Below are 57,671 nucleotides of genomic sequence, written 5' to 3' on the forward strand. Positions count from 1 at the left end.
ACTGGTAGATCTGTGCGAGTCGCACTTTTCATGGGATCTGGTCATTGATAATGAATATACATGCAAGCTGTTCAGCGCCATGATTGGCGGGTATGTTCGTTTTAATATGGCGAGTGAGCGCGAAATAGTTTTATTTTATGAAAAAAATAATCATGCAACGGAGGCGCAAGAAGCGCAGCAGCAGGTGCAGGCGATACAACAGTTATTGCAGGCACATCATTGCACTGCATTGGAATAGAGAGCAGCAGAGGGCGAGGGGATTTTATGGATTGGCTGGATACAGAAATTGCAGAACAGTGGCGTAAGGAAGGCAAGCGGTATGCCAGGGATGTAAATGCATTTGTACATAAAATGCTTCAGGGAGAGCATCCGGATGAATCTGAACTGGCAAATGATGCCCGGCATTCGCTCAGTTCCAAAGTGATGAAAATGGTGAAACAGGCTAATCTTCAAGGTGATGTGGAGCGTCTTCGAAAAGAATTACCTGCGGCGACGTGGCCGCTGAGCAATCATTTTCAGGATTCTATGCAGGCCGTGCAAGCTGTATGTTACCTGAATGAGGATACGATGCTCTGTAATACAGGAGTATTGTCGAATAACGGGCAGGTATATACGATGGATCAGCAGGGATGGTGGTGTAGTCCAGATTACACCATGGCAGGCTGTTCAGCGGTCGGCGGTTACGTTGCTCTGGCGAGTCATGAAGGTATTCGCGTCATTCGTGAACCAGACCGCAAGCTGGAAGGAGAGCAAGTCGCATACTACCCATGGGACAAGATCAAAGATCGAATCAAAGCTCAATTGCCTGAAATTGAATCCCTGGCAGATACGATACATCCCGAGAACACGATTGAAAAGCTGATCCCCATGGATCAAGGACAGGCGCTGCTGCTTCAATCCCGGTACGGCATCTATCTGATAGAGCGGGAACAGGTGGTCATTCTTCATCCCGATGTGGCGGAGATTCAGGAGTACGAATATGAAGACACCCATCTTTCTATGGGACATACCGCAGTATCTTCGGATGAGCGCTGGATTGCCTGGGGGAGCCAGATGAGTAGCCATACGGTGCTGGATCGGGAAAGTAACAAGACGTATCAGGTGGAGCCGGAGTCGAGTTATCCGCACTGTGCGGCATTCAGTCAGGACAATCAAGTTGTCTGGTTTAACGCCTGCCATTTCTACAATGGAGTAACGATTCAAGTTCAGCTTGACAGCATTGCTGATCGTAAACAGGATGAAGAGTGGCCTATTATGGAAGAGAATGCTCGTGTGTATACCATGATTGAGATGGAGGCAGGCATGGTGATTGGTGATGCATACGGTTATTTGTATTGCATCAACCGCGAAGGCCAAGAGCTATGGCGCCATTTTGTGGGCTCAACGATCTGTTCTCTGGCTGTGTCACCTGAGCAGTCTCAGCTTGCTGTGGGAACATATGGCGGTATGTTGCACATCCTTGATCTGGGTTCGGAACGGATGGACGAATACGGAATTGGTACAGGTACGTTGCGTGAACGGGAGCGTTACGTATTATGGCGTGAACAGGAGCCGCTGCGCTGGTAGCATAGACTGGCAGGCCTTGAATGAATGAATTTGATTTTGCTAAAGGATGATGAGGGTGGAACGTCAAGAGGCTATAGTGTTGTTAAAATATCACGCCTTTGCTCACGATGATGTGAATCATCCGAAAATGGAACATGGCTTTCTCGGTAGCTTACGTCCGTTTCGCGGTCAATTGATTGAAGAGAACTTCCATGAATTAATGCGCATATTACGCACGCTCGCTCCAGATCTTTCACATGCAGCATTGGATCGGGAAGTAATCGCTTGCCTATGGAGCATTACTCATCTGGCGAGGGCTTGGGCGATTGAACCCGAGGGCATGCTTCGCAGTAATCATCTCATCTCAGATGAGCAGGTTGCAGTGATGGAGGAATGGCTTAATCTGTTCTCGTATGCAGTTATGATCCTGATTGAAGGCGGCGATGAACAAGAGGCGTTCTGGGGATATGAACAATATGTGTTGGACCGAAATGTGCAGAAAGGTGAAGGTGACGGGATATGAAGTCTGGAGTGGATACTGTTATCAATGATCTGCGGATAGAATTGAACCATCTGTTAGACCTGAAAATACAAGATGAAGAGATTCGGTCATTGTATGACACGTATCTTCAATTGTCAGGGGTATCCGAGGCGGAACTGGATCAGTTCGAGAAACAGTATGGGGTCCGTCTGCCCGTTGATTTCCGTGCTTTTTACCGCCATACGGATGGCAGTGGTTATGGTCTGCATATGTTGTACCCGGGGGATGTAGAGCAGGGGTCTTGTCAACCGTTCTATCTAATGTCACTTGATGAGATAGTCGAGACCAAACAATATTTCTGTGATGTGGACGAGAAGCTGGAGGAGCATTACGGGGATGAAGAGATTCGCCAGTTAGATCCTGAGATCAAACCGTATTTGTTCCATAAATCATGGATTCCTTTTGCCACAATGGCTGGAGGTTCGCTCTACTTGATGTTTGATTTTGATCCAGCAGAGGCGGGGACATACGGACAGATTATTATGTATGTGCATGATCCAGACTTTGTTTATTACGTTACATCATCGTTTACGGAGCTTCTCCGGATGTCTATCCGCAATTTGAATCTAATGGATGGGATTGAATACTAGAACCCTGAATGTTCGTTGTAAACTACGATGGATATAAAAAGATGAAATAACCAAAAGGCAGGAGCAATTTGAATAGCTCCTGCCTTTTGGCTAAAACGTAAAGCCTTCAGGCTCTACCACTGGAAAAAACGGTGACCATGAAATCCGCCGGGACCTCCGGGCCCACCCGGTCCGCCCGGTCCGCCATGGCCCCCGTGTCCTCCTGGACCGCCGCCGTGAGGGCCTCCCGGATATCCCGGATAATGTCCTGGATAACCACCATGCCACGATGGTCCAAATCCCCCAATAGGAAAAGGAAGAGGAAATGGCACTACCGGTGGATAAGGATAGGGGTAGGGATAAGGGTAAGGGGGTGGCGGTGGCGGATAATAAGGATAAGGATAGCCTACAGATTGCTGGGTTGATGATGCACCTGGAACATATGACATATCACAAGCCTCCAATGTCTGGATTGATGATATCAGCCTATGCGGATTCTTCACTCGCTGACACAGCAACTTAGCCCAGTAGAAATGGGCTCACCGATCTGGGCGCTAGGCATACGCTGAGGTATAGGGTACCACCTAAACCGAGAGCGAAGGGCAGGCGTTTTATTTTGGCAACCTCGTACATGGATTTCACTTTACCGACTACGCAGTTTACGTATGATCTGAGCAACAATCCGCTTTTCAAGAAAGATGAGCATAATTACATTAATGCACTTTCGGTTAAACAGCTCAATACGTTGGGCGACAGCTCTTTATTGGATATTTTTCTGAGTGCAGGCAATGTCGTCGAACCTCACATTCATCAGAACGCAGCCGAGCTTGTTTATTGCATCAGCGGTGCGGCGGTTGTTTCCCTCATTAACCCGTTCACGAATGAACTGCTTCATTTCCCCATTACACCAGGGCAGACCGCTAACGTACCGCAAGGATGGTGGCACTATGAAGTGGCGACGGCAGATCACACACATCTGCTCGCGATCTTTGATGCCCCTGTGCCTGAAGCGATCTTCGGCTCTGATATTTTGCGACTGACTCCCGCGAAAGTACTGGCTCACACCTATTGTCTGGATGAACATAAAGTGCAGGAAGTCTTGGCCCCCATTCAAAAAACGGTAATTATCGGCCCGCCAAAAGGTTGTAAAACGCAGATCGCGCCTGTATCCAACCACATGCCTAATGTGGGACCGAATCTTCAACCAAACATCCAACCAGTTAATATCCCACCTAGTATCAAACCGAATATTGAACCAAAGATCGAACCAAAGATCGAACATATTGCCCAACCGAGTATTCAACCGAACTTACAGCCTAATATTCAACCCAACATCGAGCCGAATGTACAGCCTAATATGCAACCAAATATGCAACCAAATATGCCTCCTTATGTAAATCGTCTTTCACATTGGGGTACTTGGGTAGATCCGCGTATTATCCACGAACCAGGATGCCCATACTATAGCGAAATCCCGGTGCAATTGAACTCAGATAATAAGGCGTAAATTGAATCATATTCCTCTATTTACTCTTGCTTGTACGAATCTATTTCGTATTTTGTTCTCATTACCGTGAGTTTTATGATAAGCAGATCTGGCATTATTACGATAAGGGCGTTCAACTAAGAGCGCCTTTTTTGTTTTTTTAATCTTTTTTTCTCGCGAGATGTCACAAACTTCATACGTTATTTGTCTTCAGTATGTAGACCAAATGAGAGCTGATGATGGAGGAGAATGAATATGAATTTACGTATGAATTACAGAGCGGCGAACCCTGGTGCTTTCAAAGCTATGATGGCGTTGGAGCAATATGTATCCGGGCAATTTGAAGATAAGGTGTTATATGAGTTGTTGAAAATTCGTGTCTCTCAGATCAATGGCTGTGCCTTTTGTATAGATATGCATGCTAAAGACTTGATGAAGCTGGGCGATTATGGGGATCATATTCTTTTGCTCAGTGTGTGGCATGAAGTGCCTATATTTACGGAGAAACAACGTGTTATGCTTGAGATGGTCGAGGTTTTGACGCGAATATCGGAGCATGGGGTTCCACTTGAGCTGTATAATAAAATTCGTGAACACTTCAGCGAAACTGAAATCGTTAATTTGATTATGGCGATTAATTCAATCAACAGTTGGAACCGTATTGCCATTACGACAGGTATGTACCCAGGATGTTTTAACTAACGTGATAAACGAGAAAAATAAACGATAAACGAACCAAGCCAGAGGAGGCGATCCTACGCAGTCCAATCTTAATTCTGATTCTAATCAACATAAGTATACGCCGGAACCGTCTTCTCTGGATGTTGGTGCATTGTATAAACAGTATAAAAATTATGCCTTCTCGATCGCATATCGTATGCTGGGCAGTGTGACTGAGGCGGAAGATATCGTTCAGGACTGCTTCGCAGAACTTCAAAGGTTGAGGAATCAGCTTATTCACCAACCCAAGTCTTACATTGGAAAACTCATCGTGAACCGCTGTTTGAATCTGTTGAACTCTGCTCGCAACCAGAGGGAGCATTATGTCGGGGAATGGCTTCCCGAGCCGCTTGGTGTTCATGAATTAGTTAATACGCCAGAGGAAGCGATACAGCAAAAAGAAATGATTTCGTACGCCTATCTGGTTATGCTTGAACGTCTGTCACCCGTGGAACGGGCTGTTTTTGTGCTACGCGAAGCGTTTGAGCATGACTATTCGGAGATTGCGGGATGGCTGGGGAAAACAGAAAGCAACTGTCGACAGATTTACAGTCGTGCCAGACGAAATTTACCTGAACAACTTCCAGTGATAGAGCAAGCGAGCGCCAATTGGAAAACTAAAAAAGAAGTGCTTAGCCGTTTCACCTCGGCATTTCTAGCACATGACGTTTCAGCTATGCTGGAGCTGTTGACAGATCAGCCTGTGTTCACAGCGGATGGCGGCGGCGTAGCACGCACGATTATGCGAACAATGCATGTGCATAAAGGTGTGCTCGCCATCCTTACCTCTCCTAGAGTGCTACGTTCGTTAAGAGAAAGAATGTGGAAGCCTGCATTCATTAATGGCGAGCCTCAGCTCGCTTTAATGAAAGATGGGCAGGTCACTGAAGTGTTATGTTTGGAAATGGATGCTTCAGGGAAGCGAATCCATGGCGTGTATCTCATTGTCAATCCAAACAAACTGGCAACTGTGCAATTATGAACTAATAATAGTAATGAAATGTTTAACTGTGACTACTTATTTAAGCGACATGATCCTTTTAAAAAGGACCGTCGCTTTTTTTGTTTTATATACCGTCTAATCTACTTTAGTTTCTCTATCATAAATTTGATTCTAGAGTTATACATGGTATGATCTAATAGATTTGAAAAATAGTAAATATATGCCATGAATGAAGTAGATTTTGAATTCAACACAAGTGAGGTTGTACGTATTGAGAAAACTAAATTATGTGCACATGTTTGTTTTTCTTAGTGCAGTTACGGTTGTCACGCTGGGGTTGTATTACATAGCGGCCGACTGGCTGAATCAGCGGTATTTCCGTTTCCTAATCTGGAATTTGTTTTTGGGCTGGATTCCATTTGTATTCTCATCCCTAACCTATGGTTTGGGCCGTCTGAAATGGAAAGGAGCCATATGGATCGCGATACCGAGTGCGATGATGTGGCTGTTGTTTTTCCCCAACTCTTCGTATATCGTTACGGATTTGCTTCACCTGACGTCAAGGAGTTCAAGGTATTTCTCTGGAAGCCTTGCCGAGTTTCACTATTGGTATGATCTGATGGTTGTGCTGATGTTTGTGTGGACAGGACTGCTGATCGGCTTCCTATCAATGTATCAGATTCAGGAAGTCATCTATAATCGGTTAGGACGTGCGGCGTCATGGATATTTGTAATGGGTGGAACAGCTCTTGGCAGTTATGGTGTTCTGCTTGGACGGGTTTATCGGTTAAACAGCTGGGATGCATTAACTAATCGCGAGTTGTTAATCAGGCTGATGAACGAAAGTGTTAGTCGGCCCTCCTTGGCGTTTTGTATGTTCTTTGGAACGTTTCTTTTTACTATCTATCTCACGTTATATTATTTGCTGAATGCGAGAGGGTCTGGACCAGATCAACGAAGTTTACAAACCAATGATAAGAAAGTGTAGGTGCTTCGATATGCTGGATGCAGTAAAGGTCAGGGAAAAAGTCAAAGAGGTTATGGAACAAAAAGATTTTTCGGGTGTTGTGCTGTGCAAACAGGAGGGAGAGACCCTTTTTCAGATGGTGCGAGGGTATGCGAACCGCAGTGATGAACTTCTGAATGATGTGAATACACGTTTTGGTATTGCTTCGGGCTGTAAGGTTTTCACAGCTGTAAGTATAGGTCAGTTGATTGAGCAAGGACATTTTACGTTAGATTCCAAATTAAAGGATGTCCTAAACCTTACGTTTCCGGCGTGGGATTCAGAGATTACAGTGCACCAGTTGCTGACCCATACTTCTGGCGTACCGGATTATTTTGATGAGGACGAGATGGATGATTTTTCAGCGTTGTGGAGAGACAGGCCCGTGTATGTGATGCGACAGCTCAGTGATTTTCTGGCTATGTTTCAACATCTGCCAATGAAGTCTGCTCCTGGTGAGAAATTTCATTATAACAATGCGGCATTTATCGTACTCGGACTCATTGTGGAGCAATACACTGGCTTGGCCTTTACAACATATGTGGAGGAACATATTTTCAAACGTGCGGGTATGCAAGATTCAGGTTATTTCCTGACAGATCAGCTTCCGCGTAACACAGCTATTGGATATATCGATGCTGACGACGGGACATGGACTAGTAATATTTTTTCGATCCCTGTTCAAGGTGGAGCAGATGGCGGAGCCTATGTAACCGCACCAGATATGATTCGTTTCTGGGATGCTCTGTGGGGTATACGTTGCTCGGTGAGGAGATGACACGGTATTTGTTGACACCCTACGCGCACGATGAGGACGAGGAATTTTATGGTTTGGGGATATGGCTGGAGTTACGTGAAAAAGAAATATTTAAGGCTCATGTCATGGGTTTTGACCCAGGTGTTTCGTTTATGTCTGGCGTGTATCCCAAGCATGGGATTCAACTTGTGGTTATTTCAAATCAGGAGTCAGGGCCTTATCCTATAACGTTGGCTGTAGAGGAAGCAATGGTGTAAAGGGAGAGTTGAGGTTGGAAAATATCGGATCGTAGACAATTGCCCTGAAACGGACAGAAGGGAGAACGCCGTAGCAGGTTAATTCCTAATGTCTGAGTACCCTTGCCCTTCCACTTAACGATCACTCCTTCCAGGCAAGGGTGTATGTTTGAAATATCTCTCTTCGAATCAATGTAAATTTATTCGGAAAAGGTAGCTAGCTTCCACAATTCAGGCACAATGAATCTGGGGAATACGTCGATGGGTGGCTTTTCCTTCTTGCGTTTGTCATTAGTCAGCACGGTCACAAGTTCCAACTCGGGAACAACATATACATACTGACCTCCAAATCCTCTGGCGTAGTAATAATCTAGTGATTTGAGACGCTTTGAATCCGTAGGTCGGTGTTGGGAGACCGAGTTATCGTCAAGATGTTGACCTGCATATTGATCCACCCACCAGTGCCATCCGTAACTGCCATGGTTTGGTGGTGGGACCGTGATGAAGGGCTGGGTTGAACGTTGGACGAGTTGGCTGGAAATAAGCTGTTTTCCTTCCCATTTCCCTTCCTGAAGGTAGAGTTGTCCGAATCTGAGCAAGTCGGTTGGCAGCAGTCTCAGGCCAAATCCACCCGTGTGTACACCTTGGGGATCTTGCTCCCATTCATAATCTTGAATGCCAAGTGGGCCAAATAGATAACGCTCGGCATACGCTGCTACACTCATGCCTACATGTTGCATTAATATTGAGGATAGAATCTGGGAAACTCCCGAATTGTATTCCATATGTGTGCCAGGTTCATGTCGCAAACGCTGTTCTAAAGCGAAATTAACCCAATGATCCGTACGTGTCATCCGTGGAAACGAATTTTGTCCGCCGAACTCGTCCCAGTTAAATCCGGCTGTCATTGTAAGCAGTTGCTCTAGGGTAATTGCTGGTTTACGTGGGTCAGGATCAGAAGTAAGCTGTGGGAAAAAGGTGGATATGGGCGTGCCTGCCTCGGGCAGTAGCCCATGATCCATGGCGATACAGATGAGCGCAGAGATGATGCTCTTGGTACATGAATTAATTTTGGCGATATCTGTCTCAGCCTGTGTGTTCCGAAAATGCTTGTAAACGATCTCCCCGCGTACACTGACCAGACAGCTTCTGAGATCCAGCGGTGGAATGATCTGTTGCAATGTATGATGAAGGTTTAGGGAATTCATAGTGTCCTTTCTGTGTTCGTTATGTATTTAGTATGTAGATTCCAAAGGGTTGCCCACTATGTTAGCATATTCATTTGGGTAGCTCAACAAACATCAATTTCATTATTTCATTGCAGAGGAGGCCAAACTTATGTACAAAATCGGTAATCAAGGCACGTTCAAAGCGTTGCCTGATCCAGCCCTCGCAATCTACCAAGGAGATGTTGCCCGTGTTGAAGCATATATACAGCAAGGAATGGACTTGGAAGAAAAAATAGCATTAAGCTCGAACATTACGCTTCGTCCGCTTGACCTGGCATTGATCTGTAATCAGTCGAAGGTGATCAGACTTCTTGTGGAGCGAGGGGCCGAGATCAATGCCAAAGATCATCCAGCCATTTTATATGCGGCGCGCTACGGTGGAGCAGATGTGATTCGTTATTTAGTTGAGCAAGGAGCCAAATTGAACGGACTAAGCCGGTTAAAATCAAGTGCATACGACGAGGCATACTACGGGAACAAAAAGAATATTTCGGTGTTGAACGACCTTGGGTTGGACATCCGCAAATATGGCGGCAAAACGTTACGAAAAGCAGTATCGGATCATGATATGAAAACGGTTCAATACCTGCTGAATGAGGGTGTGGACATCAACTACAACGAGCCGGATATGGTTTATCCGTACAAAGCGACACCGCTCACCGTAGCTGCACGGCAGAACAGTATGCGAATGGTCAAATATTTGGTGGAACAAGGTGCGGATGTGACGTTGCAGGAGAAGGACGGGGAGCGGGCCTACACGATTGCGGTCAGTCAGAAAAATAATGAAATGGCTGAATACTTGAAATCACACGAGCCTGAGGAGTTCCATAATCTGAGCAATAAACTGCATGCACTACAATCATACAAGCTCCCCGAAACGTTAATCCGTTTTATGACCGAAGGTTCACGCCGAATAGACCTGCCAAGCTGTCCCGCTGGCGTTGGTTATATTGAATTCTTTTCGTTGACAGATACGGTGGAGATGAAGATGGGCAGGCAGAAGCTATTGCGTTTATCCTCTGATCTGGATCAGTACTCTCATATGCTCATCGTCTGGAATCCAAGCAAAAAGATGATAGGTTATGCCGATATTGAACATCAGGAGCAGGGCACATTATGCACATTTGAACAATTTTTGGAAGAACCTGAGGTTTACATTGAACGGCTTTTGAATTAGAAACAGTGGTGTCTTGATTTGTGAAACCTCTTGCATAACGCGGTTGCGATTGCAAGAGGTTTTTGAGTTTTCTCAAAGTGGTGCCTAAATAGGAAAAATATCTCATGAAATATGAACTATACTAGTGCGTAAGAAGGTTAGAAATGGTAAAATAGCAATGCCTAAACATGAAAAAAGACGATAATTGACGAATATTAATATATCTTATGATTGTGTTGGTTGGGATCATAGATGTTGAAATCTAGTATTTTAAGCTAAAGTGAGGAATAGAATATGGCTATTATTGATGTAATCAAGTATGACGGTTCGCCCGACGTGTTTGCCTGGAAACATCCGGAGACTGAATTGGGAACTTGGACTCAGTTAATTGTAAATCAATCTCAACAGGCTATACTCTTTAAGGATGGAAGGGCCCTTGATCTGTTCGGGCCAGGCAGGCACACGTTAAGTACAGCGAACATCCCGATACTAAACCGACTTATTAACCTTCCATTTGGAGGAAAGTCTCCTTTTGCTGCAGAAGTCTGGTATGTGAATCAAGTAAGTGCTATGGACGTCAAGTGGGGAACTGCGAATCCGATTCAGGTTCAGGACCCGAAATATAATATTATTGTGCCTGTTAGAGCTTTTGGACAAATGGGCATGAAAATCTCAGATTCACGAAAATTTTTAGTTAAACTTGTAGGAACACTGCCAGAGTTTAATCAGCTCAATATGGTGAATTACTTCCGTGGATTAATTACGATGAATATCAATTCGATGCTATCTTCCTATTTAATACATAGAAAAGTAAGTGTGTTAGAAATTAATGCCTATATCGCTGAAATATCACGACACTTTGCGGACAACATCGCTTCTACATTTGACGAGTTTGGAATTGAACTTATCAATCTATACATTCATAATGTCAATTTGCCCGAAGAAGACCCATCGGTCATTCGATTACGGGAAGCGCTCGCGCGCAAAGCGGAAATGGATATCATTGGATACACCTATCAGCAGGAACGCTCATTCGACACGCTTGAAGGTGCAGCCAAGAATGAAGGAAGCATGCAGTCTGATATTATGGGCGCAGGTCTTGGTATGGGCATGGGCGTTGGCTTGGGAGGTTCGTTTAGTAGCGGAATGTCTGAAATGTCCAAAGTCATGTCTACAACAACAGAAACGCCTGCCGTACGCTTGTGCGGGCATTGTCAACATCCGAATCAGGAACAGAGCTCTTTTTGCAGTAAATGCGGAAAATCATTAGCTGAAAAATCTGCAACGACGGACTGTAATAATTGTGGTCACACGATGGAGAAAGGAACTAAGTTTTGTCCGAACTGCGGTGACAAATATTATGCTTGTCCTTCATGTGGGGCTGATAATGCGGAGAATGCGTCTGAATGCGTGAAGTGTCACGAGCCGATGCCAAGGCCATGTCCTAATTGCAACCACATGAATGGGCCTCACACTAAATTTTGTGGAAACTGTGGCACAGGTTTAACGTTGAAGTGTAATCAATGTCAACATGAAGTACAACCTGGTCAGAAATTCTGTCTCGATTGCGGAAATAATCTGCAAGAAGGGGGGCAGGCTTAGTGATGGTGAAACGGAGCAACGTTTTTATTCTAGATGTAATCTATCTTGTCTGTTTAATTTTAAGTTCGATCATCTCATTTACGATGTTTAGCAACGATATTCTATCATTTCCATTCTGGATCAATCTTGCCGCATCGTACGTTGCGATGACGACTTTGTGGATTTATGCGCGTCATGTGATGCAAAATATGGATCGCTTTAAACGTTTTGTCCCAGGTTACACAGCTATAGGCATTGTATTAATCATTTATCTGGGGTGTGTCATTTTTTATGCGTTATTCGTAGGTTTCGCAGATTATGCACTGCGCTGGTTTGTTTTGTTACATGTAATCACTGCGGCTCTTGCTTTCATTTTGTGCGCTATTTTAATGATCTATATTCGATCAGGAAGTGAGCATGAAGCCAATCAACAATTGAATATTAACGACTGGAAATCAATTGAGAACGCCATGTATCAGTTGCTTAATATAATGGATAAACATCCAATGTTGAATGTGGAAAAGGACAGGAAGTCAGTAGAAGCCATCATTGAGCTGGTTAAATATAGCGATCCAATCGCGCCAGCTGCCGTGCAGTATAATGATCGTCAGATTCTTATAGATATTGAATTGTTGAGAGAAGAACTGTCTACTCAGTATGAGGCAGGAGAAGTAGTAAATAGTGAACGTGTGGCTATGCAATTATCCCGATTGATGTCTCGTCTAAAAGAAAGAAATCAACAGATTCTTTCGCTCAAATCTTAACCATGTTTTAGGGGGAGAAGAAAGTGAAGAGGTTTTTTGGAATTATTTTAATCATCATCTCGTTTATAACCATTCTATTCTCATTAATGATGATGGCGGATGAAGCGGGTCTAGCCGTGTTTAGTTTAATCGTACTTTTTATTCCTGGTGTTATTGTATTGGTTACGGGAATAAAAATGTGTGGTCGACCTAAGTCTCGTTCTAAATCGGCTCGTAATGATCAACATCCGACTAGTGTTAAAGAACATTATAAGGATGTGTACCTTGATAAAAACCATATCCAGCAAAAAGAGCCGGTTTCGGTAAATTGCTCTGGATGTGGAGCTAAGGTAGAGGTATATCCTAATTCGTCGGCAAATTGTGAATATTGTGGGACAACGGTAAGAACTTCGTAGTTTCACTGACTTGCTTGAAGCTTAAGAATGAAGACTTGTGATAGATTATTTGAGTGCTTACAGAGTGTTCTTTGGAGGAATTATCATGATCAGAGCGATTTTTGGATTGATATTTTTGATCTATGCAATTGGTATGCCTATTGCCTTTTTTAATGCAGGTGATCACAAAAACATTGGAAGTAATCCGGTCACCTTCGTAGTGCTCCTCGTATTAGAGTTTATTTTTATATTTTCAGCGATTAAATTACTCCAAAGAAAAAAGGTTCCTCAAAAACAATTTTATGGCGGGGACTATGGGAGTGATTCAGATCCGGCACTAGAAAATACTTATCGGCCCCAAGAAATTGGAAATGGTCCCTCAAGTTACAATAGTAATACGGTGATTTATACAAATAATCAGTCACTTAGCTACACAGAGATAAATATAAACAGCGACAAGTATGCTAAAGACGAAGAAGAAAAGGTTGAAGAGAAGGTTGAAGAAGCACCAAGGCAAGTTTCAGTGACCTGCTCGGGGTGCGGGGCGAAGGTAAAGGTGTATCGGAAACAGTTCACGGATTGTGAGTACTGTGGAACAACGGTTGAAGCTTCATAAATCAGTAGAATAAATATAAAGAGAACCACAGCTTTGTCCCTTTGAATAGGGGATAGGCTGTGGTCTTCTTTTTATAATCTGCTCTAAAAGTCTCTAGTCCGATCGAAGACTTCGTATAACTGCTCCCGATCAATCTTGAAGGAACCTGACTGGGTTGTTTTCAACTGATCCTCTAGTTGATCGATCAAGCCCGCAAATACAGTAGCAATCTCTTCACGCTCAACCGTCTCAATCCATTCCGATTTGACATCCATTTGATTAAACGTCTGTGTATACTCCTGAGTGAAAGAAATGAGTTGATCGGAGAGTGTGTCTTCATAATCATTTCTCTGGCTTAATTCACGAATCCGCTTCAGAGACTGTTTATACAACTGCGCGGCTTTTTTGGCATGTACTGCCTTGATCTGTTCCCTTCCATCCCAATCCCGAAATGGATTGTTCAGATTCTCAGCGAGCCATTCCGGTTTACGAGGCTGAGTGATATCGAGATCGATTCGGGTTTCGGCAACTTTTTTATATCGGGTTTTGATCGACTTGGCTGCTTCTGCCGGAAGACTGCTCATCCAAAGCGTATGTAGTTCAGGAAGATGCTCGGGACTTGGAAATTGATCTCCATCAAAACCAAATAGATCATTCGTGCTGAACATTTGCAAAGATTTTAGATGTTGAATGGAATGAATGCCCGATATCGTACCAGGTTTACCCCACAAGCGTAATTCGGAAAGTTCAGGGTAGGATTGGACGACAGATTCAATATCAAGCTCTTTGATTTTATACAATTGAAGGCTACTTAGACGAGAAAGACCGCAAATTTCTGGCAAAGTTTCCGCTATACTTAAGGTCAGCTGCTGTCCGTCTCCAGTAGTATCAATAAGAAGACCTGGACTGATCTCGCCGGTGAGACTTAGGAAATCCATCTTGTTATTGAGTATAATCTTCTCCATTCCGCTAGCATCCACAACAAGCTGGGTCAACTGCGTTTGACTGAAATTCAGTATACGTTGCCCGTGGTTCTGTACATGAAGTTCATAAACGAAGGGATTCTCTTTCAGAAAAGGAATGATAGCCTCGTGGTACCCATTCATCTCGATATGAGTCAGACACGGAAGTGCCTCAAGTTCAGCTACATCGTCAGCTGAAGTTGGAATAAAGTTACGAATCGTGCTGGTGTTACGTCGCATTTTAATCCCGCGGGCGGTGATGTCACTGTGGTCATGAGCTGCCTGCTTAAAAAGAGTTCTGCGGCTTTCATTGATGAGTTCCCATTGCCGCTGACGATACAGGCTTTCTCCGGCCGGCCAACCCGAACTGTAACTTCGTGATTCTTCGGTAATTAGGGGAGGTCGGTTGCCGACTAAAATATAGGATACAGGAACATCCGCTTTTACATAGTTATGCTCTAAGGTACCATTCCAAAAAAAAAAATTGCAGATCAGTGGTTTCATCACGTCAAGCTCGGATTCCGTTGGGAGCTGATCTCCAGACCAGTTCAATTGCAGAATCGCGGCTAGTTGACGTGGTTTTTTATCTTCTGTTTCTTTCAAAGCAGTGATCTGACAGGCCGTATATTGTTGCATTTGTTCATTAAAGCTGCAGTATATATCCCCGATAGATGGAAACATAATAAACTCCTCTCAACATATAAAGAGTACATTGGAAAAAAATGAAGCCCAATTCGTTATCAGAATTATATCATCTAAGCCTCACAAACTTCCAATTCAAGGCAAGCACAGCCCACGTTCTTCTTATCCGCAGCACGCACAGTTTGACTTAGTTATACGCCAGAGCTTGAATGCAGTATTATCTCATGATGTCCCAGCATACAGTACAACAACGAGATGTTTGCCCAAGGAGGAGAATATAACCGATGATCAATCCGATCTTGAAATCCCCCAATGTTCCGCTTGCTGCTGATTCCAATGCTGTGGTGAATTACCGGAGAGATTCAAGCAACTACGTCACTCAGTTATTTGGAGAGCAGTTGCCAACGATTGAGAATGGTTTTTTTAATGTCTATCTGAGTAAAGGGATTATTGTGCAGCCCCACTGGCACCCCAATGTAACCGAGATGGTCGTGGTAATCAGCGGTGAGATTACAGCTTCCGTGTTCAATCCGTTCACACGTGAACGGATAACGTATCGTTTGAAGCCGGGGCAAGTGGTTGTTTTTCCAAAAGGCTGGTTTCATTGGTTTGTTGCGGAAACCGATGGCGTATATGTGCTGACCATATTTGATCAACCGACACCGGATATTGTATTTGGGGCAGATTTTCTTGCGGCTACACCGCCGGAGGTTGCTCATCGCGCATATTGTCTGGATGAAGAAGCCTATGCCAAAGCGGTTGCATCCATCCAGAATGATGCCATTCTTGGTCCTAATATTGGTTGTGGAACAGACGTTTCGGATACCTCTGTTCAAGCTTCCAAGGCTACCAAAGCGCCAAGGGAATAACGGTAACCGAAATATCCAAAGGATTTTAACCTTTCTTAACTGATTATCATTCCCGAACCTGCAGCTGCGTATATTCGGTTGCAGTTTTTTTTACGTTTGCATAAGTTGACGCCATTCACCCTCTCTCTGTTACTATAGGAGTAACAACAATGAAAATGGAGGATTCTTCTATGACAATTGCTATAAGTGAATGGCTGGAAACAGCATTGAGTTATGCACCAGTAATCATGTTTGATCAGAATGAGCCTTTTTATCCGGATTTCGTTGGCGTGTCTGTGCTTGAGCATTCTGGGCCGTCCCCATCTTTTCGTAGAGAGCTACAGTTTCCTTCTGAAGCAGTAAAGTATGTTATCGAATATGCGATATGGTGGGATTACGAGATCGGACATCTCTATGAGCTGGAGCATGTATGGGTGTATGTGGGACATGATGGAGAAGTCGTGGATTGCGAAGCCAGCTTTCATGGGAGAGTATTAAGAGGGCTGTTAAAAGATAGAGCTAATCTGGTTGGTCATCATGTGTGCCTGTACTCCCAGCCGGGGAAACACGCCTTTTCACCATTACCGGTTGTATTTGAGTTGTTGCCCAATCTGTATAGTGTAGCAGGCGCCCAGGCAGGATGTGATGGCTTGCTTGTAAATGAAATGTTTGAACCGTTTTTTCAAACCAGTGAACAGATCGATGCCCGTGTCAAAAAATATCTGCAAACCAAAGCATTTGTACCCTCGATGCAGTTTGAAGAGTATTTGTTGAAACCGGAGATGTTTATGACATGGGACAAGCTGTTTGAACTTATTCCACTGCGAATCAAAGACCGTCTGACAGAGCTGGAGCAGATGGAATAATATGAATAAATCGTATTTCGATTGAATCAAAGGAGCTTAAAAATTGCATATGAATCTAGAAAACAATCAAACTCCCACATAGTGAATTTGATTGTTTTTTTAGTTCAATTGAATCATGTATTTTAATTTTATTATTAGTCTTAAGTCGTATTTATTAGATGTTTTGAACAGGTGAGTAGAACTATCTCGATATAGTTATCATATGAATTAGTCCAAAGAACTATGAACTAACATATAGGTCCAAGTAAAAAAGATAACATTGATCGTCCATCATCAAAAAAAGAGATATGTACAAAAATGTATATATAAATTTCGTTAATATGATTGTTTATTCTATTAAATTTAGATTAATAGTATTTAATATGATAAAAACAAGAGTCTTATTTATCATAAAAATTTTACGTAAAAACGAAAGTTTGCAAAAATAAAATTTATCTATTCAGTTTTCTAATATTTATGTCGAAATACATCGTATGTTGTCTGGAGAGCGATCCATAGATTGGATTAGCAAACTTTAATTACATAACTAGACACGATGAAACTTAGGAGGAGATAAAATGAAGTGGTTTAGCAACTTGAAAACAGCAACAAAGATTATCTCAGCATTCTTGGTTGTATCTCTGATTCTTGCAATCCTTGGAGTGTATTCAATCACAACACTTAGAAGTACCAATGAACACATGAAAGAAATGTACAACAGCAATCTGATTTCAGTAAAAGAATTGAGCGGAGCACAAATGAATTACCAGAGGATGCGGGTTAACATTCGTGATCTCAACTTTGAGAAAAATGCCACAGAGCAAACTCGTATTGTCGATAATATTAATACCATTAAAGGTAACATCGAGAGTCAAATTGAAGGCTATCGTCCTCTGGCAACGACCCCCGAAGAAACTGAGCTCCTTAGCAAATTCGATACACAGTACTCAAATTACATGCGAATCTTTGAGCAAGGTATAGAGCTGGCAAAAAGTGATGACGATCAAGGATTTATCGTTTTCTTGAAAGATACACTCAAACCGCCTGGTGATGAAGCCCTCGCTACGATGGGTGAAATGGTGGAATTGAATGTGAAACTGGCGGAACAGAACAATTCAAAGTCGGAAGCAGCGTACACAAGTGCATTCACAGTTACCGTTGTTTTGGTCATTGGTTCGATTATTTTTAGTATTATCATTGGATTTGTGATCTCCCGTTCCATCTCCAGACCTCTAATGGCTATGCTTGGTCTAGCTACAGAAGTTTCTAACGGAAACCTTACCCTCAAGTCTGATATCTCCTCAAAAGACGAGGTTGGGCAACTGGCCTTTGCGCTTAATCGCATGGTAGACAATCTGCGAGAATTAATTAATAACATCGTCATGAATTCACAGAGCGTTGCAGCATCATCTGAACAGATCTCGGCAAGTACACAGGAAATTGCTAGTACAAGCACAAGTCAATCGAGTGAAGCAGCAAACATCTCCGAATTGTTTAAGGAATTGTCTCTGGCTATTAACTCTGTAGCTGCAAGTGCTGAAGAAGCCGCTGAGTTGTCTAATGATACAGTGAAAACGGCACGTGAAGGCGGTCATGTTGTTCAGACTTCCCTGGAAGGTATGCAAGCCGTGAATATGAAAATGGCGAAGCTTGAAGAAGATTCACGCAAAATTGGTGACATCATCGAAGTTATTGACGATATTGCTGAACAGACAAACTTACTTGCATTAAATGCGGCGATTGAAGCAGCCCGTGCAGGAGAGCAAGGAAGAGGATTTGCAGTCGTAGCTGATGAAGTTCGCAAGCTTGCTGAACGTAGTGGCGAAGCGACCAAAGAAATCACAACAATTATCAAAGTGATGCAGGAGAATACGAGACAAAGCGTGCAAGCCGTTTCGGATAGTGTAGAGCAATCATCCAAAACAGGACAAGCCTTTGATCAGATCATTGAAATGGTGAATAATTCTTCCCAGAAAGTCAATGAAATCGCGGCTGCGTGTGAGGAAGAGGCGGCACAAGCTGCTGAGGTGATGAGCTCGGTAGAGTCGATCTCTGCATCCAGTGAGGAATCTGCGGCGGCATCGGAAGAAACGGCGGCCACTTGTCAATCACTGGCACATCTTGCAGAAGAATTGTCTGTATCTGCGTCTGCTTTCAAAACCCAGTAATAATAACGAATTGAGGGTGAAACGAATGTCTTCACTTCAGAAAGAACAATATATCGAATTATCTGTTGGCGCAGAGACCTGTGCCATTCGAATCGAAGAAATTCATGAAATTATAAAAATGCAAAGTATTACCGATATTCCGTTTAGTCGTACCGAAATCAAAGGAGTCATGAACCTGCGTGGTAAAGTTGTTTGCGTCATGAGCCTGCGTAATTTGCTTGGCATGCCAGACGAATCGGCTACCCGGGCGACCCGAATCATTGTGGTACGTTATCAAGATGAGTATATCGGTTTGATTGTAGATCGAGTCAGCAAAGTCACAACTTATTCGGAAATACATCCGCCTACTGGAGGTCATGGACGCAACCTTGAGATATTTTTTCAGGGTGTGGGCCAACAGGGAGACAGTCTGGTTGGTATATTGAAACTGGATGAAATATTGGGCGGTTAGGAGGGAATGCACCAATGATGGATTTGTCCGCCTATCGCGACATATTTATCGAAGAACTGAATGATCAGTTGGAACGGATGGATCAGTCCTTGCTTGCACTTGAGCTTTCACCTTCTGTGGAACTTGTGCAGACCTTATTTCGGGCGGCTCATACGATTAAGGGCTCGGCTTCGACTATGGATTTTCGTGAATTAAGTGATCTGACACATGAAGTGGAGTATGCATTGGAATGGGTGCGATCCAAGAAACCGGAAGTTACCGCACAACTCGTTGACACCCTTTTTCGTTCGTTGGATGCCATGAGAGTGCTTAGGGATCAATACGTGCAAGGCGAAAGTTTTACTGATTTCCGTGCAGTGGTTAAAGAAATACAAGACATGATTCATCAACCGGCCTTGGCTCAGCAGACTAAGTCACCCGTTCTACAGTCTGTGGAGTCGAATCTGTTCGATGAAGTACTTGAACCAGGTCAGCAGATTTTTTCCATTCGCATTGTATTAAGCTCAGATTGTTTGATGAAAGCAGCTAGATATCATATTTTGTGCAAACGGGTTGAAGATGTATGTGGCAGTGTACTAGCCACATCCATTGAAAAGCAGGGTCTTGATGAGGAACTGGGAGAGGCGCACTATAACGAGTTTGTGATCGTTACAGCATCTTCTCTGGATCAAGCTCAGATTGAGAGTGCGTTATCCGGAGATTCGGATATTCGGAGCGTGGATGTCGGTCCATATATTTTGGCGACAGAAGAGGTTGCTGTAACATCTGAATTAATAGAGACTGAAATGACAGTTGGAAAAGAAAAAAGCGACACGTCAGTGCCTCTTCAGGAAGATAAGATGAAGTCAACCCAGCCTACGGTTCGCGTAAGTGTGGAGCGACTGGATCATTTGATGAACCTCGTGGGTGAGTTGCTTATTGATCAGACCTCTCTTGCTGATTTGAGCCGTACTGGTGCCCGTAAGGAGCCCTCCCCAGTGATTCAAAGTATTGGCGGAGTGTCCGACCATATGGGGAGAGTCATTAAGGAACTGCAGGACGGAGTTATGAAGACGCGGATGTTGCCTATTGATCAATTGTTGAACCGGTTCCCGAGGCTGGTTCGGGATTTGTCGCAGAAGCTGGGCAAAGATATTGAGCTGGTCATTAAAGGCGGAGAGACTGAGCTGGATCGCATGATTATCGAAGAACTCAGTGATCCGTTAATCCATCTAATTCGGAACAGTGCAGATCATGGCATTGAGAGTGCTGAGGTTCGGGCCCAACAGAACAAGCCTGCCAAAGGACGAATCAAACTGACCTCATACCACGAGGAAAATCATGTGGTCATACGTTTCTCCGATGATGGTAAGGGTATTGATGGGGAGAAAATCAAAGCTTCCGCAATGAAAAAAGGCATTATAACTGAAGAGCAAGCGGCTCGTTTAAATCAACAGGAAGCCGTTCATCTGATTTTTGAACCAGGGTTCTCTACGGCTTCAACCGTTAGTGATGTATCTGGCCGAGGTGTTGGCATGGACATCGTAAGAAGCCAGATCGGAAGGTTGAATGGCATCATAGATATTGATACAGAGGTTGGTATCGGAACGACATTTACGATTAGGTTACCGCTCACCTTAGCCATTATCAAAGGGCTTCTGGTGAATGTATCTGGCAGGGTATTGATTTTGCCAATGTACAACGTAGCGGAGATCGTGCGCATTAAACCGGAAGAGATTCAGATGATTCAGGGACAGCAATCCATTTTGAATCATGGACGTATCGTGCCTTTCTACCGACTGTGTGACAAGTTGCAGTACCCGCGTACCGACCGTAAGTCCAAGACGATTCCACTCGTCATTGTGCGTTCTGTCGATAAAATTGCGGCTTATGCAGTGGATGAGATCATCGGAAATCAGGAAGTGGTAATTAAGTCGCTTGGAACATACCTCGGAGCAATGAATCATCTATCTGGTGCAACCATTCTGGGGAACGGTAAAGTGGCTCTTATTCTGGACGCTTCTTATCTAGTCAGCCATTAAAAGTTAAAGAACTCACTTCATTCAGTAATCACTATAATTTATTTAAAATAAAGAAGATAAAGAGCCTCAAGATCCTGCATGCAGGGCCTTGAGGCTCTTTATCTTGTTCTCAACGGATCATGTTCTCGAGGTGTCCGCCTGTGCTTTGAAAATTAAGTCCATAAAGTGATTCGCAGCCGAAGAGATCGGCATATTGCGTTTTGTCATGATCCCTACATGAGATGGAGGCAGAGGAACGTCGAGCTGAATCTCAAAGAGAGAGCCTTCTTCCAGCTCTTTGGAGATAAATTCTCGTGTGACATAAGAGATTCCCAAGCCGCGGCGAGCAAATTCAATCAGGAGGTCAACGCTGCCGACCTCTATTTCTGGTTTTAACGTGTAATTATAATGATTGAAGAGTTCTGTGATAGCCATCCGAACCCGGCTGTTCCGGGAAAACAGAATAAGCTCATGTTCAAGCAGTTGTTCAAGGGTCAACACTTTTCCCTTCAACTGGGCATATCGTTCGCCGGCAACAAAACAATCCTTTAGTTGAATGCTCTCCCGCACTTCCAGCTGTGGGTCAACGATGGGCATACGCACAACGCCAAGATCGATTTTGCCTTCTTTCAGAAACGTGATGACTTCAGGCGTCGTTCCATGGCTTAGATGCAGCTTGATGTTAGGGTACTGAATGTGAAACTCCTCCAGATACGATAACATGTAATGTTTGAAGAGGGAGTCGCTACCGCCAATCCGAAGTTCCCCGTTATCCAGATTTTTTAGCGCAGCCATTTTTTCTTCTGCAAGGGAGATGAGAATCTGGGATTGTTCAATATAGGAGTACAGGCTGGCACCCTCCTGGGTTAATGCAACCCCCTTGGAATTTCGATAGAAAAGAGTGAGTCCGAAGCTGTCTTCCAACTGTTTGATCGCGTGACTGACGCTGGGTTGTGTGATGTAAAGGGCTTTGGCGGCTTGGGTCAGACTGCCTGTTTTGGCAGCCCAGTAAAAGACTTTATATAATTCATAATTTGTTGTCATAGATATCGTCTATAGCTCCTGTGAAATATATTAATTACTTGTATAGCTATAAAACGTATTATAGTGTAACTACAACAAAGAAACCAGAGTTACTTGGAAGGAGCACGGTAAGATGGAACCAACAACAATTGTTTTATTTGGTGCTACTGGAGATTTAGCCAAAAGAAAAATATATCCTGCCCTATATAATCTGTACCTTGAGAAAAAGCTTCCTGAAACCTTCTCCCTGATCGGCATGGGCCGCAGAGAATGGTCGGATGAATTTTTCCAAGCTCAAGTGGAAAAATCTTTACATGAGTTCTCCAGACGTCAAGGAGATCATCAATCAGTAAAATCATTTGTAAAAGCTTTTCGCTACAGTGTATTGAATATCACACATAAGGAAGATTATATAAAGTTGCTTCAATTGGTTGAGCAAAGAGAAGCTGAACTGGGCATCCCATCCAATCGCTTGTTTTATCTCTCGGTTGGTCCGGAATTCTTCGAACCGATCGCTGAAAATATTCAGGCAAGCGGGCTTGGTTCAACGCAAGGGTGGAAACGGCTCGTCATCGAGAAGCCATTTGGTCATGATTTGCAGTCAGCACGTGACCTTAACCGCAAGCTGAGTGAATCCTTCACAGAGGAAGAGATTTATCGGATTGACCACTACCTGGGTAAACCGATGGTTCAGAAGCTAGAGACACTTCATCAAAGCAACCCGATTATGAAGGCTCTCTGGAACAACCGTTACATCTCTAACGTGCAAATTACGGCAAATGAGACTGTAGGTGTCGAAGAACGCGCATCCTATTATGATCATGTAGGTGCTGTGCGTGACATGTTCCAGAATCATATGTTGCAATTGCTTATGATGATGGCGATTCAGCTTCCATATAACAGCACTTCCGAAAATGTGGGCCAGAAGAAGAAACACATTATGGAGTCCATTCAGCCCCTTCAGAAACAAACAGTCGGAGCAAGCATCATCCGTGGACAGTACGCTGCAGGCAGCATTCAAGGAAAACCGGTACATGCCTATGCAGATGAACCAGGTGTTGCCGAGAACACGATGAATGACACATTTATTGCCGCGAAGCTGCAAATTGATGATTTCTTCTGGAGAGGTGTTCCGTTTTACATCCGTACGGGTAAAAGAATGAAGGAGAAATCAACACGAATCGTGATTGAGTTCAAAGAACCTTCAGGCCAAGGTCACCTGATCAAGAACAACGGTTCGAAGCCGAACCTGCTTGTGATTGAGATGAGCCCGGATCAAAGCATGACACTGCAACTGAACGCAAGTGATCCTGAAAATAAAGGGGAGTTCAAACCCGTTCATATTGATCTTGCTCCTAATCAGGGAGATCTGGCAGAAGCTTATGAGAACTTGATTCGCGATGCGTTGCATGGTGATCCAACATTTTTTGCACATTGGGATGAAGTTGAGTTATCCTGGGCTTGGGTGCAACCGATTCTGGATGCATTCAATGAAAATCTGCTACCGCTTCACTTATATCCGGCAGGAAGCTATGGACCAGCGGAGTCGGATGCCATGCTTGAGGCAGAAGGTCATCATTGGTGGTTTGATGAGCCAAGTGAACTGATTTCTGAGCAAGACAGCGACGTACCCATCGCAGTTAACGGCAACATTTAATTCAAAAAACGAACAAAACTAAAATAATCGGAGGTAATTCAGTCATGAAATTTTTTATCGATACAGCTAACGTGGAAGACATTCAAAAAGCATATAAAATTGGTGTATTGTCCGGTGTAACAACGAACCCTTCCCTGGTAGCCAAAGAAGGCGTGAAATTCGAAGACCGCATCGAAGAAATTCTGAAGCTTGTGCCTGAAGTGGAGTCTGTTTCCGCTGAAGTAACGCCAGATGCGCTGACTGCTGAAGAAATGATTGCTCAAGCGAACGAATTGATCAAAATCAACAACAACGACAAAAATATCACGATCAAATTGCCAATGACCCTTGCAGGTCTGGAAGCTTGCCGTTACTTGACTAAAAAAGGTGTAAAAACAAACGTGACTTTGATCTTCACTGTGAATCAGGCGTTGCTTGCAGCTCGTGCAGGTGCAACATACGTATCCCCTTTCTTGGGACGTCTGGACGATATCTCCGAAGACGGTGTACAACTGGTAGCCAAAGTAGCTGAACTGTTCCGCACACATAATCTCGATGCTCAGATCATTGCTGCATCCGTGAGACATCCGGATCACGTTACACGTGTAGCGATGGCTGGAGCACATATTGCAACAGTTCCATTTTCAGTCATTGAACAAATTTCCAAACACCCGCTGACAGATCAAGGGATGGAGAAATTTGCAGCAGACTGGAAAAAAACAGTACAATAATAGCCATACGTGTGGATAAGGTTTAACGAAAAATATATATAAATCATGGAGTATCGGGAGGACATAATGAGTAAACAACAGATTGGTGTCATTGGACTTGCAGTAATGGGGAAAAACCTGGCTTTTAACATTGAAAGTAAAGGTTTCTCGGTATCGGTATTTAACCGCTCACCAGAGAAAACGCATGATCTTCTGAAAGAAGCAGACGGTAAAAACCTGATCGGAGCGTTTTCCATTGAAGAGTTCGTAGCTTCTTTGGAATCACCACGCAAAATTCTAATCATGGTACAAGCGGGTAAAGCGACGGATGCTACTATTGAGCAATTGCTTCCTCATTTGGATCAAGGAGATATCATTATCGATGGCGGTAATGCTTACTTCCCTGATACACAGCGTCGTAGCAAAGAGCTGGAAGCCAAAGGTTTCCGATTCATCGGTGCAGGTGTATCCGGTGGTGAAGAAGGCGCACTGAAAGGTCCTGCAATTATGCCAGGCGGTCAGGAAAGTGCATATGAGCTTGTAGAACCGATCCTGACAGCAATCTCTGCCAAAGTTGGCGATGATGCGTGCAGTACGTATATCGGACCTGACGGTGCGGGACACTACGTTAAAATGGTGCATAACGGCATCGAGTATGGTGACATGCAGTTGATTGGTGAAGCATACCACTTGCTGAAATCCGTACTGAACGTTTCCGTAGAAGAATTACATGAAATCTTTACAGAGTGGAACCAAGGTGAACTTGACAGCTATCTGATCGAGATCACAGCGGATATCTTCTCCAAATACGATCCAGAAACAGGCAAACCAATGGTTGATGTTATTCTGGATGCCGCTGGACAAAAAGGAACAGGCAAATGGACAAGCCAGAGCGCGCTGGATCTCGGCGTACCATTGTCCATGATTACGGAATCCGTATTCTCCCGTTTCTTGTCGGCGATGAAAGACGAGCGTATCGCTGCAAGCAAAATCCTGAACGGACCTAAGGCCGAAGCCTTCTCCGGTGACAAAAAAGCATTCATCGAGAACGTGCGCAAAGCGCTGTTCGCAAGTAAAATCGTATCCTACGCTCAAGGTTTCGCACAGATGCGTGCCGCATCCGACGAATATGGCTGGGATCTGAAATACGGCAACATCGCGATGATCTTCCGCGGCGGTTGCATTATCCGTTCGCAGTTCCTGCAAAACATCAAGGAAGCATACGATAAAGATGCAGCCCTGAAAAACCTGCTCCTTGATCCATACTTCCAAAACATCGTGGAATCCTATCAGGATGCATGGCGTGAAGTGGTAGCCGCTGCGGTGAAACAAGGTATTCCGGTACCAGGCTTCTCCAGCGCGTTGTCTTACTACGACAGCTACCGTACAGAGCGTTTGCCAGCAAACTTGCTGCAAGCACAACGTGACTACTTCGGCGCTCACACATTCCAACGTGTGGACAAAGAAGGTTCATTCCACTTCCAATGGATGGATACCAACGAGTAATTTTAAATATAAGCACCTCTGCAACAATCCTTTTGAGTTTACTCAGGGGAGAGTTGCAGAGGTGTTTTTTTGTTTTGGCACAACTTCGATATGTATGGTTGATAATACAGAGGTGGAGACTCTTCAAAATTTAATATCACCAAATTGTAATAAAATGTACCCATCTGGAGTCTGTAAAAGATGCTGAGGCACCTCTATTTACGTTATACTAGTTCAGACGGAACTGTATCCGTTAAAATTGCAGTATATAACTTTTTGAAGGTGGGGGTCAGGCCAGGCATGTTTGTACTCGTAGGTATTTTGTTTTTGCTCGTATATGGATTATTAGTCTTCTACATAGGCTGGAGCGGCTGGAGTTGGATGAAACCCGTAGTGGCAGCCAGATTTCGCTGGTTGTATATCGTAGCACTGGTTTTTCTAGCGGCTTCCTTTATTTTGGCGCGCATATTTGGCAGCATTTCGTTTCTCGGTGTCATCGGTTCCTATTGGCTGGCGGTTTTCTCGCTGTTATTGCTCATATTACCTGTAGTGCACCTGACGTTGTGGCTTCTGCGCTTGACGCGAATTCCTAGACATCACGCTCATAAATGGGCGGGTGTAGTTACGCTGGTTTTACTTATCTCTACAATGGGATACGGAATTTTCAACGCCTATAGTCCAGTCGTCAGACAATATAACATTCAGATTGATAAAAAGGTGGAAGGCGTCGACAAGCTGAATATTGTCATGGCTGCGGATATGCATTTTGGACTGTTGTCTGGTCCTGCTCATGCGAAACGAATGGTAGAGGAGATTAATGCCCTCAAACCTGACCTCGTCTTATATCCAGGTGATCTGATTGATGACAATCTGGCGATGTATGAGAAGAGTGGTATTGCCGACATTATCAGTGAAATCAAGGCTCCTTATGGCGTATATGCTTCACTGGGGAACCATGACAAGTTTGACGGCCCTATAGAGGATTTAATCGCTGCGTTGGAGAAAAGCAATATGCAGGTGCTGTATGACGACAAGATCGTATTGGACAACAAAATTACGTTGATTGGACGGAAAGACCGAACGGAAGAAGATCGGGCAGACGTAGCAACGCTTATGCAAAATGCAGATCTGAATCAGCCTGTAGTCATGCTGGATCATCAGCCGTACGATCTGGATATCGCGGAGAAGAACAAAGTTGATTTAGTTGTATCAGGTCATACCCACCGGGGGCAGATTGCACCGGCTCAATTCATAACACAAGCAATCTATGAGAATGATTGGGGTTATCTGCAAAAGGGGTCCATGCATTCGATTGTCACCTCGGGATACGGTTTCTGGGGGCCACCCATCCGGACAAGTAGCCGTTCCGAAATTGTACAGATCAACGTGACTTTCAGACAATAAACAAAGCAGCCCCTTCGTGATAGAAGGGGCTGTTTTGCTTAGTTCTACAAACGGACAGTTAGTTCCGTACTCCATTTACGGGAATCGCTTCAAACGAATAAAAAGCGCCTTTTTTGTTGATTTTACCGATGAGCGTGGTGGCTCCTTTTTTTGTAAAGGTGTATTGGTTATCTTGGATACGAACGCTGTATCCTTTCAAATTCAGGCCAAAGATCGATTTTACTTTTGGCGCTGCGGCGGAGAGGGCTTTCTTTTTACTCAGCTTAGGTTTGGCAAAAGACTTTTTAAAATCAGCATCATTGTTCCAGTCCGTGCCAAATTCGTTGATTACCTTCCACACCTTGCCGGTGCTACTTCCAATATGCACTGAGTTTATACTACTATCATCCTGATATACCCAGAGTGTATCTTTGTTTTCTTTGGTAAGCAATGAATAATCAAATGCCTTAACGGATGAGATGCCAAGCATTTTGAGTGAGTTTCGGGCTTTGTTCGTAAGTGTAGCTCGTGCTTCCTTAAGGTCATACAGAATACTTGCTGACAATTGGTTGTTATGATCCACATCGACGTATAAACTTTGGTCATGTCCCCAGATCACCCAGTAGTTTTTGAGTCCGCTGTCGTTTACATCTTGTTTAACTCGCCAGAAGGCATCCGCTTTAAATTTTTTGTCTTTGTCGAAAGACTTCAGGAACGATTGTATTTTGTTGTATAAAGCTTGATCCAATACTTTGTTAAGATCATCCGCTTTATAATTGATTAAGGTAGAAGTAACTTTTGCCTTTTTGGAATTATAATTTTGAGTGACATCAGCCTTGGCTGCCCCGGTTAATGTGCTATTTACAACCCAATCATCAAATGCAGTGTCTGCTGATGTGAATTGAATCGTTTGTTTTCCAGCCAGTGCTGTGATGGCATCGGTTAATTGCTTAGTCACTTTTTGATCGAGATTCAGCGTATTGGAAACATCCTGAACCACGGAAGTAGGACTTGATTCTGCCCAAGCGGCGGGAGCTATAGATAACAATAGTGACATAGAAGTGACCGTTGCGGTGATCGAGATCAATTTTTTCAAGGGATTATTCCTCCTGTTACGTAAATGTAATTGTGATTGCATTAGATATTTGTAGTTGGATACACTATTAACGTGGATGAAAAGGAAAATGTTGCATACTCTATATTTTTACCTTATGCTCTTAGTTGACACCGTTTTCAGCTTATGCTAGACTACTTGCGAGGCTTGTTACCGGTAAAGCGGGCAAAACCACAATGGAAATGATCTTATTATTTCTATTTTGGTTTTGCCCTTTTTTATGTCTCAAAATAAACCAGGTGGGTCCATTATGATTATTAAACAGATATTTAATAACAATATCGTCAGCACAGTGGATGATAAAAATCAGGAATTGCTGATCCTCGGCCGGGGTATCGGATTTAAGTTCAAAGCTGGCGATGAGATTGACGAAGAGCGAATTGAAAAGGTGTTTCGTCTTCAGGATACATCGATTTATGAGAAATTCAAATCCATCGTAGCTGAAGTGCCAATTGAGATTCTGCAGGCAACCGATGACATTGTAACGTTGGCGCGAACACAGCTGAGTAAAACGATCAGTGACGGGATTTATGTCTCCTTGTCTGACCACATTCATTTTGCTGTTCAGCGGTTGGAGAAGGGAATGATTACGCGCAATCCGCTCTCGTGGGAAGTGCAACATTTCTATAAGGCAGAATACGATGTGGCCAAAGAGGCGTTGACCTTGCTAAAGGAAAGACTGGATATCGAATTCCCTAAAGATGAAATATGTAACATTGCACTGCATTTCATCAATGCGGAAGTCAACGACTCCATGAATGATGTTACACATCTGATGCAGTTGCTGCAGGAGATTATGAACATTATCAAATATCACTTTAATGTCGAACTGGATGAGGATAGCGTGAACTATTTCCGTTTTATCACACATCTAAAATACTTCTGTCAGCGAGTCATTACACATTCGACTCATGATGATGCGGAGGAGTATCTGTATGAGGTGGTCCGGAAAAACTATCCGGAGACCTTCAAATGTATCGGCAAGATTGAGACATTTATCCATAAAAATTATCAATACGATATGACTCACTCGGAGCAGCTGTACCTTACCCTGCATCTGGAGCGTCTCATGAAAACAAAACGGGAAACGTAACGTTTTCCTAAACGCTATGGGCTTGTTACTGTTCAATCAGGCAATACCCGAATGAAAGTATGCAGGTACATCTGCGTATTTTTGTTCGGGTATTTTTTATGGGGAAATTAAGGAGGAAATGAAGATGAAACATCAAGACACCGCACAGCAAATTATCAAAGCCGTTGGCGGAAAAGACAATATTAACTCGGTTTATCACTGTGTTACCAGGCTGCGCTTTGATCTGAAAAGTAATGAAAAAGTCGACAACGGCGCGCTCAAACAGCTGAACAAAGTGATGGGCACCAACATTTCGGGGGATCAATTCCAGGTCATTATCGGTAACGATGTGTCCAAAGTGTTTGATGCGATGGTGAAGGAAGAACCGTCCATTCAGCAAAACGCAGATAACAAGCAGGCTAAGCCGGAGAAAAGTAAAAATGTAATCCTGAACATCTTCGAAACGATTGCTGGTGTATTTGCTCCCATGCTACCGGCCATAACAGCCGCAGGGATGTTAAAAGGGTTACTGGCCCTGTTCATTTCACTGGAATGGATGTCCGCTGGTACAGACACATATCGTATCCTGTCCGCGATTGGTGACGGTGTGTTCCATTACTTGCCACTGCTAATTGCAGTCAGCGCTGCGCGCAAGTTTGGCAGTAATCCATTCGTAGCGATTGCACTAGGTACAGCCTTGATGTATCCCGACATGGGGGCCTTGCTCTCCAGCGGAGAAAAGGTTGCATTTCTAGGCATTCCGGTCACGGCGGTAAGCTATGCTTCATCGGTTATTCCGATTTTGCTGGCGGTATGGTTGATGTCTTATGTTGAAAAATGGGTGGATCGGATCATCCCTGCAGCACTCAAGCTCTTGCTTGTTCCACTGATTACGCTCCTGGTGATGGTTCCAGTCACACTGATTGCGATTGGTCCATTGGGTACATTTGTTGGTAATGGCTTGTCCGGTGGGATTAACTGGCTACTGAACGAAGGTGGTTTGATCGCTGGTATCGTACTTGGCGGTGCCATGGCACTGATTATCATGACCGGTATGCACTACGCTTTAGTACCGATTATTCTCAGCAATATTGCTACACTTGGTTTTGACAAATTCCTACCTCTGACGTTCATTTCCAATATGGGTCAGGCTGGTGCAACACTCGGTGTATTCTTCCGTGCTAAAGATAAAAAACTCAAAACCGTGGCCTTATCCACGAGTTTCACGGCTCTGATGGGTGTAACCGAACCGGCGATGTACGGGGTTAACATGAAATATAAAAAGCCATTTGCCGCTGCGATGATCGGTAGTGCAGTAGGTGGCGGTTTCGCCTTGGCTTTTGGCGCTAAAGCCTATGTACTCGCGGGGAATGGCGGACTTCCGGGGTTACCGTCCCTTGTTGGACAGACCTTCCTGTATTCCTTTGGAGGTATGATTATCGCTTTTGTTGTAGGTACGATTGTATCCATTCTGTTCGGAATTAAGGAAGAAGAGAGTGATGCAGAGGCGCTGGCCCAATTCGCTCCAGGTGCTTCTAACGCTACCTCATCAACAGATAAGGCTAACATGGTTGACGCGTCTGTCAACATAGAGGATCTTGGTGTCCCTGCACCCACGGGTGATGCTATCGCTTATGCTCCGATGACAGGCAGATCCATCCCATTGCAAGAAGTGAATGATCCGACCTTTGGTGATGAATTGATGGGCAAAGGTGTGGCGTTTGTTCCTACTTTGGGTGAACTGGTGTCCCCGGTTACAGGAACGGTGATGAACGTATTCAAAACCAAACATGCGATTGTTGTCCGCAGTGATGAGGGTATGGAGCTTCTTATTCATGTTGGGATCAACACGGTGAAACTACGCGGACAATACTTTGAAGCCCATGTAGCAACGGGGACTCGCGTACAAGCTGGTGATTTATTGCTAACCTTTGAACTTGATGAGATTGCGAAGGAATATGACATAACCACTGCTATGGTTGTGACCAATACAGCCGATTATAAAGAGATTATGCCTATACAACTTGGAAATATGCAAATGGGTGAGAAGGTATTGAAAGCAAATCTGTGAACAAGGAGAGATTGATATGAACAATAGACAAGGATTTCCCGAAGGATTCTTATGGGGCGGCGCAATCGCTGCCAACCAGGCTGAAGGGGCGTTTGATGTCGGAGGAAAAGGCTGGTCTACGGCAGACATGGTTCCTTATTTTGAGAAGAAGGATTATACCAATTTGCGAGAGTTGATGCATGTCACAACTGCCAAGGTGGAGAAGGCAATGGCACATCACAGTTCGAAAGGTTATCCAAAACGATATGGTATTGATTTTTATCACCGTTTCAGAGAAGATATTGCCCTGTTTGCCGAGCTTGGTTTTAAAACGTTCCGTCTGTCCATCAACTGGCCGCGTATTTTCCCGAACGGTTATGATGAGCAGCCAAACGAAGAAGGACTTCGTTTTTATGATGAGGTGTTTGACGAGCTTCGAAAATACAATATTGAGCCATTGGTAACCCTCTCTCATTACGAGATGCCAATGTCGCTTGTACTTAAATATAACGGTTGGGCAGGCCGTGAGGTAATTGGGCATTTTGTGAAATATGCAGAAACCGTCATGACTAGGTACAAGGATAAGGTTAAATATTGGCTAACGTTCAACGAGATCAACACGACGATTATTGAGCCGTTTACAGGTGGAGGCATCATCGAGGATCGGGTGGATAACGTTATGCAGGCGTCTTATCAGGCGCTTCATCATCAGTTTGTAGCCAGCAGTCTGGTAACCGAGAGAGCACGTCAGATTAACCCAGAGTTTCAGATTGGATGTATGCTGGCTCGTATGATTCATTACCCAGCGACATCCAATCCCGAAGATGTGTTACAAGCTCAAATCGACAATCAACTCAACCTGTTGCATACGGATGTGCAAGTTCGTGGCAGTTATCCTGCGTTTATGACTCGTTACTGGTCAGATCATGGAATTAACGTGGTCATGGAGTCTGGAGACGAGCAAATATTACGTGAGCACACGGTAGATTTTATCTCATTTAGTTATTATACTTCCCTGGTGTCTGCGGTGAATCCTGAGGATTACGGGGTTACGGGCGGCAACTTGTACAGTACCATCAAAAACCCGAATCTGGAACGCACAGAATGGGGTTGGCAGCTTGATCCGGTTGGACTGCGTATTGCGCTGAAGGAGCTGTATGATCGTTATCAATTACCGTTGTTCGTTGTTGAAAATGGGCTCGGCGCGAAAGATAAGGTAGAGAAGGACGGTTCCATTCAGGATGATTACCGAATCGATTACCTCCGTAAACATATTACACAGATGAAGGAAGCGGTCATGGACGGTGTAGAACTGATGGGATACACGAACTGGGGAGCCATTGATATTATCAGTGCATCTACCTCGGAAATGTCCAAACGTTATGGTGTAATCTATGTGGACCAGGATGATAACGGACAGGGGACATTGAACCGGTATAAGAAAAAAAGTTTTGGTTGGTATAAAAAAGTAATTGCTTCCAACGGCGAGGATATGGATTGATCCTAGAACGAACTTAAAGGGCTTTGTTTCGTAGAATTTTGCTACGGAGCAGAGCCTTTTTCGGATTGTTCCTATGAAAATGAATGACTGAGTCCCGGATGAGATGATATACTGTGTTCGTATCAGGGAGGAATGAAAATGAGAAAATCGATTATTGCCGTAGATATGGATGACACGATTTGTCAATTGGTTAAACGGGCTATATACCATAACAACAGGAGTTTCCCGACGCACCCTCTCCAATATGAAGATATGGTCGACTGGGATACAACGCACTTGCGTCACCCTGATAGTACACATGAGGTATTTTACGGGCGTCCTGGTCTGTTCGAAGAACTGGAACTATATGACGAGTATGTGGTAGAAGAGATGCAGAAGTTAAACGAGGTATATGATCTCATTATTGTTACAGCGGCAGAACCGAGAACGGTTAATGAGAAGTGGAATTGGCTGCAACTACATATGCCGTTTATTAAACTGGAGCAATTCATTACGTGTAAACGCAAAAACTTGCTCACATTTGATCTTTTAATCGATGATGGGCCGCATAATCTGATTCCGGCTGTGGAAAGTGGTCGGAAAGTGATCTGTATTCCGCATCCGTGGAACAGGCAACATCGTGAGCAGTATGGCTTTCCTCTAATGTCTTCCTGGAAAGATGCGAAGCTGTACATCGATGAGATGTTGCAACCTTCAGGCCTTCATATTTAATATTAAAAAATACTACCGTAATCCAGAGCAGAAGTCATACTCTGGATTTTTTGCGATAGGTTAGCGGGCTAACACCCGTTATTTTTTTGAAGGCAACATGAAAGGAATCCATATCCTGATAACCAACCATTTCAGCGATCATACCCACTTTATGGTCCGATCGCTTTAACAGCTCACAACTTCTTTGAATACGTAGATGTTGTACATAGGATCTAAATGTCTGCCCGGTATAACGGACGAACATTCTTCCAATCTTTTTCTCACTCCACCGCGATAACTGAACCAAATCACTCATGAGGATACGTTCGCCAAGATGTTGCCTGAGGTAATGAAGAATGGCTTCCATGTCATGAAACATAGGGGGATGTGGAGTGGAGTTCATACACTTCTTCTGTTGATCCTGTCTGTAAGTCATGATAATTAATTGGCTAACCAGTGTGTCTAACATCGCAAGTGAACCTGGTCCCGGAACGGAGAATTCACGGTATAACTGATGCATTAATTCTTCCAAACGTCCTGTATGATCTGTGACGGAGATATACTTCTGCCGATTTTGCTCAAGGTCCATCAGATGTTGCATAATGTCCTCATCCCGAAGAATATGTCTCAAAGATTGTATTAATTCGGCGTTAAACAAGCAGTTATAGATGACTAAGGGTGTTTTTGTTGCATCTGTACTCACGGGGCGGAAGACGTGAGGGATTCCGATAGGAATGACAAATAACATGCCCTTGTTGACAGGTACAATATCTTCACCGATGTGGTGAAACCCACTACCTTCGGCAACATAGCTGTATTCAACAAAATCATGGGTGTGAAAGGGCATTATAAAGTTCTCAAAGCAGCGATTAACGAATAACTGTAGTGGGCGGTTCAGGAATGCTTCGCTTTTCAATAGTTCTACAGACCTTTTCATACACCGTTTCTCCTTCCCACAGATGGCTGTATAAGGGGGTAAAAGAGTCCGTTTTACCGGATAATTCACACCCTGGAATCGATATAATTATATCGTAACCTACCAAGGGAAGCCATGATGGAGAGGATGATCACAATATGTTAAAGATCAGTGACCTTCGGTGTGAATATCGGTTGAATCCAATTGGTCTGGATGTCAAATCGCCCCGACTGAGCTGGAAGTTGGAATCAGATCGTAGGAATTGTATACAGGCGTCTTATCATGTTCAGCTATCTCACACACCTGATTTTGCAGTCATCATATGGGATTCACAAGAGCTGACATCAGATCAGTCTGTTCATGTCGAGCTCGAAGGTTTTCAACCGGCTGCTCGAACACGGTATTTTTACCGGGTTCAGGTTTGGGATACATTTGAAAATTCCTCAGGGTGGTCTGACGCCGCATATTTTGAGATGGGACGCATGGAACTCAGCACCGATTGGACCGGAAAGTGGATTACAGCCAACAGATCTGGTGAACCTGAATCATCCTGTCCACGCATGAGAAGATTCTTTCACATTGTGAAACCTGTTCTACGTGCAACCATTTATGCTACGGCACTTGGAATGTATGAGTTACATTTGAATCATACCCGGGTAGGTGAAGATTATTTTACGCCAGGTTGGACGACATATAGTAAGCGTTTGCAATATCAGACTTATGAGGTGACTCATCAGCTTAAGACTGGAGAAAATGTGCTTGGAGCCTATCTTGGAGATGGTTGGTACCTAGGGCATCTTGGTTGGAAAATTGAACGAGAGAATTACGGTTCTACATCTGCTTTACTGATGGAGCTTCACATTCGATATGTTGATGGCTCGGAAGAGATCATCGGTTCGAATGAGGAGTGGTCTACTGCACCAAGTGCCATTCGCATGTCAGACATTTATATGGGGGAAACCTATGATGCGCGTATGGAGAGCGACTGGGGGGATCAATGTCAAGGTGCATGGTTACCTGCTCAGGTCCTTTCCTATCCAAAGGACATCATCGTTGCGCAAGAGAATGTACCTGTCATGCAGATAGAGCAACTACAGCCCATAGCTTTACTGACAACACCGCAAGGAGATCGGATACTCGATATGGGACAGAACATGGTAGGCTGGGTGAGATTCAGTATTGAGGGGGATGCAGGGTGGGCGGTTGAATTGCACCATGCCGAAATATTGGATCACCAGGGGAATTTTTATATCGATAATCTTCGTGCTGCCAAACAAAGGATACATTACACCCTCAAAGGAGGAGGGATGGAGACATATGAACCTCATTTTACTTTTCAAGGATTCCGCTATGTAAAATTAATTGGGTTCCCGGAAGAGGTTGTTTTAGATCAGTTTACGGGAGTTGTCCTTCATTCCAGCATGGAACGCACGGGCCACTTCTCTTGCTCCAGCCCGTTGGTTAATCAACTCCATCACAATATTTTATGGGGGCAAAAAGGGAACTTTGTTGACGTACCCACGGATTGTCCGCAGCGGGATGAGCGACTGGGATGGACAGGGGATGCACAGATGTTCATTAGAACCTCCGCTTATCTGATGAATACAGCCCCCTTTTTTACGAAGTGGCTTCGGGATTTGCGAGCGGAACAGGGAGAAGATGGGGGAGTGCCGTTTTTTGTCCCAGATCTAAAAAGCTTGATCCCTGAAGGCTGGGGAGAGACAAGTCATTCCTCATCTGCTTGGGGAGATGCGGCGGTGATCTGTCCTTGGGTCATATACGAAATGTATGGGGACATGCGATTGCTCAAGGAGCAATATGAAAGTATGCAGAGATGGATTGCGTATATTTATGATCAGGGAGAGAATGTCTTCCTTTGGAATACAGGGTTTCATTTTGGGGATTGGCTTGCACTGGATTCCAAGCCAGGCAGTTACGTTGGGGCGACGGACATTCATTATGTCGCGACTGCATTTTATGCATACTCCGTTTCATTGACTCGTAAAGCTGCGGCTGCACTCGGTAAATTGGAAGATGTTAAGGTTTATGATGAGCTGCATCGAAATATTGTCAAGGCATTTCAAGATGAATATGTCACTACTGCAGGCAGACTATCGGTTCCGACGCAAACAGCGCATGTGCTTGCCTTGCAGTTTGATTTGCTGGAGACATCAGCCTCTAAACGTGTTGCTGCTCAATTGACTGAACTATTAAAAGAAACACAGAATCATCTTACAACTGGCTTTGTTGGAACACCTTATTTGAATCCGGTATTAAGTGATATGGGCAGGAATGATCTAGCCTATGAATTATTGTTGCAGGAGGGTTATCCGTCGTGGCTATACCAGGTGACGCAGGGAGCAACAACCATGTGGGAGCATTGGGATGGCATGAGAGAGGATGGGAGCCTGTGGAGTGCAGACATGAACTCGTTTAATCATTATGCCTATGGTGCTATAGGAGAATGGTTGTATCGTTATGTGGCAGGGATTCAGCCTGATGAAAAGCAACCCGGATTTAAGAAGGTTCGTATCAAGCCATATCCAGGTCCGGGACTGGAATGGGCAGAGGCTAGTTTTGAGAGTATGTATGGCCAAGTAAAGTCTAGTTGGCGTCGACAGACACATGGGGAAATGGAACTTTGTGTTCAGATTCCTGCCAATACGAGAGCGGAGATACATCTGCCACATGCCGATCGTCGAACGATTAAGGAGAACGGCAGCCTGATTCATCAATCTGCTGATTATGTATTTTTAAACAAATCAGGCACAGATGTAGCTATGACTGTAGGATCTGGGAAATATCGATTCACCTACAGGATGATTACTGAAGAGGGTGAGTGTAGCTAAACCTTGTTAATTGAATATACTACAAATTAAGATTGTAATCTCCTCGCTAGCTGATTAAAATAAGATTTGGAATCTGGATTGACGGAGACTATCTTTCTATTATCAGACACAAGTGAGGTTACAAGTATGAGTCCACCGGTTAATCGCCCCCGACGCATAGAGTATCTGGATCTCTATCGCGCTATTGCGATTATGGCAGTTGTAGCGATCCACGCAACATCAACTGCTGTTGCGCATTATCCCAAAAATACATGGGATCATGATCTGTTTTATTTCTGGAATACATTTCTGCAATTTGCAGTTCCGGCGTTCTTGTTTTTATCTTCACTGGTTCTGTTCTATAACTACAGTGCTAAGTTAAACGAGAAGGACTGGATCATTTCCTTTTATAAGAAGCGAATGTTCTATATATTTGTGCCGTATGTCGTGTGGTCTCTGATCTATTTTGTCATCAAGAAGTTGATTGCAGGAAAGGAACCATTAGCATACAGTGTTCAGTTTGTGAAGCAATTAACCCTTGGGACCGCTCATACACATTTGTACTTTTTTCTGATTATTCTCCAGTTTTATATCGTTTTTCCATGGATATTATATTTAACAAGGAAACCATGGTTTAGAAAATATTTACCTTTGTATTTTATTGCAGCGCAAGGGCTGTTTTACGTATTGAATGTAAAGTTTGACTTCGAACGAACAGGCAGTCTGTTACCCAGTTATTTGATAGTGATCGGGTTTGGAGCATGGATGGGACTGAACTTCGAATGGTTGATGAATAAAATGATGCGCCTGCGTTATGTGCTGCTGGTTGCACTTATAAGCGGAGCAGCGATTTCGATGTACGCCTCTGGCATCATTAAAACAACGTTAATAGAATGGCCGGTTTTGATGTACAGTGTGTTGTTTATTGTACGAAATATATTTACACTTTCTGCTTGTCTCGTGCTCTTGGTTTTGAGTGAGAAAGTGGGTACGAGAGGCCGCAGGAGCGAATATAAAGTGTCACGCTTCACAGACTCTCTGGGCACAGTTGCATTTGGAATCTTTTTAATTCATCCTTTAGTTTTGATGATCTGGAGGCTTGTGCTCACCGACGATTTTGCCCGTCACTTCAGCCTAGGCGTTGTGTTATCATTTATCGCATCATTGTTGCTTTCATGGCTCTGTGCGGTGGGACTACGCCGACTAAAATGGGGATGGGTTCTCATCGGACGGTAATGATACGTTCATTTTTTAATAAAATATGTGGAAAAGTACAAAGAGATTTCAATCCCTTTTAACAAGGAGATTTTGAAATCTCTTTTTTATTTATTACAAGAAAGGTATGATGATAGAATACCCTCAAAAAGAAATGAATGGAAAAATAGATTAAATATATACTGTTTAAGGATTCACATCCGATTACATTTAGGTGGAGGAAACCAATGAAACTAATTATTATCTTTGGACCGCAAGCAGTTGGTAAAATGACCGTTGGACAGGAACTGGAGAAGATCACCGATCTGAAGCTGTTTCATAATCATATGACGATCGATCTTGTATCCCCCTATTTTAGCTATAGCACATCAGAGGGGAAGAGACTTGTAGGATTGTTTCGGGAGGAGATCTTTCGTGCGGTTGCTCAGAGTGAGCTTCCGGGTCTTATTTTTACTTTTGTATGGGCTTTTGACGTGGAGCAAGATCATGCCTATATTCGTCATCTTACCGACATGTTTGTTTCCCAAGGTGCGGAAGTATGTTATGTAGAATTAGAAGCGAACGTTGCAGAACGACTGGAACGGAACAAAAGCTCCAATCGTTTACTTCATAAACCAACCAAAAGAGACATTGCTTGGTCTGAGGGAGAATTATTGCATTCTATGAGAAAATACCGATTAAATTCCGAACCGGGAGAAGTTAAACATGAGCATTATCTTCGAATAGATAATACAAATCAAAGTGCTGAGCAATCGGCGCAATGGATTCGGCAACATTTTAATTTGTAGTTTGATGTATCTGACCCGCTTACTTAAGAATATTCAGCCAAAATCGAAATACTCTACTAAACAGGAGGATACGAATGTATTTCTTAATGCTTGTATTGGTAGGCATTGTTTTGTGTATTATGTTTCCTTATGGCCCAATCATCGTTGGAGGTATCATATATAGATCGAATCTCATCCGAGAGAATGGAGGTTATTAATCGTAAGATTGAGGCGGAATTGGAGCGGGACAGCAAACATAAAAAAACGTAATCCCAATTAGAGACTGTTAGCGTTTTCTAGTTGCATAAAACAGTGAAATGTAATACCATGAACGCACATATAGTTCACATTGAAGAGATAAGGGCATGTCCAGTAACCTCAAGGCGCAGGTATGGTTTGCCTTTTTCTGTATATTGGAGTGATGAAGTGAGAATTGAGAAGGTGTTAAACAATAATGCGGTAGTCGCCATCAAAGATGAACAGGAAGTTATTGTTATTGGTAGAGGTATCGCTTTTCAAAAAAAGGCGGGTGATCTGATCTCTGACCAGCATGTTGACAAGATCTTTACTTTACAGAATGAAGATATTCAGGAAAACTTCAAGGCTTTAATTGCCAGCATTCCACTTGAGTATATGAAAGTGTCCGAAGAAATTATTGCGTATGCCAAGCTGAAGCTTGGGAAGAAGTTAAATGAGAGTATCTATCTGCATCTTACGGATCATATTCATTTTGCCATTGAGCGGTATCGCAATAATCTTCCGATTCGGAATGGGTTGTTATGGGAAACCAAGCAGTTGTATAAGGATGAGTATGAAGTGGGGCTTGAAGCGTTAAATATGATCTGTGATCAATTTGGAGTGCTTTTGCCGGAGGATGAGGCCGGATTTATGGCATTGCATTTTGTGAACGCAGCACTTAACGAAGAGATGCCCAATATACGTAGCATGACGCAGGTGATGCAGGAGATTCTGACCGTTATTAAATATCACTTCAAAATAGACTTTGATGAGAATGCGTTGAACTATACTCGTTTTGTTACTCACCTGAAGTATTTCGCGCAGCGGATGGTGAAGGGGAAACACTATAAGAGCAACAATGATGATGAATTGTTTCAGATGATTCAGAAAAAATACCCGGATGCATACAAGTGCTCTGTTAAAATCAAAAAATTCATTGAAAATAACTACACCTATCAACTGACTGACGAAGAAATGATGTATTTAACCATTCATATTGAGCGAGTGGTCAATGCAACATCTGAATAATCATGACGATTAACAAATATATTAAAAAAGTGCTTGCAAACATAGTGCGGATGTACTATGATGATGTCAAGAAGTAAGCGCATACATTATCCAAACGGATTGTTACTGTTCAATCAGGCAATGCCGGACCGAAAGGTTTGAGGATGAATCAATGTGCTTGCAGTTTATAATCAAATATCAATGTGTACAGCCTTACAGGGTTGCAACCGTTAAGGGCAAAACCTGAATTGCTGAATAACATGACTGATTTCCGGATCTCCGGTACGTTGTGATTGTTCAGTAGTTCAGGTTTTCTTTGTTTCACAAGCATGGGGAGTCTACTTAGAGAGGAAGAATGACAATGAGCAACTACGATCAATTAGCAAAAGACATTCTGTCACGGGTTGGTGGACCTGAGAACGTAAACAGTGTATTCCATTGCGTAACGAGATTGCGGTTTAAACTGAAAAATGAAAGCGTAGCCAAAACAGAAGAACTGAAAAATATGCCTGGTGTAATTACCGTTATGCAGAGCGGAGGACAATATCAAGTCGTAATCGGCAACGAAGTGCCGGACGTATATAAAGCTGTGGTTAAAGTAGGCAATCTGTCTGCTGAGGGTCAAGTCGATGCGGATGATGCAGACTCCGGTCCAAAAGGCAATTTGTTTAACCGTTTTGTCGATATGATCTCCGGTGTATTTACTCCGGTTCTCGGATTGCTTGCAGCAACAGGGATGATCAAAGGTTTCACGGCGATGTTCGTGTCCCTTGGTTGGATTAACAATACGGAAGGTACGTATGCGTTGTTAAACGCTATTGGAGATTGTTTATTTTACTTCTTCCCGATCTTCCTTGGATACACGGCTATTAAAAAATTCGGTGGAAGCCCGTTCCTGGGTATGGCCATCGGTGCATCGTTAGTCTACCCGACACTTGCGGGAATACGCGCTGGGGAACCAATGTACACTTTGTTTGCAGGCACTTTGTTTGAATCACCGATTCGGATTGAGTTTCTAGGTATTCCGGTCATTCTGATGGATTATGCTTCATCCGTTATCCCGATTATTATCGCCACGTTCTTCGCGGTTAAAATTGAACGTTTCTTCAAAAAAGTTATGCCTAAAGTAGTCAGTAACTTCTTGGTTCCATTTTGTACGTTGCTCGTTATTGTACCCCTTACATTTTTGGTTATTGGCCCGATTGCGACATGGGCAGGTCAACTGTTAGGTGCATTTACATCTTCCATTTACGGACTGAGTCCGTTACTTACAGGTCTTGTAATCGGTGGTTTGTGGCAAGTATTCGTCTTGTTCGGACTCCACTGGGGACTCGTTCCATTGGTATTCGTTAACCTTGCAACGCTTGGTTATGATTCGATTCTGGCACTTTCTTTTGCAGCTTCCTTTGCTCAGATCGGTGCAGTGCTGGCGGTTATGCTGAAAACGAAAAGCCAAAAAGTGAAAACACTCGGTGCACCTGCATTCATTTCCGGTATATTCGGTGTAACTGAGCCAGCGATTTACGGTGTGACACTACCACTCAAAAAACCATTTATCATGAGCTGTATTGCTGGTGGTATTGGTGGAGGTATCCTTGGTTTGTTCGGAGCGAAAGGTTACATCATTGGTGGTCTAGGGATCTTCGGTTATCCGAGCTATGTAAGCCCTACAGAAGGAATGAATTCCGTATTCTTCTGGGTTGTAGCAGCTACAATTATCGCATTCATTCTCGGTTTCATCTTGACTTATGTTGTGGGCTTCAAAGATCCAGTTGAAAAAACAGCCGCTCCGGCACCTGTACTTGATCCTAACCCGAATAACCGTTATGAAATCGTTAGCCCAATGGCTGGTGAAGTGGTTGAACTGAAAGAAATTAACGATGTTACGTTTGCAGGAGAACATATGGGTAAAGGCATTGCCATCCGTCCAACCAGTGGTAGAGTTGTGTCCCCGATAACAGGTGTTGTGCAGACCGTGTATCGTACCAAACACGCAATTGGTCTTGTTACAGATGATGGTGTAGAGATGCTGATTCACATTGGTCAAGATACGGTGCAATTGAAAGGCCAACACTTTACTGCACATGTCAAAGATGGTGACCGTGTCAATGCAGGTGATCTGATCATGGAGTTTGATCTGCAAGCGATTAAAGATGCGGGTTACGAAATCGTGACCCCAGTAATCATCACCAATACTTCCAGTTATCTCGACGTTGTCCCTACTAAAAGCCAGACTGTGAACGAGCAGGATAAACTGCTGACAGTACTGAACTAATACGTGCTTGAACGGATCGAATCGGATCATAAATGCCTATGATGAATAGGAGGAATTATTCAAATGGTTGAAAAAATGAAGGCCTTCCCAGATGATTTTCTCTGGGGAGGAGCAACGGCAGCGAATCAACTGGAAGGTGCTTATCTTGAAGGGGGGAAAGGGTTAACTACGGTTGACCTGATCCCGATTGGAACCAATCGTTTTCCGATTGCGCTGGGTAATCTGGATTCGTTTGAACCCAAAGAAGGAGAATTCTATCCTTCACATGACGCGATTGATTTTTATCATCGGTACAAGGAAGATATTGCTTTATTTGCAGAAATGGGATTCAAGTGCCTCAGGCTTTCGGTAGCCTGGGCACGGATTTTCCCGAACGGTGATGATGCAGAGCCGAATGAAGCGGGGCTTCAGTTTTATGATGATGTCTTTGATGAACTGTTAAAACACAATATTGAACCCGTCGTGACCATATGTCACTTTGATGTACCTGTGAATTTGGTGAAGAACTACGGTGGCTGGAAAAACCGCAAGATGGTCGGCTTTTTCGAAACTTATGCCAAAACACTGTTTACTCGTTACAAAGGCAAAGTGAAGTACTGGATGACATTCAACGAAATCAATATGCTGCTTCATCTGCCTTATATCGGCGCGGGGATCGTGCTTCAGGAAGGCGAAGATAAAGAACAGGTATTGTATCAGGCTGCACACCATGAGCTCGTTGCAAGTGCGCTAGCTGTTAAAGCTTGTCACGAGATTATTCCAAGTGCACAGATTGGATGCATGCTGGCCGCGGGTACGGTGTACCCTTACAGTTCACATCCGGATGATGTGTGGAAAGCGATGGATAAAGACCGGGAATCATTCTTCTTTATTGATGTGCAGTCCAAAGGAGAGTACCCGGGTTATACCAAACGTTTCTTCAGAGAGAATAATATCCGTATTGAGATGCAACCAGAAGATGCCGAAATTTTGAAGCATCATACAGTGGATTACATTGGCTTTAGCTATTATGCAAGCCGTTGTACAAGTGCTGATCCTGAAGTGTTGAAGGACTCGACTGAAGGCAACGTGTTTGGATCGGTGAAGAATCCGTATCTTCAAGCGTCCGAATGGGGCTGGACCATTGATCCCAAAGGGCTTCGTATTACGTGTAACCAGCTTCATGATCGCTACGGCAAACCGCTGTTTATTGTCGAAAATGGACTCGGTGCGACCGATGTGTTGCTGGATAATGACACGGTTGAAGATGACTATCGCATTGAGTATCTGAATAGCCACTTCGCTGAGATGGCCGAAGCGATTCAGGATGGTGTAGAACTGATTGGGTACACCAGTTGGGGTCCCATTGATCTGGTTAGCGCAGGTACGGGTGAGATGAAGAAGCGGTATGGCTACATTTATGTAGACAGAAATAACGATGGAAGCGGAACACTTCGTCGGGTAAGAAAGAAAAGCTTCTATTGGTACAAAGAGGTTATTGCAAGTAATGGCGCAAAATATTTCTAGACCAAGAACAGTCCCGTTCGCACGGGATTGTTTTTGATTTTGATAAGGAATCAATGGCTTGACGTCCGTTTGACTCGTGTTATGAGTTTTATTATAATTTATAAATGTAGAAAATCTTGTCAACTAAGAAGGGGGAGTCATCAGCCATGAAGAAAAAATCACTTGCGTTTATATCTTCAGGATATGGATACTCCACTGCGGTATTTTTCTAGAATCCAAAACACGGGACAAGTCTGCCCAAATGGAGATCAAAATAATGAAAAACCGTAGAAAAATCTTAGGAATGATGAGGTAATGAACATGACAAATGAAAAAATTACGAGAAAAAATCCAACCAATATGCCATCCCCTGTAGGGAATTATACGCATATCACAAAAATTCCGAGAAATGCAGAGTTGTTTGTGACATCAGGGCAGGTTGGCGTAGATGTGAATGGTCATTTCCGAATACGTTGAATGAACAAGTCACCAATACATTTCACAATATCAAAACCGTTATGCAATCCGAAGATTTGCATGCTGAACATATTATAAAAGTGAATGTGTGCGCAACGGAGAAAATAGACTGGGATTACCTGTACAGCGAATGGGAGCAATTATTCGATCATGATTATCCTGCAATGACTATTGGATATATTACAGAGTTAGGTCTGCCTGAGATCAAGATTGAAATCGAAATTTGGGCTGCAAAACTATAAAACCAAATATATTTCTATAAATGCGATGGAGCTCTATCTTGTAGAAGCTCCATCGTTTTATTTGCATATTGACTATGAAATATAAGGAAACAAAGGTCAACCTAATAGGTTAGCGGTAAATGAACACACGCATCTTTATGGGACTTGCACACTTTGATTGGCATTCAGCCGCCCGTACGTCCAATAGATGCCTGAACCCGATACAGGGTCTGAAGCGAAACATAGGGCATCCCGAATTTGGGCGTTCGTTTTGCCTTGGGATGCGAGTAAAGCAGCCACGCCAGCAACTTGCGGAGCGGCCATTGATGTTCCACTAAGATAAGCGTACGATCCACCAAGGTACGTGGAGAGAATAGTATCACCCGGTGCAGCCATATCCACCCAAGAACCGTAATTGGAGAAATTCGATTTCAGGTCGGATGAGTTGGTGGATGCAACAGCGATGACGTTAGCATACGATGCTGGAACAATCGGAAATGACGTATTGTCATTACCTGCTGCTGCAATAATGACAGCTCCCCGATCCCATGCGTACTGAACGGCAGCCTGAAGGAAAGCATCTCCTGTCGGTCCACCCAGACTCAGATTGATCACTTGAACGCCGTTATTGGCTGCAAAAACAAGCCCATTGCCCACGTTACCAATCGTCCCTTGGCCGTTGTTGTCGAGCACACGAAGCGGTACGATGGAAGCGAGAGGTGCTGTGCCCGCAATCCCAACACCATTATTGGTAATGGAAGCAGCGATACCGGCAACATGGGTGCCATGTCCATTTCCATCCTCAGGGATGTTGTCATAATCGACGTAATCGTAACCGGGCAAGAGCTTGGATGCAAGTTCAGGATGATTCAACTGTACACCCGTATCAATGATGGCAATTTTAATCGAGCTGTTACTCTGAGTGATATCCCATGCAGCAGGTGCATTGATTTTGGTGAGATTATATTGATAAGGGAAGAAGGGATCATTGGGTATGAATGAAGCTTCAACCAGATAGTTGGGATGTGCATGTTCAATGAGATCATGATCCTTGTACTGCTTGAGCATCCTGTGCATTTTTTTGCGAGATTCGATTCGGTACCACCCGAGGTCTTCATAGGTTTCGGCGACTTTGCATTTCGTTTTTCGATGAAGGGTGTGCATCTGATCAGGGGTTGTACCTTCTTTGAACTTGAGTAACAGTTGATGGGGGGCGTGAGGATCGAATGTATTTGCTTCCCTTTGGTCGATATAACGAAGGGTGAGCCAGGTGGAGATCAAAATGAAAACGGCCAAGATGCCTAACCATAACCACATCGGCTTTACCCCTTTCCATATTGGATTCTGACACGCCTTATCCTATGCGGAATCTATGAAAATGCGCGGGCTTGCTTCCAAATTGGTCGTGAGTATAGATAGATTCATAGGTTTGAATATAGTTAATTGATAGGTTTATAAGAATTCGTTAAGATGAAGAGAAGTATTTTATAAAAGAAAATAAGGAATGTGATATGGTTGACAGAACATCAGGTGAAGCCCGAAGTAAGACCTGTTCGATCCTATGAGATTCAGGAAGCGATTGATTTTGCTATGCGTGTGCGTAGTGAAGTATTTCCGATGATGGATCATAGCGTATTGCCTAAGGATTTTGAGCAGTTCGACGAATATTACATGAACCGGAATGATACTGTTTTTGTGATTGCACGATCGGATGAAGCAGGTATTATCGGTTCGATTGGTATTGTTCCTTATGATGGGCGAATTCAGGTTATTGAAGGTCGTTACCCGGCTCGTACCGCAGCTGAGATTGTAAAATGTTACGTTGATCCTGCCTACCGAAGGTATGGCATCGGTTCACGATTGGTGCAAGAACTGCAACGAATTGTGACAAAAATGCAGTATACAACGTTATATTTGCATACTCATCGCTTTCTGCCGGGAGCCGTGGATTTCTGGGAACGTCAAGGGTTTGCATTTATTACGGAAGAGCAAAATGAATGGCAGATCGTGCATATGGATAAACCCATCAATTTTTAGATCGGAGAGATGTAGGAATGTACACAAGTCTGATTGAGAAACTGGCCCACACAAAGGCGTTAAAGTGGTTCCCGAACCATCAAGTTCAGGAAAGCTGGATTGTCGAGGTTGAACAGGAGCTGGGTTTTTCATTGCCTCCTTCCTACCGATGGTGGCTTCTCAATTATGGACAAGCGATGTTGAGCGGGACAGGAATTCTAACCATTACTTCATCAGAGCACAGAGAGTACACAGATACGGACATTCTCTATATCTACAGACTTGCAGATGAACAGTCAAAGCAGGAAGGCAAGCTGGAATTGTTTATCCCGGATGAGGATGAATATTACTATTTCGATACAAGAATGGCTGATGCACGCGGAGAATTCAAGGTGATGCGTTTAGATTACTTTAATGGAGAGCCTGAAGTGTATGCGGATTCTTTTGCCGAATTTCTAGAAAAGTTGATTGATCAACGAACACCTCGGAACGCTTAGTACAGTAAAACGTAAGGTTTCAGACAGAGAATACAACTGGGGGAAAAACAGATGAGCAACATAAAACCAAAAATCGTATTTATTGATATTGATGGCACGTTGGTAGACGATGACGGTAATATCCCATTGTCTGCTCAAGAGGCTTGTAAACAAGCGCGTAAGAATGGACATCTGCTGTATTTATGCACAGGCCGCTCTAAGGCTGAGATCTATGATTCGATCTGGGATGTAGGCTTTGACGGATTGATTGGAGCAGGCGGTGGATACGTGGAGTATGGTTCTGACGTGTTATATCATAAAAAAGTAACGGCAGAAGATGTTCGTCATATGGTCGATTTCTTCAATGAACACGGCATTGATTTCTATCTTGAATCCAACTCGGCATTGTACGCAAGCAGTAATCTTCAATCCCATTTGGAACGCCGTATCTATGGCGATATCGAGAATGATCCAGTTGCGCGGGAGAAAAAGGAAACAAAACCTCATCCGTTTATCGCAGGATTAACGTACGGCGAAGCCGATCTGTATAAAGATGACGTAAATAAGGTCTGTTTTCTGGAAAGTACAGTCGTCCCGTTTGAACGAATTAAACAGGAGTTTGAAGGCAAATTTGAAGTAATTCAGTGTACCGTGCCTGTCTTCGGAGAAGGTAGTGGAGAATTGATGATTCCGGGAATTCACAAAGCGATTGCGATTGCTGATCTGTTAGAGCATCTGGGAATGTCGAGAGAAGATACATTGGCCATCGGCGATGGCATGAATGATGCCGAGATGCTGGAGTTCTGTGCTGTAGGGATTGCAATGGGCAATGCGAAGCCTGGGTTGAAAGCCATTGCCGATGATATCACGGGCTCCGTGGAAGAAGACGGATTGTATCATAGTTTTGTGAAATATGGATTAATTTAAATCTTGTGAAAAAGAGAATCATAAGATTCAATCCTTTAAGACAGACATCTCTGTAGTTGGAGGTGTCTGTTTTTATTTATACCCGAGTTTATTTGCATATCTCAGCATGAAGGTTTAATATAAATTTTGAAAACAAGGAATTTATTGGGTTTAAATGGAGGTTGGAGGAACATGAATTTGAATAGATGGAGGACACCAGATGAGTAATATCGCCCTGTTGTTTCCTGGACAAGGTTCTCAGATCAGTGGGATGGGAAGAGACTTCTGGAATCAATTTGATGTAGCCAGGCATTTATTTGAAGAAGCTAGTGACGCTATTTCTTTCGATTTAAAAAAGCTGTGTTTTGAAGAAAACATGAATGAATTGACATTAACGATGAACGCCCAGCCGGCACTGTTAACCGTTAGTGTTGTTGCATTTCAGATCTATATGCAGGAAATTGGAGTGAAACCAGCTTATATGGCCGGACACAGCCTGGGAGAATATTCGGCTCTCGTATGCGCAGGAGTTCTATCTTTCCGTGAGGCTGTTCAACTTGTAAGACGACGAGGCATGATTATGCACAATGCAGATCCAGATCAGCAAGGTACTATGGCGGCTATTTCCAATATCTCAATCGGTACGCTTCTAAAAATATGCGAAGACGTGTCTACTAAAGAACGCCCTGTCTGTGTTGCCTGTATAAACACGAACCAGCAGTTTGTTATATCGGGCCATCGCCAATCTGTACAAGAGGTTATAAGAAGAACGGCATTCAAAGGAACAAAACATTCATATCTCCAGGTATCCGGGCCATATCATTCTCCCATGATGAGAAATGCGGCAGACCAATTCAAGATCGAATTAGAGCAATATCAATATGATCATGCAGCATACCCGATCATTTCCAATGTCACAGCGAAGCCCTATCCGTCGGACCAATCCGTTGTTGATTATTTGAATAGACAAATGACTTGGCCAGTAAGATGGTTAGAGTCCATGCGGTACTTAGTGGAACAAGGAGTTACAGAGGTCATTGAACTGGGTTCCAAACAAGTGTTATTGAGTCTTATGAATAAAATAGCGAAGAACGTTGTGCCTTATTCTTTAGGTCAACCTTCCGATTTAACGATACTCACGAATTCACAGGCAAGACAAGACAAACTCTTAGCCATACGCAAACATAAGTTGTCTCAACTGATGAGCACAGCACTCACATCGCGGAATTACAGTCAGGACGCAGAAATATACAACAAAACGGTTGAGCCATTATTTCCTGAATTACAACGGATGAAAGAGCGGCTAGACAATCATAGCCATGAACTTAACGAAGCTGAAATACAGGATTCAATTGTGCTGTGTGAGCGGATTTTTACAGCCAAGCAATCCCCAAAAAACGCAAAAGTGATGATAAGTACGATTTAGTTAGCTGGCTCCATCAATTGCCATACAATACACTCCAGGTTGTCTCATCTGAGGCAGCCTATTTGGCGTTGGATTACATGCTGAATTTAATTGGAAAATGTATGTGCTTTGTTATGTAAGTGTAAAAGGACGCTGTTGATTAAAAAATGTATTTTACCAAATAGTAACAATAATTTTCTTGAAAATACATATATTTCTATGGTAAAATTTTGCAGTAAATATGTGTAACTAATTAGATAAGTTACATAGAGATGATTCATTGGAGGAGAGATATGTATACCAGTCGATTTCAAACACTCGTAGATGTTATTCGCGACAGAAGCAAAGTAACAGACCGGGGTATTCGTTTTATTGATTCTGATAAAATGGAAACATGGATGACTTATAGTCAATTATTTAACGAAGCCAAAGGTTATTTGGGATATCTACAAGAAATCGGCATAAAACCAGGGCAGGAGATTATTTTTCAGATTCAAGAAAACAAACGATTTATCGTCGCATTTTGGGCTTGTATATTGGGTGGAATGATACCTGTACCTGTAAGTATAGGTGAAGATGAAGAACAAAACATGAAAGTATACCGTATTTGGGATTTGTTGAAGGACCCTTTCATGATTGCATCTGAGAAAGTGCTGGATAAAATGAAAAAATTTGCTTTAGAGCATGAAATGTCAGATTTTCATCATCAGCTGGAGAAGAGAGCCGAAATAATACATGACCAGGTATATAAGTATGATGTTGTTAGATATAACGAACCCAAGTCGGAAGACCTGGCATTTATTCAATTCTCGTCTGGATCAACCGGTGATCCCAAAGGTGTTATGCTCACTCATCGAAATCTGATATACAATGCGTGTGCTGCAATCAATGGTACAAAAATCAGCTCGGATGATCGTTTCCTCTCTTGGATGCCGCTCACCCATGATATGGGCTTGATCGGATTCCACCTCGTTCCATTCGTGGCAGGTATTCATCAATATCTGATCCCCACGGAATTATTTATTCGAAAGCCAATTCTATGGATGAAAAAAGTCAATCAACATAGAGCCACTATCCTCTCCTCTCCTAACTTTGGTTACAAGTATTTTTTGAATTTTTTCCGTGAAGACAAGGCCGTTGGATGGGATCTGTCATGTGTCAGAGTCATCTATAATGGTGCCGAACCCATTTTACCAGAGGTTTGCCATGAGTTTCTGAATGTATTATCAGCCTATCAGTTGAAGAAAACGGCTATGTTTACCGTATACGGATTAGCAGAGGCATCCGTGGCAGTCTGCTTTCCTCCAATAGAGAAAGAATTTGCTGCGATATATGTACACCGCGATCATCTGAATTTGGGTGAGCATGTCATTGAAGTCGAGAAGGATGCAGAGCATGTGGCATCGTTTGCTGTCGTTGGTCGAGCTGTGGACTATTGTCATGTCCGAATATGTGATGAGGATATGAATCTCGTTCCAGATTATGTTATCGGTAAGATACAAATTCAGGGTGATAACGTCACCCAAGGATACTACAATAATCCGATGGCAACCGAGAACGTATTTACTCGTGATGGTTGGGTGAATACGGGGGATCTCGGTTTCACTATGAGCGGTACTCTTGTGATCACTGGACGAGAGAAAGACATTATCTTCATGAATGGTAAGAATATATATCCTCATGATATCGAGCGTGTAGCTATTCAATTGCATGAGATTGAACTCGGCAGAATTGCCGCTTGTGGTGTGTACGATTCGAATAGTCAGAGCGAAGAAATTATTGTTTTTGTCGTTTATAAAAAAAAGATCGAACACTTTCTGCCACTCGTAAAAGACATTAAAAAGCATTTATACATCCATGGAGGATGGAGTGTCAAGGAAGTACTGCCTATTAAAAAATTACCGAAAACAACGAGCGGAAAAATTCAGCGCTATCAGTTAGCCAAGCAATACGAAGCTGGAAAGTTTTCAACAGAATCTGCACTTATCCAAGAAGCACTTATGAAGGAAACAGGAAGAGAAATGAAAACTGTTTCCGTTCAAGTCCTGGAACGGGAACTGATATCCCTATTTTCCGAAGTTTTGGTAGGGAAGAGGATTAAAGCTGAGGATAGCTATTTCGATATGGGTGCAACTTCATTGCAGCTGGCCCAGATCGCTGAACGTATCGAAGAGAAATATGGAGAAGAGTTAGCCGTTACGGATCTCTTTACCTATCCCTCAATAACGGATTTAGCAGGATATTTGGCTGGTAGTCGCCGTGAAAATAAAAGAGTTTATCCCGCTCGGGAACATGAGCCATCATCAAATGATATAGCCATCATCGGTATGTCTATGAATTTTCCCGGAGCATCAAATGCAAGTGATTTTTGGCGTGTCATGGAAGAGGGAGAGCACTGCATTCAGGATTATCCTGAGCATCGGATACAAGACGCAGCGGATTATATTCAGTCCATTCGGAGTGAAACGGATCAACCTGAATGGATCAAAGGCGGTTATTTAGATCAAATCGATCAATTTGATTATTCATTCTTTGGATTAACCCCAAGAACTGCCCAATTTATGGACCCGAATCAAAGAATGTTTTTGCAAACAGCATGGCATACGATCGAAGATGCGGGGTATGCAGGTGCCGGGATTAATGGAAGTCATGTTGGCGTGTATGTGGGTTATTCCAAAGTTGGGTATGATTATGAACGACTTATCACGGCGAGTTATCCTTCAGAGATCAAACATTATATTATTGGAAATTTACCATCTGTACTGGCAAGCAGAATCGCATACTTTTTAAATTTGAAAGGTCCGGCATTGACAATTGATACAGCTTGTTCTTCCTCGCTTGTTGCGGTTCATATGGCATGTAAAGGTTTGCTTGCAGGAGATTGTGAAATGGCTATTGCAGGAGGGATTCGAACAGCCTTGTTACCGATCAGTATCGGACTGGATATGGAATCTCCAGATGCATTGACACGAACGTTTAGCGAAGACGCGAACGGTACAGGCTTTGGTGAAGGTGTTGGAGCGGTTATGTTGAAGCCATTGCAACAAGCCATGCAGGACGGCGACTATATCTATGGCGTAATCAAAGGCAGTGCGATTAATCAAGATGGTAGAACGGTTGGTATTACAGCGCCTAATCCCGAGTCACAGACGAATGTCATTGAACAGGCGTGGAGAGAGGCTGGCATTTCTCCGAATACACTGCATTTTATAGAAGCACATGGAACAGGCACCAAATTAGGTGATCCCGTTGAATTTAATGCTTTACGTAAGGCTTTTGAAAAATATACGGATCGAAAACAGTTTTGTGCGATCGGGTCCGTTAAGGCCAACATAGGACATAGTTTTGAAGCGGCGGGTATCGCCGGATTAATTAAATCTGTTCTCATGTTACAACATAGGACGATTCCACCGTTGGTCCACTTTAATAAGCCTAATCCGGCACTGAAATTTGAATCTTCTCCTTTTTATGTGAATCAGGAATTGATGGCTTTGACTGACGAAGATCGACCTTTACGATGCGGGGTCAGCTCGTTCGGCTTCAGCGGCACAAACGCGCATGTGGTTCTTGAAGAATATGTTCCGTCACAGACAGTACAACAAACATCGGATCAAGAGCCTCACCTATTTGTGTTATCTGCTCTTAATGAACGGGCACTGAATGACCTGATCAAGATGTATATTCAGTATATAGAAGAGCACGGCAACGTTAGCGTTCAACAAATCTGTTACACAGCAAGTAGGGGAAGGGCTACTCTGGATTATCGGCTTTCCATCGTTGTAAAGAGTGAACAGGAACTGTATGGGAAATTGAAACAAATCGCACAAGGAGAAAACAAGATTCCCAATGTTTACTTTGGCTACGCCAAAAAAGACAGGGCTATCGCTTCCGATCATCTCTATGCACTGCCAAAGGCAGAATCATTACGTTCGTTCGGTGAGTTATTTACACAAGGGGCAGTGATCGATTGGGAGAGGCTGTATGAAGGCAAGATCATCTCTAAAATTCCATTACCTTTATATCCATTTGAGCAGAAAAGGTGTTGGATCGAAGTCAAACAACCGGTATCTGCAAAACATAAGATAGAAAGGAATGGGGTTCCAATGGAGGAAAAAAGAAACGATGTGCAATTGAAAATTAGGACAAGCATCAGTCGCGCATCCGGTTTGAAACTTGCAGAACTAGATGAACATGCCCATTTTCTTCAGATGGGACTGGACTCCATCATTCTTGTGCAAATCAAGAAAGAGATATTAGACGGGTTTGGCCTGGATATTCCGATGGAGATGTTTTTTGAGAATCTTACGAATATCCATTCCTTAGTGCAATATGTGTCAGAGAATACAAAAGGTTTTGATATGTCTGCACACTTAGATGATGCGCCAGAACAGGAACATTCTGAACAACAACATCTTGCATCGGTGCCTCATACAAATCCGGCCAGATCATCAGCGAATTCAGACCAAATTGTGATGTCTGCCATTCAGCTGATGGAATCCCAATTAAAAAGCTTGAATTTGCTATTGGGTGAGCAAACAGCTGCTCAAGTGAATCATTCACAAATGAAACATCCTAAACACGATGAACTCAATGAAGTTAATGAACTTAATGAAGTTAAAAAGGTCAGAGAAATGCCTAATATGAAAGCAAACATTGAAAACAGTAAGGGGATTCGAACGGAAAACGTTACATCTAATCTCGATTCCAAGGAAATCAAGCCGTTTATACCCTATCAATCACTGAAAATTCAAGAAGAAAGTCCATACACAGAGCTGCAGAACCAATATATTGAACAATTTATAGCCAAATATACTGCTAAAACCAAAGGCTCTAAGCTAAAAACAGACCTAACCCGTTATGTACATGCCAACAATCGTAATGTTGCTGGATTTCGTTCTTATTGGAAAGAAATGGTGTATCCCATCATTGCTGCACGTGCTGCTGGGTCAAAGTTATGGGATGTAGACGGGAACGAATATTTGGATTTGACGATGGGGTTTGGTGTAAATTTATTTGGTCATAATCCATCCTTTATTCAAAATATTATGGCTGAGAGCATTCAAGAACAGATGCCCCCATTAGGCCCTATGTCTGATCTGGCAGGAGATGTTGCAGCGAAAATTTCAGAGCTGACAGGTGTAGAGCGTGTCGCATTTTATAATTCAGGGACTGAAGCTGTCATGGTTGCGCTGCGTTTGACAAGAGCAGTAACGGGACGTTCCAAAGTTGTATTATTTTCCGGATCATATCATGGTACACATGACGGCGTACTTGGAGTAGCGAATCCCGAAGAAGTTTTATCTTCTGCATTGCCCATGGCTCCTGGAATTGTGCAAAGTTCTATGGAAGATTTGATCATTCTGAATTATAACCATCCGCAATCCCTTGAACTGATTCGTCATATGGGTGATGAATTGGCTGCTGTGCTTGTTGAGCCAGTACAGAGTCGAAGACCTGATCTGCAACCAACGCCTTTTTTACATGAACTTAGAGAGATTACTACGCAATCCGGTACTGCACTTATTTTTGATGAAGTCATAACTGGATTTAGGATCGGGTTGGGAGGAGCACAGGAATGGTTTGGAGTTCAGGCGGATTTGGTTACCTATGGAAAAGTGGTTGGCGGCGGGCTGCCAATTGGCATCGTTGCGGGCAAAGCTGAATTTATGAATGCTGTAGACGGAGGCATCTGGAATTTTGGTGATTCTTCCTTTCCTTCCGACGCAGACAAAAAAACCTTTGTTGGTGGAACATTCTGTACCCACCCGCTTACTATGCGAGTAACGCTAGCTGTACTGCAGCATCTTCAATCCGAAGCAGGAGCTGTGTACAAAGAATTAAATGATAGAACAGATTATCTTGTTAATGAATTAAATGAGTTTTTTAAAACATCGAATGTGCCTATGCAGATGGTGAACTTTGGATCCCTGTTTAGATTTATATCCTTTGGAGATATGGAGTTGTTTTTCTACCATCTAATCCATAAAGGTTTATATATTTGGGAAGGTCGTAACTGCTTTATATCTACCGTTCATTCCATCGATGACATGAATACAATCATTAAGATTGTGAAAGAGACGATCAGTGATTTGCGGGAACTAGGCTTTATTCCTGGTGCATCACCTGTTATGGAAGTTCCCTTGTCCTTGGAGCAAAAGCAATTATTATTAACTACACTGCACGGTGAAGATGCAAATGCGGCATTAAATCAGAGTGTTATTTTGAAAATGAAGGGCCAGATGAACACGTCCGCTCTGGAGCAAGCTGTTAATCAGATCATACAGCGTCATGAAGCTCTGCGAACGGTTATTCATGCGGATCGTGAGACACAACAAATCAGGGAAGTAATGGAATTTCACTGCACATGGCTGGATTTCTCCATGTATGTTGGCGAGAAGCAAGAGCAGGAAATATCCGATTGGTTATCTACCGACGCGAGCAAAGCATTCAATCTGCAATCCGGGGAACCCTTGTTTAGAATTACGTTGCTTAAACAGGCAGCGAATCAATATGTTATGGTGCTTACTTTTCATCATATTATTGCAGATGGCTGGTCGATTGCTTTGTTTATTCAAGAAATGGAACAAATTTATTCTTCTCTTATTCGGGGAAATCCAGTTCAATTGCCAGAAGCCACCCCGTTTCGTGAGTATTTAACTTGGCAGCGGCTTGAACAGGGCAGAGGAGCGTATGACCAAGGGCTTCAGTTCTGGCAAAAGCAATTTTCCTTATCCTATCCAAACGCAGTCCTACCAACGTCACAGTCCGTTGAGGTACAAAATGGATATTCAGGCGCACGATACTCCATGAAACTGGATCATTCCTTAACAGCATCCTTGCGAACATTAAGTATAAATAATAAAAACAGTTTGTTTGTCACGATGTTTGCCGCGTTTCATTTATATTTGCATCGGCTAACAGGGCAGTCTCAGCTTGTGATCGGAGTGCCTACGGCAGGGCAGTCTCATATGAGGAAAAATACTTTGATGGGCAACTGCGTCAATATTGTACCTGTTCATCATAGCTTGTTAACAGAGCAGTCCGTTGCGGAACATATTGTTCAGCTTAAGGAGAAGTTGGCTCTTGTCATGGAACATCAGCATGCTCCATTAACGCTTGTATCCGAGCAGCTTGCCCCTATGAGAGCACCGGAGACCCGCATTTTATTTAATATGGATCGAACGTTTCATCACCTTCAATTCGATCATATGGAAACGAAGCTTGTGTCGTATCCGATCAAACATATTTCATATGATTTATTTCTCAATATTACGGATGTAAGCCACGAACTTCATCTAGATTTTGATTACAATATCGATTTGATTGGACATGAGATCATGAAATTGTGGTCGGAAGG

General features: G+C 43.3%; 44 protein-coding genes and 2 pseudogenes (2 of these 46 only partly in view). 39 read left to right on the forward strand and 7 right to left on the reverse strand.

The features are described from left to right. The 4 genes in view from H7T88_RS09635 to H7T88_RS09650 are tightly spaced (at most 55 nt apart) and all read left to right on the forward strand, a layout consistent with a single transcriptional unit that may run on beyond the window. Positions 1-238, forward strand: the end of a protein-coding gene (locus tag H7T88_RS09635; RefSeq protein WP_221788253.1) for an SMI1/KNR4 family protein. The gene continues 494 nt to the left of window position 1, outside the view; the window shows 238 of its 732 coding nt (coding positions 495-732); its start codon lies off the left edge, out of view; its stop codon occupies positions 236-238. A gap of 26 nt (positions 239-264) precedes the next feature. Beyond that, the gene (locus H7T88_RS09640) at positions 265-1,566 is read left to right on the forward strand and encodes a hypothetical protein (RefSeq protein ID WP_221788254.1); all 1,302 of its coding nucleotides are present in this window, start codon (positions 265-267) and stop codon (positions 1,564-1,566) included. Between the two features lie 55 nt (positions 1,567-1,621). After that, positions 1,622-2,068 (forward strand): hypothetical protein, encoded by a 447-nt coding sequence (locus tag H7T88_RS09645; protein ID WP_154890543.1) that lies wholly within the window; start codon positions 1,622-1,624, stop codon positions 2,066-2,068. Between the two features lie 8 nt (positions 2,069-2,076). Further along, a complete protein-coding gene (locus H7T88_RS09650; protein ID WP_154890655.1) occupies positions 2,077-2,676 on the forward strand; it encodes an SMI1/KNR4 family protein in 600 nt (199 codons plus the stop codon). 113 nt (positions 2,677-2,789) lie between these two features. Here the strand turns inward: H7T88_RS09650 and H7T88_RS09655 are convergent, their stop codons facing one another. Then, on the reverse strand, positions 2,790-3,104 hold the full coding sequence (locus H7T88_RS09655; protein WP_186809723.1) for a hypothetical protein: 315 nt from the start codon (positions 3,102-3,104) through the stop codon (positions 2,790-2,792). Positions 3,105-3,271: 167 nt separating this feature from the next. On the opposite strand from H7T88_RS09655, the gene H7T88_RS29175 reads away from it, so the two are divergent. From H7T88_RS29175 to H7T88_RS09680, 5 genes and pseudogenes are all read left to right on the forward strand, one after another. Beyond that, positions 3,272-4,162: a cupin domain-containing protein gene (locus H7T88_RS29175; RefSeq protein ID WP_221788255.1), complete on the forward strand. Its 891-nt coding sequence runs from the start codon at positions 3,272-3,274 to the stop codon at positions 4,160-4,162. A gap of 234 nt (positions 4,163-4,396) precedes the next feature. Further along, a complete protein-coding gene (locus tag H7T88_RS09665; protein ID WP_221788256.1) occupies positions 4,397-4,843 on the forward strand; it encodes a carboxymuconolactone decarboxylase family protein in 447 nt (148 codons plus the stop codon). Between the two features lie 130 nt (positions 4,844-4,973). Beyond that, a complete protein-coding gene (locus H7T88_RS09670) occupies positions 4,974-5,843 on the forward strand; it encodes a sigma-70 family RNA polymerase sigma factor (RefSeq protein ID WP_260510805.1) in 870 nt (289 codons plus the stop codon). 232 nt (positions 5,844-6,075) lie between these two features. Next, complete coding sequence (locus tag H7T88_RS09675; protein WP_221788257.1) at positions 6,076-6,792, forward strand: DUF1361 domain-containing protein; 717 nt, start codon at positions 6,076-6,078, stop codon at positions 6,790-6,792. 10 nt (positions 6,793-6,802) lie between these two features. Then, positions 6,803-7,824, forward strand: a pseudogene (locus H7T88_RS09680) (serine hydrolase domain-containing protein). Positions 7,825-8,003: 179 nt separating this feature from the next. On the opposite strand, the gene H7T88_RS09685 reads toward H7T88_RS09680, so the two are convergent. Beyond that, complete coding sequence (locus H7T88_RS09685; RefSeq protein WP_221788258.1) at positions 8,004-9,011, reverse strand: serine hydrolase domain-containing protein; 1,008 nt, start codon at positions 9,009-9,011, stop codon at positions 8,004-8,006. Positions 9,012-9,141: 130 nt separating this feature from the next. On the opposite strand from H7T88_RS09685, the gene H7T88_RS09690 reads away from it, so the two are divergent. The 5 genes from H7T88_RS09690 (at position 9,142) to H7T88_RS09710 (ending at position 13,523) form a co-directional block, all read left to right on the forward strand. After that, positions 9,142-10,209 carry an ankyrin repeat domain-containing protein gene (locus H7T88_RS09690; RefSeq protein WP_221788259.1) on the forward strand — a complete coding sequence of 356 codons (1,068 nt, stop codon included), beginning with the start codon at positions 9,142-9,144 and terminating at the stop codon, positions 10,207-10,209. A 273-nt stretch (positions 10,210-10,482) separates the two neighbouring features. Then, positions 10,483-11,790 carry an SPFH domain-containing protein gene (locus H7T88_RS09695; protein ID WP_154983609.1) on the forward strand — a complete coding sequence of 436 codons (1,308 nt, stop codon included), beginning with the start codon at positions 10,483-10,485 and terminating at the stop codon, positions 11,788-11,790. A 2-nt stretch (positions 11,791-11,792) separates the two neighbouring features. Beyond that, positions 11,793-12,533, forward strand: coding sequence for a hypothetical protein (locus H7T88_RS09700; protein WP_221788260.1), 741 nt, complete (start codon positions 11,793-11,795; stop codon positions 12,531-12,533). A 23-nt stretch (positions 12,534-12,556) separates the two neighbouring features. After that, positions 12,557-12,928: a hypothetical protein gene (locus H7T88_RS09705; protein ID WP_154957510.1), complete on the forward strand. Its 372-nt coding sequence runs from the start codon at positions 12,557-12,559 to the stop codon at positions 12,926-12,928. Positions 12,929-13,013: 85 nt separating this feature from the next. Further along, the gene (locus H7T88_RS09710; RefSeq protein ID WP_221788262.1) at positions 13,014-13,523 is read left to right on the forward strand and encodes a hypothetical protein; all 510 of its coding nucleotides are present in this window, start codon (positions 13,014-13,016) and stop codon (positions 13,521-13,523) included. Positions 13,524-13,606: 83 nt separating this feature from the next. Here the strand turns inward: H7T88_RS09710 and H7T88_RS09715 are convergent, their stop codons facing one another. Continuing rightward, positions 13,607-15,145 carry a hypothetical protein gene (locus tag H7T88_RS09715; RefSeq protein ID WP_221788264.1) on the reverse strand — a complete coding sequence of 513 codons (1,539 nt, stop codon included), beginning with the start codon at positions 15,143-15,145 and terminating at the stop codon, positions 13,607-13,609. A gap of 245 nt (positions 15,146-15,390) precedes the next feature. Between H7T88_RS09715 and H7T88_RS09720 the strand changes: the two genes are divergently transcribed. The 5 genes from H7T88_RS09720 to H7T88_RS09740 all read left to right on the forward strand — a co-directional run bounded on the left by H7T88_RS09720 (position 15,391) and on the right by H7T88_RS09740 (position 21,439). Further along, positions 15,391-15,975, forward strand: a complete 585-nt coding sequence (locus H7T88_RS09720) for a cupin domain-containing protein (protein ID WP_154957507.1) — start codon at positions 15,391-15,393, stop codon at positions 15,973-15,975. A gap of 170 nt (positions 15,976-16,145) precedes the next feature. Continuing rightward, positions 16,146-16,820, forward strand: coding sequence for a hypothetical protein (locus H7T88_RS09725; RefSeq protein WP_154957506.1), 675 nt, complete (start codon positions 16,146-16,148; stop codon positions 16,818-16,820). Between the two features lie 557 nt (positions 16,821-17,377). Then, complete coding sequence (locus tag H7T88_RS09730; protein WP_221788266.1) at positions 17,378-18,967, forward strand: methyl-accepting chemotaxis protein; 1,590 nt, start codon at positions 17,378-17,380, stop codon at positions 18,965-18,967. Between the two features lie 25 nt (positions 18,968-18,992). Continuing rightward, positions 18,993-19,418, forward strand: a complete 426-nt coding sequence (locus H7T88_RS09735) for a chemotaxis protein CheW (protein WP_154890524.1) — start codon at positions 18,993-18,995, stop codon at positions 19,416-19,418. A gap of 14 nt (positions 19,419-19,432) precedes the next feature. After that, positions 19,433-21,439 (forward strand): chemotaxis protein CheA, encoded by a 2,007-nt coding sequence (locus H7T88_RS09740; RefSeq protein ID WP_221788267.1) that lies wholly within the window; start codon positions 19,433-19,435, stop codon positions 21,437-21,439. A 117-nt stretch (positions 21,440-21,556) separates the two neighbouring features. Here H7T88_RS09740 and H7T88_RS09745 read toward each other — a convergent pair whose 3' ends face one another. Next, complete coding sequence (locus H7T88_RS09745) at positions 21,557-22,462, reverse strand: LysR family transcriptional regulator (protein ID WP_154890522.1); 906 nt, start codon at positions 22,460-22,462, stop codon at positions 21,557-21,559. A 112-nt stretch (positions 22,463-22,574) separates the two neighbouring features. Here H7T88_RS09745 and zwf point away from each other — a divergent pair, with 112 nt between their 5' ends. The 4 genes from zwf (at position 22,575) to H7T88_RS09765 (ending at position 27,676) form a co-directional block, all read left to right on the forward strand. Beyond that, positions 22,575-24,098: a glucose-6-phosphate dehydrogenase gene (gene zwf / locus H7T88_RS09750; protein ID WP_154890521.1), complete on the forward strand. Its 1,524-nt coding sequence runs from the start codon at positions 22,575-22,577 to the stop codon at positions 24,096-24,098. Between the two features lie 44 nt (positions 24,099-24,142). Then, complete coding sequence (gene fsa / locus H7T88_RS09755) at positions 24,143-24,808, forward strand: fructose-6-phosphate aldolase (RefSeq protein ID WP_154890520.1); 666 nt, start codon at positions 24,143-24,145, stop codon at positions 24,806-24,808. A 66-nt stretch (positions 24,809-24,874) separates the two neighbouring features. Next, positions 24,875-26,293 (forward strand): NADP-dependent phosphogluconate dehydrogenase, encoded by a 1,419-nt coding sequence (gene gnd / locus H7T88_RS09760; RefSeq protein ID WP_154957504.1) that lies wholly within the window; start codon positions 24,875-24,877, stop codon positions 26,291-26,293. Between the two features lie 279 nt (positions 26,294-26,572). Continuing rightward, positions 26,573-27,676 (forward strand): metallophosphoesterase, encoded by a 1,104-nt coding sequence (locus tag H7T88_RS09765; RefSeq protein ID WP_221788290.1) that lies wholly within the window; start codon positions 26,573-26,575, stop codon positions 27,674-27,676. A 58-nt stretch (positions 27,677-27,734) separates the two neighbouring features. Here the strand turns inward: H7T88_RS09765 and H7T88_RS09770 are convergent, their stop codons facing one another. Next, complete coding sequence (locus tag H7T88_RS09770) at positions 27,735-28,751, reverse strand: hypothetical protein (RefSeq protein ID WP_221788268.1); 1,017 nt, start codon at positions 28,749-28,751, stop codon at positions 27,735-27,737. A 268-nt stretch (positions 28,752-29,019) separates the two neighbouring features. On the opposite strand from H7T88_RS09770, the gene licT (H7T88_RS09775) reads away from it, so the two are divergent. From licT (H7T88_RS09775) to H7T88_RS09790, 4 genes are all read left to right on the forward strand, one after another. Continuing rightward, positions 29,020-29,862 (forward strand): BglG family transcription antiterminator LicT, encoded by an 843-nt coding sequence (gene licT / locus H7T88_RS09775; protein ID WP_090916914.1) that lies wholly within the window; start codon positions 29,020-29,022, stop codon positions 29,860-29,862. A gap of 124 nt (positions 29,863-29,986) precedes the next feature. Then, positions 29,987-31,912, forward strand: coding sequence for a beta-glucoside-specific PTS transporter subunit IIABC (locus H7T88_RS09780; RefSeq protein WP_221788269.1), 1,926 nt, complete (start codon positions 29,987-29,989; stop codon positions 31,910-31,912). 16 nt (positions 31,913-31,928) lie between these two features. After that, the gene (locus H7T88_RS09785; protein ID WP_221788270.1) at positions 31,929-33,392 is read left to right on the forward strand and encodes a glycoside hydrolase family 1 protein; all 1,464 of its coding nucleotides are present in this window, start codon (positions 31,929-31,931) and stop codon (positions 33,390-33,392) included. 138 nt (positions 33,393-33,530) lie between these two features. Beyond that, complete coding sequence (locus tag H7T88_RS09790) at positions 33,531-34,103, forward strand: 5' nucleotidase, NT5C type (RefSeq protein ID WP_154957499.1); 573 nt, start codon at positions 33,531-33,533, stop codon at positions 34,101-34,103. 34 nt (positions 34,104-34,137) lie between these two features. On the opposite strand, the gene H7T88_RS09795 is transcribed toward H7T88_RS09790, so the two are convergent. Further along, on the reverse strand, positions 34,138-35,019 hold the full coding sequence (locus H7T88_RS09795; RefSeq protein ID WP_221788271.1) for an AraC family transcriptional regulator: 882 nt from the start codon (positions 35,017-35,019) through the stop codon (positions 34,138-34,140). A 137-nt stretch (positions 35,020-35,156) separates the two neighbouring features. Here H7T88_RS09795 and H7T88_RS09800 point away from each other — a divergent pair, with 137 nt between their 5' ends. The 7 genes and pseudogenes from H7T88_RS09800 to H7T88_RS09830 all read left to right on the forward strand — a co-directional run bounded on the left by H7T88_RS09800 (position 35,157) and on the right by H7T88_RS09830 (position 45,532). Then, complete coding sequence (locus tag H7T88_RS09800; protein WP_221788272.1) at positions 35,157-37,847, forward strand: family 78 glycoside hydrolase catalytic domain; 2,691 nt, start codon at positions 35,157-35,159, stop codon at positions 37,845-37,847. A 126-nt stretch (positions 37,848-37,973) separates the two neighbouring features. Continuing rightward, positions 37,974-39,062, forward strand: coding sequence for an acyltransferase (locus H7T88_RS09805; RefSeq protein ID WP_154890512.1), 1,089 nt, complete (start codon positions 37,974-37,976; stop codon positions 39,060-39,062). Between the two features lie 206 nt (positions 39,063-39,268). Beyond that, complete coding sequence (locus H7T88_RS09810; RefSeq protein WP_154957495.1) at positions 39,269-39,829, forward strand: ATP-binding protein; 561 nt, start codon at positions 39,269-39,271, stop codon at positions 39,827-39,829. A 405-nt stretch (positions 39,830-40,234) separates the two neighbouring features. Further along, complete coding sequence (licT, locus tag H7T88_RS09815) at positions 40,235-41,074, forward strand: BglG family transcription antiterminator LicT (RefSeq protein WP_090916894.1); 840 nt, start codon at positions 40,235-40,237, stop codon at positions 41,072-41,074. Between the two features lie 340 nt (positions 41,075-41,414). Beyond that, a complete protein-coding gene (locus H7T88_RS09820) occupies positions 41,415-43,328 on the forward strand; it encodes a beta-glucoside-specific PTS transporter subunit IIABC (RefSeq protein WP_090916892.1) in 1,914 nt (637 codons plus the stop codon). Positions 43,329-43,391: 63 nt separating this feature from the next. Then, complete coding sequence (locus tag H7T88_RS09825) at positions 43,392-44,834, forward strand: 6-phospho-beta-glucosidase (RefSeq protein ID WP_312027600.1); 1,443 nt, start codon at positions 43,392-43,394, stop codon at positions 44,832-44,834. Positions 44,835-45,134: 300 nt separating this feature from the next. Further along, a pseudogene (locus tag H7T88_RS09830) lies at positions 45,135-45,532 on the forward strand (Rid family hydrolase). 135 nt (positions 45,533-45,667) lie between these two features. Here the strand turns inward: H7T88_RS09830 and H7T88_RS09835 are convergent. Continuing rightward, a complete protein-coding gene (locus tag H7T88_RS09835; protein WP_090916888.1) occupies positions 45,668-46,828 on the reverse strand; it encodes a S8 family peptidase in 1,161 nt (386 codons plus the stop codon). Between the two features lie 198 nt (positions 46,829-47,026). On the opposite strand from H7T88_RS09835, the gene H7T88_RS09840 reads away from it, so the two are divergent. The 5 genes from H7T88_RS09840 to H7T88_RS09860 all read left to right on the forward strand — a co-directional run. After that, the gene (locus H7T88_RS09840) at positions 47,027-47,548 is read left to right on the forward strand and encodes a GNAT family N-acetyltransferase (protein ID WP_221788273.1); all 522 of its coding nucleotides are present in this window, start codon (positions 47,027-47,029) and stop codon (positions 47,546-47,548) included. A 17-nt stretch (positions 47,549-47,565) separates the two neighbouring features. Then, positions 47,566-48,024, forward strand: a complete 459-nt coding sequence (locus tag H7T88_RS09845) for an SMI1/KNR4 family protein (protein ID WP_154957490.1) — start codon at positions 47,566-47,568, stop codon at positions 48,022-48,024. Between the two features lie 51 nt (positions 48,025-48,075). Continuing rightward, positions 48,076-48,930 carry a Cof-type HAD-IIB family hydrolase gene (locus H7T88_RS09850; RefSeq protein WP_221788274.1) on the forward strand — a complete coding sequence of 285 codons (855 nt, stop codon included), beginning with the start codon at positions 48,076-48,078 and terminating at the stop codon, positions 48,928-48,930. A gap of 199 nt (positions 48,931-49,129) precedes the next feature. After that, a complete protein-coding gene (fabD, locus tag H7T88_RS09855) occupies positions 49,130-50,335 on the forward strand; it encodes an ACP S-malonyltransferase (protein ID WP_221788275.1) in 1,206 nt (401 codons plus the stop codon). Between the two features lie 272 nt (positions 50,336-50,607). Next, positions 50,608-57,671, forward strand: part of the annotated coding region (locus tag H7T88_RS09860; RefSeq protein WP_221788276.1) for a non-ribosomal peptide synthetase (this coding region is incomplete at its 3' end). 3,452 nt of the annotated region lie beyond the right edge of the window; 7,064 of its 10,516 annotated nt are in view.

Source organism: Paenibacillus cucumis (ex Kampfer et al. 2016) (assembly GCF_019748695.1).
In the GTDB taxonomy this organism is placed as follows: domain Bacteria; phylum Bacillota; class Bacilli; order Paenibacillales; family Paenibacillaceae; genus Paenibacillus; species Paenibacillus polysaccharolyticus.

Excerpts from the sequence above, each read along its gene's own strand:
- H7T88_RS09730 (WP_221788266.1), top strand. The coding sequence starts at position 17,378 with ATGAAGTGGTTTAGCAACTTGAAAACAGCAACAAAGATTATCTCAGCA.
- H7T88_RS09845 (WP_154957490.1), top strand. The coding sequence starts at position 47,566 with ATGTACACAAGTCTGATTGAGAAACTGGCCCACACAAAGGCGTTAAAG.
- H7T88_RS09685 (WP_221788258.1), bottom strand. The coding sequence starts at position 9,011 with ATGAATTCCCTAAACCTTCATCATACATTGCAACAGATCATTCCACCG.
- H7T88_RS09715 (WP_221788264.1), bottom strand. The coding sequence starts at position 15,145 with ATGTTTCCATCTATCGGGGATATATACTGCAGCTTTAATGAACAAATG.
- H7T88_RS09710 (WP_221788262.1), top strand. The coding sequence starts at position 13,014 with ATGATCAGAGCGATTTTTGGATTGATATTTTTGATCTATGCAATTGGT.
- H7T88_RS09790 (WP_154957499.1), top strand. The coding sequence starts at position 33,531 with ATGAGAAAATCGATTATTGCCGTAGATATGGATGACACGATTTGTCAA.
- H7T88_RS09835 (WP_090916888.1), bottom strand. The coding sequence starts at position 46,828 with ATGTGGTTATGGTTAGGCATCTTGGCCGTTTTCATTTTGATCTCCACC.
- H7T88_RS09800 (WP_221788272.1), top strand. The coding sequence starts at position 35,157 with ATGTTAAAGATCAGTGACCTTCGGTGTGAATATCGGTTGAATCCAATT.
- fabD (WP_221788275.1), top strand. The coding sequence starts at position 49,130 with ATGAGTAATATCGCCCTGTTGTTTCCTGGACAAGGTTCTCAGATCAGT.
- licT (WP_090916914.1), top strand. The coding sequence starts at position 29,020 with ATGATTATTAAACAGATATTTAATAACAATATCGTCAGCACAGTGGAT.
- H7T88_RS09640 (WP_221788254.1), top strand. The coding sequence starts at position 265 with ATGGATTGGCTGGATACAGAAATTGCAGAACAGTGGCGTAAGGAAGGC.
- H7T88_RS09810 (WP_154957495.1), top strand. The coding sequence starts at position 39,269 with ATGAAACTAATTATTATCTTTGGACCGCAAGCAGTTGGTAAAATGACC.
- H7T88_RS09655 (WP_186809723.1), bottom strand. The coding sequence starts at position 3,104 with ATGTCATATGTTCCAGGTGCATCATCAACCCAGCAATCTGTAGGCTAT.
- H7T88_RS09765 (WP_221788290.1), top strand. The coding sequence starts at position 26,573 with ATGTTTGTACTCGTAGGTATTTTGTTTTTGCTCGTATATGGATTATTA.
- H7T88_RS09825 (WP_312027600.1), top strand. The coding sequence starts at position 43,392 with ATGGTTGAAAAAATGAAGGCCTTCCCAGATGATTTTCTCTGGGGAGGA.
- H7T88_RS09740 (WP_221788267.1), top strand. The coding sequence starts at position 19,433 with ATGATGGATTTGTCCGCCTATCGCGACATATTTATCGAAGAACTGAAT.
- H7T88_RS09805 (WP_154890512.1), top strand. The coding sequence starts at position 37,974 with ATGAGTCCACCGGTTAATCGCCCCCGACGCATAGAGTATCTGGATCTC.
- H7T88_RS09850 (WP_221788274.1), top strand. The coding sequence starts at position 48,076 with ATGAGCAACATAAAACCAAAAATCGTATTTATTGATATTGATGGCACG.
- H7T88_RS09735 (WP_154890524.1), top strand. The coding sequence starts at position 18,993 with ATGTCTTCACTTCAGAAAGAACAATATATCGAATTATCTGTTGGCGCA.
- gnd (WP_154957504.1), top strand. The coding sequence starts at position 24,875 with ATGAGTAAACAACAGATTGGTGTCATTGGACTTGCAGTAATGGGGAAA.
- H7T88_RS09785 (WP_221788270.1), top strand. The coding sequence starts at position 31,929 with ATGAACAATAGACAAGGATTTCCCGAAGGATTCTTATGGGGCGGCGCA.
- H7T88_RS09700 (WP_221788260.1), top strand. The coding sequence starts at position 11,793 with ATGGTGAAACGGAGCAACGTTTTTATTCTAGATGTAATCTATCTTGTC.
- H7T88_RS09725 (WP_154957506.1), top strand. The coding sequence starts at position 16,146 with ATGACAATTGCTATAAGTGAATGGCTGGAAACAGCATTGAGTTATGCA.
- H7T88_RS09820 (WP_090916892.1), top strand. The coding sequence starts at position 41,415 with ATGAGCAACTACGATCAATTAGCAAAAGACATTCTGTCACGGGTTGGT.
- H7T88_RS09690 (WP_221788259.1), top strand. The coding sequence starts at position 9,142 with ATGTACAAAATCGGTAATCAAGGCACGTTCAAAGCGTTGCCTGATCCA.
- H7T88_RS09745 (WP_154890522.1), bottom strand. The coding sequence starts at position 22,462 with ATGACAACAAATTATGAATTATATAAAGTCTTTTACTGGGCTGCCAAA.
- H7T88_RS09665 (WP_221788256.1), top strand. The coding sequence starts at position 4,397 with ATGAATTTACGTATGAATTACAGAGCGGCGAACCCTGGTGCTTTCAAA.
- fsa (WP_154890520.1), top strand. The coding sequence starts at position 24,143 with ATGAAATTTTTTATCGATACAGCTAACGTGGAAGACATTCAAAAAGCA.
- H7T88_RS09695 (WP_154983609.1), top strand. The coding sequence starts at position 10,483 with ATGGCTATTATTGATGTAATCAAGTATGACGGTTCGCCCGACGTGTTT.
- H7T88_RS09795 (WP_221788271.1), bottom strand. The coding sequence starts at position 35,019 with ATGAAAAGGTCTGTAGAACTATTGAAAAGCGAAGCATTCCTGAACCGC.
- H7T88_RS09780 (WP_221788269.1), top strand. The coding sequence starts at position 29,987 with ATGAAACATCAAGACACCGCACAGCAAATTATCAAAGCCGTTGGCGGA.
- H7T88_RS09720 (WP_154957507.1), top strand. The coding sequence starts at position 15,391 with ATGATCAATCCGATCTTGAAATCCCCCAATGTTCCGCTTGCTGCTGAT.
- zwf (WP_154890521.1), top strand. The coding sequence starts at position 22,575 with ATGGAACCAACAACAATTGTTTTATTTGGTGCTACTGGAGATTTAGCC.